Genomic DNA, 57,671 nt, shown 5'->3' on the forward strand with positions numbered 1-57,671 from the left:
TTTAGTCCGTTTTTTATTACTATGTAGTACCGTTCATAGGATATTAATTATTAAGATTCTACCTATGCATAATCTTTGTTCATTCTGTAGGAATCCAGCCTGAAAGAATAAAGCGAGATTTAGATTCCTACGGAATGGCACACGTCATGTAAAGTTTTAATTTGTAAACTCAAAAATAGATCAATATAAACGGGCTTTAGTCCGTTTTTTATTACTATGTAGTACCGTTCATAGGATATTAATTATTAAGATTCTACCTATGCATAATCTTTGTTCATTCTGTAGGAATCCAGCCTGAAAGAATAAGCGGGATTTAGATTCCTATGGAATGACACACGTCATGTAAAGTTTTAATTTGTAAACTCAAAAATAGATCAATAAAAACGGGCTTTAGTCCGTTTTTATTACTATGTAGTACCGTTCATAGGATATTAATTATTAAGATTCTACCTATGCATAATCTTTGTTCATTCCGTAGGAATCCAGCCTGAAAGATTAAAACGGGATTTAAATTTCTGTGGAATGTTTATTGTGTAAGGTTTTAATTTATACAACCAGAAAAAATATCAATAGAAACAGGCTTTAGCCTGTTTTTTTGTATACAGATTCCAATGGCTTTAGCCAAAACTTAAGATTACATTATTTACCTTTGTACAACATTCAATCCATATGAAAAAACTGTCCATTTTAGTTGTGTTTTTTGTAGGGCTGCTACAGGCACAGACATTATCATCCAATGAACTTTCCATTATCAATCAGGGTGATATTAATGCTGCACTCCCCATTTATCAAACTACAGATACCCATCAACACAAAACATTGCTAAGTTTTTCTGCAGAAATCAATCCTACAGATCCTAATACAGCTGTTTTGGTAAAAAGGATGAAAGAATCTCTTCTTTCTACAGATGGGGGCGTAGGAATTGCTGCACCACAGGTTGGAATCAATAGAAAGATAATCTGGGTACAGCGTTTTGATAAAGAAGGAACTCCGTTGGAATATTTTATCAATCCCATGATTGTATGGAGATCTGATCTTCAAAATCTTGGACCTGAAGGAGATTTATCTATCCCTGATTTCAGAGATCAGTTTTACCGAAGCAAAGTTATTCAATTGGAATACGTAGATTTAAAAGGGCAGAAATATTCAGAAATTGTAGAAGGATTTACAGCGGTCATTTTCCAGCATGAGATTGACCATCTTTTCGGAATCCTCATTTCAGATAAAAAAGAAAAAGAGAAAAATGATTCTTATAAAAAGGTAGATGCGTACCAGAAAAGTGATTTGAATAGAAGGTAAATGATGAGTTATAAGTGATAAGTTATGAGTCATGAGTGCAGCGAAGCGGCGAGGAAGTTTGCTTAGTCAAATCGATGTATCGATTCATCCTTTGCTCACTTTCTTATCAATCCTATTATTTTTCTTTGCGTTTAAGAAAACACAAATTGCACTAATGGTTACACTAAGATCACAAATGATGCATGAGTAATGAGTAATGAGTAATGAGTAATGAGAGCAGCGAAGTTGCGAAGAAGTTTGCTTAGTCAAATCGATGTATCGATTCATTCTTTGCTTACTTTCTTATCAATCCTATTATTTTTCTTTGCGTTAGAAAACACAAATTGCAATAATGGTTACACTAAGATCACAAATGATGCATGAGTAATGAGTAATGAGTAATGAGTAATGAGTGCAGCGAAGCTGCGAGGAAGTTTGCTTAGTCAAATCGATGTATCGATTCATCCTTTGGTCACTTTCTTATCAATTCTATTATTTTCATTTGCGTTTAAGAAAACACAAATTGCAATAATGGTTACACTAAGATCACAAATAAGGTTTACTTCAACATTACCTGGCTATATCTTAAAATGCTTATAATGATCTATGTTGATCTGATAAAAAATAAAGGAGCTGTTTTAGAAATAAAACAACTCCTTTCGCTATAACTATGCTTAAAAAAATTGGATTAGTCGTTATTGGTAACTGAAAGTTTAACCTCAATATTGTTTCTGGTAGCATTAGAGTAGGGGCAAATCTGGTGTGCCTTATCCGTTAATGATTGTGCTTCTTCCATAGAAACTCCCGGAATATTAACATCCAGTTCCACAGCAAGTCCAAAACCTCCGTTTTCAATTTGTCCTATGCTGACTTGAGCAGCAACAGTAGTTTCACCGGTTTTTACTTTTGCTAAACTGATCACTCTGTTGAGTGCACTGTCGAAACATGCAGAATATCCGGCAGCAAAAAGCATTTCAGGATTGGTAAAGTCATCATTGGCTCCTCCTAAAGCTTTAGGCATTCTTACTTCAAGGTCTAAAACTCCATTTTCACTTTGTACATGACCGTTTCTTCCTCCCTGGGCCGTTACTTTTGTTGTATATAATGTTTTCATTTATTTTTCTATTTTCTTTAATATTTTTAAGACTGTATCTTTAAGGTGTAGCAGCTCTTCAGGCTGTATCCCAATTTTTTCCTGGATTTTCCCCGGAATTGCACAGGCTTTTTGTTGTAACTGTTTTCCAGCTTCGGCTAAAAATACCTCAACCACTCTTTCGTCCTCTTTTTTTCTTTTTCTTGTAATGAAACCCTTAGTCTCAAGTCTTTTGAGGAGAGGGGTTAAAGTACCACTGTCCAGAAATAACTTTTCTCCGATATGCGTTACGGTAAGCCCGTCACTATCCCATAATACCATCATAACGAGGTATTGAGGATAGGTGATGTCCAGCTCATCAAGAAAAGGACGGTAAAGCCCGGTAATCTCTTTGGCAATGACATATAGCGGAAAGCAGATCTGGTTTTCTAGTTTGGGTGTTTTTAAATTTTCCATGATTTTCGGGTACGAAAGATTCGATGAAGGTATTACTTTTTTATGATAAACTCATCCATTGGAACACGGACTTTTTTCATAGAAGACAGCCAGTCGTTTGCTTCGTCACGGTATCCAAGGTATAAAAGACTTACACTTTTCAATCCTAATTCTTTTAATCCCAATACTTCATCTACTACTTCATTGCTGAATCCCTCTGCAGGAGTACTGTCGATTTTAAGTTCTGCTGCCTGTGCAAGGGCAATTCCCAAAGCAATATAAGTCTGGCGGGCAGTATGTGCAAAATGTTCTTCAGGAGTCTGTGCCCCGTACATTTCTTTAATTTTATCTGTATAACTCCCAAAACGTCCTCTTGGAAGATCTCTTACATCCGTATGATGATCATATACTTTATCTATTTTCTCATTAGAATAGCTGTCCCATGCTGCAAAAACCAAAACGTGAGAAGAATCTCTCATTACCTCAGGATTTAAAGCTCCGGCTACCATCTTCTCCTTCATTTCCTGGCTTTCCACTACAATAATACGGAAAGGCTGTAGCCCTGACGAAGTAGGAGCCAGTCTTGCTGATTCTAAAATGGTTTTTAAGTCTTGCTCCGATACCTTTTTGGTTGGGTCATATGCTTTTACTGCATGTCTCCAGTTCAAATTTTCTATTAATGACATTTTCTGATGTTTTAAATTATATACTTACTTATTATCTGTTCCCGAAAATTTATGTTGTGGAACAAATTAATACTGCAAATATACAACAAATTAAATTGTATGCAATTTAATTTTGAAAAATTTTATTGCCGGCAATTTCAATAGGGTGCAATTAGTTTGATTTTCAACAAGATTCGGATTTTTTCAAAGCGGTGATATTCCAATCTTTGTCCTATCATTATAAACAAAAAACAATGCAGAGATTTAAAAACAAAACAGCTTTAATTACCGGAGGTACCAACGGCATGGGATGGGCCACGGCAGAAAAATTTATAGAAGAAGGAGGTACCGTAATTATTACCGGACGAACAGATGAAACGGTAAAAAATGCTTTGGCTAAGCTTGGTAAGAATGCTTTTGGAATTGTCTCCAATGCCGGAGATATGAAGGACCTGATGAATTTGCAGCGAGAGGTCAGGCAGTATACAGACCAGATCGATGTTATCTTTGCCAATGCTGGCTATGGAAAATTTGCTCCTGTTGAATATGTAGACGAAAACCAGTTTGATGAGCTTTTCAATGTATTGGTGAAAGGTCCTTTTTTTACTGTTCAGCAGATATTGCCGTTGATGAAAAGGGGAGGTTCAGTTATTTTTAATACCTCAGTAGCTACAGATATTGCCATGCACAATTTCTCAGTGTATTCTGCCGCAAAATCGGCAACACAGTCTTTTATTAAAACATTTGCGGTAGAGCTTACAGAACGTGGTATTAGAGTGAACGGAGTAAGCCCGGGACATATCAGAACCAATATTTTTAATAATACAGACTTAACCGCCGGGCAAATAGAAGAAGCTGTCCGGGATATCATTCCTACCATCCCTTTTAAAAGGCAGGGAGAGCCGGCAGAGATTGCTAATGTTGTTTTATTTCTTGCTTCAGAAGAGGCTTCCTATATTCATGGAGCAGAGATCAAAGTAGATGCCGGAATTTCTGTCATAAGATAATGAATATATTATTTGGCTTCTTTGACCTGTTTGATGATATTCGTATTATTTTCAATACCAATATCATATGTTTTTCCATTTTTATAACTCTGATTTACTTTTTCGATCAGAACCTTGTAATCCGGTGATTTTTTTGAAAGATAAAATACCTGAGCACTTATTCCGATAGCTACCCGTACGAAATCGTCCGGTTTGTCCGGATCTTCAGTAATACTTGAAATCGTTGAGTTAGTATACCAGGTTAAGTTCTGTGAACTGGAATTACCGGAGCAGGATGTAATCATAATAAAAAGTAATAATATATGGGTCCAGGCTTTCATAGCAAAAATGTATTAAGTAATAGCTCCTGCAATGTATGTAAAATAAGTGCAGGAGCTATTAAAAGTTAGTTAAAATCCACAACCTCCTACGTTAGGCGCTGGAGAAGGAGAACATCCTGATAAAGATGAGAATATATTCAATACACAATTGGTATTCACATAATTATTGTCATACAGTAAAGAACCGGCTGGGCTTCTATAGTAAACATTCCCTGCAGTATTTGCAAAAGATGAAACATAAGCAGATCCACAAGACGTATTCGTGCAGGCAGTTCTCCACGCCGTATCAGTTACTGGTCCGCTGGAGAATAAAGAAGGATCTATAATTCTTTTTTCTACCACTCCGGAAGCATTTTTAAAGCTTACAAGGATAGCAACATGGTATACCCATGATACACAGCAGGTACCTGTAGAAGCCCTTAGATTTCCATAGACGAATTGTTTTTCACAATCGTAACCCGCATTGATCAGTATTTGTCTCATTTTATGAGCTCTTGCATAGCAACCGTCTACAGGATATCTGAAAGTGATACAAGGGGAAGAAGCTGTAGAAGTTCCACATGCCTGATTTTTAATCTGAGCAAATAAACTGTTTAAAGTAGCTAAATTAGGGATAATGCTGGTTAATCTTCTTGCTTCTACCTGTACATCTTTCGTTAAAACAGATTTGAAATAACGGACATCTTCCTCTGTTGCTTTATCTACTTTTACAATTTCATGGCTATTAGGCTTTAAAAAAACATGAATTGGAGTTTCATCAGCTACAGCCTTTCTGATCATGGAAATATAGTTTTCATTTTCCTTGCTGTCCTGGATTTCAAAAGGCTGAGCAGTAATGATAAATGATACTTTAAATTTTCCGTTTTCTTTCTGTATCCCTACCGGGACAGTTCTTCCGAAATCTTTCAGAGCAATTTCTTTAGACTCTTTCGGGTTCATGCTTTCTTGGTTTGCGTTCGTGTCTGAACAGGAATTGAATGACAGTACTGATACAAATACCATCATTGATAGCAAAAATTTTTTCATAATTCTCATAAATTTGGTGGTTAAAAATTTGTTCTTTACCGTGAAATTAGTTCACTTTAAAGTGATATTAAAAGTATAAAAAAATAAAATATCACCAAATTATTTTTACGAAAATTTTAAAAAAAATATAAAATATTGATTTTTTAAGTTAATTAATAAGCTTAAATATACGTATATCAATAATCATATGGTTTAAAATATAGTTTTTTTTAATTTTGAAATAGATATTGATTTTTATTTGTTTCAAAAGAAAATCCAGTTTCAACTATTGAAACTGGATTAAGTTTTCTCAAATTGTATCATAGAAAAGATACACAGGGAGTTGATATCTGTTTGATCATTATTTATAGATCATTTCAGCTTGAAAAACATCTGCAAAATGTTTTCTGATCTTTGCTTTCAGCTCTTCCACCTCTTCCGGTGTCAGTTCTCTTTCAAGTTCTCTTTTTAAAGAAGTGACGTGCTTATCTTTAATTCCACATGGAATAATATATTCAAAATAACGCATATCCGTATTGACATTCAAGGCAAAACCATGCAGTGTTACCCATCGGGAAGCTTTCACTCCCATAGCACACATCTTTCTTGCATAAGGTTTTCCTACATCCAGCCAGACTCCGGTTTCACCCTGAGAACGTTCTCCTTTAAGGCCATATTCTGCAATAGTTCTGATAATAACTTCTTCCAGATTTCTCATATATAAATGAATATCCGTAAAGAAATTTTCAAGATCCAGAACCGGGTAACCAACGATCTGTCCGTATCCATGATAGGTAATATCTCCTCCACGGTTAGTTTTTACGTAGGTAGCTTCTATTTCTTTCAGTTTATCAATCCCGGCGAGCATATTTTCCTCATGGCCGCTCTTTCCTAAAGTATACACATGGGGATGTTCTACAAAAAGAAGATGGTTGGGGGTAGTAATGTGCTGTTCTGCAGGAAGATCACGGTTTTTAATTTTAGTGTCAATAATACTCTTCATCAGTGTTTCCTGATAATCCCAGGCGGGTTGGTATTCCTTGATCCCTAAATCTTCAAATTCTACTGCTTTATTTTGATTTGTATTCATTTCAATTTTTAGACATACAAATTTAGTGAATTTTAGTCTTTTATGGAATGGATAAAATCTATAGCCTTTTTCGTCCAGTCTTTATGCTGTAATAAAATATTTACAAAGGCTGTTCCAATGATTCCACCATTTGCTTTTTCGGTCACATTTTCAAAATCTACTTTAGATTTGATTCCGAAACCGATCATAACAGGATTTTTAAGAGGAAGAGACGCTAATCTGGTCAGATAATTTTCATTCTTTACCACAGCATTTTCATTTCCTGTCGTAGAGGAAGAACTCACTGCATACAAGAATCCTGAACTTAAAGAATCTAAATAGAGAATTCTCTCATCAGATGTTTCCGGAGTAACCAGAAAGGTGAAGTTGAGATGGTATTTTTGTAAAATATGCTGATAATTTTTCTCAAACTCAATAGGAGGGAGATCAGGCAGGATAAGTCCTGAAACACCACTTTCTGAACATTCTTTACAGAACTTTTCAAATCCAAAACTTAAGACTGGATTAATATATCCCATCAAAATAATCGGAATTTTTATTTCATTTTTTATGGTTTTTAACTGAGAAAAAAGCTTTTCTATAGTCATTCCGTTTTGCAATGCGAGCTCGTGTGCCTGCTGAATCACCGGTCCGTCCGCCACCGGATCAGAGTAAGGCATTCCGATTTCAATCATATCCGCTCCGGAATTCTGAATTAATTTTATAATTTCAGGAGTATCTTCCAGTTGTGGAATCCCTGCTGTGAAGTATATATTTAATTTTTTCATTTCTTATTGTATTAAAGTAGAATAGATACATTCTACATCCGACATTTTACAGATTTTTCAAATACGTTTCCATATCCTTGTCTCCACGGCCGCTCAGACAAATAACAACAATATCATTTTCTTTAAATTTTTTCTTGTCCAGAACAGCTAAAGCATGGGAGCTTTCTAAAGCAGGAATAATACCTTCCAACTTAGTGAGGTCAAAAGCAGATTGTAAAGCTTCATCATCATTGATGCTGAAGAATTCTGCCCGTTTTTCCTGAAACAAATGAGCATGGAAAGGTCCGATTCCCGGGTAATCAAGTCCGGCAGAGATAGAGTGAGGTTCTATGACCTGCCCGTCTGCAGTTTGCATCACCAGGCTTTTGCTTCCATGAAGAACTCCCAAAGTTCCTAAAAAGGTAGTAGCAGCAGATTTTCCGGAATCTACTCCAAGACCTCCGGCCTCTGCAGCAATGATTTTCACGTCTTTTTCTTCTACAAAATGGTAAAAAGTTCCTGCAGCATTACTGCCTCCTCCCACGCAGGCAATTACATAATCGGGATTCTCCCTTCCGATTTTCTCCTTAAGCTGCTCCTTAATTTCTTTTGAAATAATACTCTGAAACCTTGCCACAAGATCCGGAAAAGGATGAGGTCCCACTACACTTCCGATCACATAATGTGTCGTTACAGGATTGTTGATCCAATCTCTTAACGCTTCATTTACAGCATCTTTCAGTGTCTTTGAGCCTGATGTAGCGGCAATAACCTCTGCGCCAAGCATTTTCATCCTTGCCACATTGGGAGCCTGTCTCTGAATATCTATTTCTCCCATATAAACAATACACTCAAGACCAAGAAGCGCACAGGCGGTAGCAGTAGCAACACCATGCTGCCCCGCTCCGGTTTCAGCAATAATCCTGGTTTTCCCTAAACGTTTTGCAAGCAGAACCTGCCCTAAAGCATTATTGATTTTATGAGCTCCGGTATGGTTCAGGTCTTCTCTTTTTAAATAAATCTGAGTATTGTATTTTTTACTTAAATTTTTTGCAAAATAAAGCGGAGTGGACCTTCCTACATAATGGGTAAGCAGGTCCTGATACTCATTCTGAAAATCTTCAGACTCAATAATTTCAAGATAGTTTTTTTGCAGTTCATCTACATTCGGATAGAGCATTTCAGGGATGAAAGCTCCTCCAAATTCTCCATAATATCCGTTTTCATCGGGGTTTCTATAATTCATTTCTTTATTCTTTAGTAATTAAATAGGCATTATTCTCTGCACTCAACTGACTGAGCTGTTCTTTTCTTTCTTTTGAAATATTAAAAATTAAAATATCATCGTCATCAGAATTGATCCATTCTGAATCCTCATTCTCTTTGATTGATTTTGCCTTATCATACAGAATTTCAATATCACACTTCTGGTAAAAAGGACGGAGTTCCTTATGACAGAACCCAATGGTTTCTATATTTCTCTCACTCACATTATCTTTAAAATACCGGACAAGTTGGGCTCCATATCCTTTTTTCTTATGAGCTGAAACAAGTCCTACAGCCTCAGCAAAGGAAATTTGTTCTCCGGATATTTCTAATGTAAAATCAAAGTTATTACGGATAACAGCCAATATAGATTCATCCATATCCAACAGAAGATGAAATTCTGAGTCTTTAAAGAAAGTCCGGAAATAGGTAGGTTTCATAGTGCTCCATACTGAGATATCCCAAAGCTGAAGAATATGATCTATTTCAGCTTCCGTCAATTCTTTCGTTTGTTTTATCTGATACTTCATGAATTTAAATTATAATTAAAGGTAACAAAGAGTCCCGAAGAGGCAATTTAATCAATAGCAAAGGATAAAATCCTCCTGCTTTTGCATTTTATCAATCCCATAAATATTTTTCGTCATATTCCATCTTATGTTTTTTTAATATTTCAATGAGTTCATTTTTAAAATTTTGTTTCTGATGGTGCTGACGTTGGTTTTGGATATAATTCATTACAATACTAATATCTTTTTCTCCAACCGAGAAAGCTCCATAACCATCCTGCCAAAAGAAATTTTCATATTTCTTACCTTTTGTTTTGATCCATTTTGATGAATGTGCCTTGATTTCCTGAACTAATTTCATCAATGCAATTTTTCGGGACAGTTTACAGAGAATATGGATATGATCATCTGTGCCTCCTATTTTTAATGCCTGGCTTTCAAAATCTTTGCACAATACAGCAAGGTAAGAATGCAATTCCTTTTCTATTTTTTCATCAATAAAATCCTCTCTGTATTTCGTGCTGAATACAATGTGAACATAATTTTTGACTAATGATTGTGGCATTTTTTGTGTTTTTGGTTAATTGGACTGTGTCCAATTCTATGGTAACTCGTCCCGTTGGGACTCTTTCTTGTACAATATTGATGTAAACCGTTTAATTCTGTTGATATCTTTATTGCCGGGTTCAATTTCAAATTTTGAATTGATGTCTAATGCAAAAGGTTTTTGGTCTAATGATTTAATATTTTCTATATTTTCTTCTGAAATACCGCCACTTAAAAAATAAGGGAGAGGGATTTCAAATGCATTCAGTAAGGTCCAGTCGAACTGTTTTCCGGTTCCTCCAAAGGCTTTGCTGTCTGTGTCAAATAACAAATAATCGAGGGCTGAGAGTGGAGAATTGATAATCTGCTGTATTTTACTCTTATTTTCTACCGTGTCATTGCCGATTCTTATGACTTTAATGATTTTAATTTCCGGACTTAGCTTTTTTCTTAATTCAATGATAAAATTCTGGTTTTCATCGCCATGAAGCTGGATGTAATTTAAATGGGCTTTCTCAGCTATTTTCAGAATTTGATCTACCTCTTCATTCACAAAAACACCCGTTTTTCCTGAATGTTCAATGTTTGCAATATCTTGAAAACTCAGATGATTCAGCACATATCTCGGGGATTTGTCATAAAATATAAAGCCGAGAAAATCTGCTTTCATACCAATCAGCTCCTGAATCTGTTCAGTATTTGTTAAGCCACATACTTTGAGGTGAGGGTGCAGGTTCATTCAGTATATATTTTGTTGTTACTCATTTATTCTCACATTCTCAAACAGCTTTATTGGCCGATTTTAATGCTGAACTCTTGAAGTGCTTTTGCTGGATTAGAATTCTTCATAAAATATTCACCCATCAGAAAGGCATCAAATCCTTTTTCTTTTAAATAGCTGAAGTCTTCAAGACTGTAAATACCACTTTCTGCTACAGATAAAACGTCTTTTGGAAGTAAATTTTTTAACTGTACAGAATGTTGTAAATCAACTTTAAAATCTTTTAAATTTCGGTTATTAATTCCCACCAGGTCAATATGTGAATGAAAATGTTTTAATTCTTCCTCGGTATGAATTTCCAGTAAAACCTCCAGGCCTAGCTCATGGGCTAATTCTGTGAACTCCTGCACCTGATTGGGCGAAAGACAGGATGCAATCAGTAAAACAGCATCCGCTCCAATGCTTTTTGCTTCGTAGAACTGATACTCATCAACCATAAAATCTTTCCTCAAAATAGGAATATTGATTTGATTTCTTACAGTCAGAATATCACTGAGGTCACCCCCGAAAAAATCTTTATCTGTGAGGATAGAAATTCCGCTCGCCCCGAAATTTTCATAGGCAGAAACTACCTCTAAAGGAGAACTCGTGTTGTTGATAATTCCTTTTGAGGGAGATTGCCTTTTAAATTCAGCTATAATTCCGCTTTTATTTTTTACAGATTCTTTCAGAGAATAGGCCTTTCTTCCAAAAAATGCTGCATCTTTTAATCGGTCAACAGAAATATTGGATTTTGCAGCCGCAATCTCTTCTTTTTTTCTTTCAATAATTTTATCCAGTATAGTCATTTGGGTTTAGATAGAAGTTATAATGTTGGTTAAACAGCTTTGTGTTTTACTTTCAATTTATTAAAAGTTCAAAACTCTTCAGTGCTTTTCCGTTTTCCAGGCTTTCTTTAGCCAAAAGAAGACAGTCTTCATAAGATCCAAACTTATGGGTGTGGTGAAGTGATACGGAAGCATTGGCCAGCACTACGGAATTCTGCTGCTCTGTACCTTTGCCCTCCAGAACATTTCTGAAGATCTTTGCGGTTTCCTGAATGGTATTACCCGCTTTAATACCTTCCAGTGTTAAAGGATTAAAGCCTAAATCTTCTGCAGAGTAGATGCTTTCACCATTTTTAGTGATAATCTTAGTGTCATCAGTCAGGCTGATCTCATCATAACCGTCTAATCCGTGAACGAGCATGAAATCACGATCTTCTTTTTGCAGGAGATACTGATATATCCTTGCAATTTCCAGGTTGTATACTCCAATGACAGAATATTGTGGCTTTGCAGGATTTACCAAAGGTCCAAGAAGATTGAAAAAAGTTCTCAATCCCAATGATTTTCTCAATAATCCAACGGATTGAAGGGCAGGGTGAAAGTAAGGAGCATGCAGAAAACAGATATTAGCCTTTTCAAGATCTTCATTCAGCTGATCTGAATTATTTTTAAACTCATATCCAAGTTCCTCCAGTACATTGGATGAGCCTGTAGTGGTTGAAGCTCCGTAATTTCCATGTTTTGTTACCTTCTGCCCGGCTCCGGCCACTACAAAGCTGGCCAATGTTGATATATTGATTGTGTTTTTTCCGTCACCTCCTGTTCCTACAATATCGATGGTGTCTTTAGCCTCTATATTTACCGGAACAGCCATTTGCAAAAGAGCTTCTCTGAAGCCTTCCAGTTCTTTTAATGTAATATTACGCATCAGAAAAACACTGACAAAGGCAGTCACTTCTGCAGCATTGAATTTATTCTGGGCAATTTCAATCATGGTAGCTTTTGCCTCAGATTTTGATAACGTATTATGATTAAACAGGTATTGCAGTATTTCTTTCATTTGGGGTGTTTTTATTGTTGAAGAGATTTCCGTTGTTTTCATTGTAAAAGAAAGTTTTTAATGATGGTTTCTCCTTCAGGTGTTAAAATACTTTCCGGGTGAAACTGTACACCATGTACATCATAGGTTTTATGCTGTAAAGCCATGATCATTCCGTCTTTATCTACTGCGGTAATTTCCAGTTCTTCAGGGAAATTTTCAGGATTCACTGCCCAGCTGTGGTATCTTCCTACTTCAAGACCTGAAGTAATCCCTTTGAAAACTATAGTGTTTTCTTTTATAATTTCAGTAGTCGTTGCCACTCCATGAAAAATCTCAGACAGGTTGATGAGACTTCCTCCGAAAGCTTCTGCAATCGCCTGCTGGCCAAGGCATACGCCCAAAATACTTTTGGTAGGAGCATATTCTTTGATGAGATCCAATAGAATGCCTGCTTCTTCAGGAATTCCGGGGCCAGGAGAAAGAATTATTTTATCATATATTCCAACCTCTTCTAATGTAATCTTGTCATTTCTTATTACATCCACTTTTTGATCCAGAATTCTTTCGATGATCTGAACAAGGTTATAAGTGAAGCTGTCGTAATTGTCGAAAACTAAAACTTTAGATTTTGAGTGTTGGTTATTTATATTGTTGTTCATTTTTTTATTTTTTTGATTTGCCAATTGTTGGTGAGTTGTCAGGTTAGGTTTACTTTTTAGGGTATTTGTTTTACCTTACCATTTTTAACTTTTAACTATTTTTTCTGCTTTTTCTACCGCTTTTTTCAGCGCATTCAATTTATTATTCACCTCCTGTAATTCACTTTCAGGGACAGATTTGGCCACAATTCCGGCTCCCGCCTGGTAATACAGGGTATTGTTTTTGCTTAAAAATGTCCTGATCATAATAGCCTGATTACAGGTGCCGTTCAAGCCTATCATCCCAATACATCCACCGTAATATCCACGGGAATCTTTCTCATATTGATTGATAAGCTGTAAAGCTCTGTGTTTGGGTGCTCCGCTTAAAGTTCCCTGTGGAAAAGTTGCAGAAACCATTTCAAGAGGATTGATGTTTTCGGGTAGATCTGCTGTCACTTCACTTACCATATGAATAACATGGGAGAATAATTGAATTTCTTTAAGTTTGGTAACGGTTACATTTTTTCCAAGCTTTCCAAGATCATTTCTTGCCAGGTCTACCAACATGGTATGCTCTGCATTTTCTTTTGGATCGGCTTTTAATATTTCGATAGATTCAAGGTCCGTTTCAAAATTTCCTGTTCTTTTGGATGTTCCGGCGATTGGATGAATAATGGCCTTGTTGTTTTTAATAATCAGCTGACTTTCTGGGCTTGATCCGAATAGTTTGTAATTTCCGTAATCAAAATAGAATAAATAAGGAGAAGGATTGATGTTTCTTAAAGCCCGGTACACGTTAAACTCATCACCCTTAAACTTCTGCTCAAACCTTCTGCTTAAAACCAATTGAAATACATCTCCTCTCATGCAGTGTTTTTGAGCTATTTTTACCAATTCGATATAATCCTCGTTAGTAATATTAGAGGTTTCCTGGCCGTTTTTTTCAAAAGGATAAACCGGGGTGTTCTGATTTTTAATAATATTTTCCAAAAAGTGAAGCTCAGATTTTATACCGTCAATCTGATTTTCAATAATATACATCTCATCATTAAAATGGTTGATGGCAATCACATATTGATACAATCGGTATCTGAGGATCGGAAGCTCTACTTCCGGGCTTTGCTCCTTCAGATTTACATTTTCAAAAAACTGTACGGCTTCAAAACTTGTATATCCAAAAAGACTTTGAGCAGTTTGCTCGATGGGATCATCTGTTTTCTCACATTTGAAAACAGTGCGAAAGCTTTCAAAGATCTCAATAATATCACGCTCCATGATCAATTGTTTTACAGGAGCGGAATTAGGAAGTTTAACTTCAAATTCGTTGAGGTTTTTCACTTCAATTCCTGCAATAGCATTGATGGCAATAAAGGAAAAGTTGTTGTCAATACTCTTTGAATCAGAACTTTCCAAAAGGATGGTGTCCCTGAATTTATCTCTGATTTTAAGATAAATATTCATTGGAGTATGAAGATCTCCTAATGTTTTTTTCGAAACAGTTTTTATTTTGATAGTATCAGTAAACATCTGTAGTTTTATTTTTTAGGTGAGAGTAAGGAATAAAAAAAAGGCTTTAACGGAATCCGTCAAAGCCTATATATTGTATTTTAAATTAATTCTGCTTATGATTAGCAACATGACAATACCTCCAGACCCGACGAAGAGTTTGAAAGCCACCACCAAATATTGTTGCTCATATTTAACATGGGACAAATGTAGAAATTTTTTTAATACAAAGAATAAAAATTTGAAAAAAATAAAAAAAGAAGTATTAAAATTTATTATTTCACCTGTTCAAGCTCCTGTTTGAGTTCTTTTAACTTTGTTTCGTAAGTTTCATCATCATAATCTTTTAGATAGTTTTCTAATGCTGCAATATACTCCCGGATAAAATCTTTGTTGGTTCTGTCTGCTTCATATTTAATCTTTGCAGAATTGACCGGAGCAAGCTTTGAATATTTAACAGCCATCTTTCCTTCTTCAGATTGATTATAAAGAATGACTATGTTTTTTTCATATCCCGGGATATATTTTACCGGAAATGCTTCTTCCATCCGGGGAATCCTGATGGCATTTTCAATAGGGTAGATGGAAGCGGAAGTGGTAGAAAAAAAAGTGGAGACATATTTTCCATCCTGTTTCTTTACAATAGCTTCATAATCATGAATATACATTTCATTCAATGTAGAATTGGTTTCCACATCAGAAGTGATAATAGCGGTGCTTTCCACACCATATTTATGTAAGAACCAGGCATTCAGAAACTGTCCGCCAAATCCGTTTAGAATGGCCAAAGGAAGAATAGGAGCCAGAAACCATGCTTTTCTTGTCAGATAGGAGAGTAACCCAAAGAATAAAATGATGAGGATCACAGTATAAAAACCATGATGACTGGTAAAAAACAGAATTTTTGATAGTAAAATCATAGCTTAAATTTAATAATATCTTTTTAATATCAATTTAGAATGAATAGTAAATTTCAAAAATTCTGTTCAAAAAAAATCATTTAGTTCACCGGTTCTGATAAAGGAAGGTCTGTGGTTCCACTATAGAAGACTATTAAGGTGGCCCCTTTTTCTCCGGTCTTGCCTCTGTGGGCGATATTTACCATTTCCGGAACTACCTGTCCCTGTTTGATCCACTGGGTTTTGCCGTCTTCTTTTCTCTCGATCTGTATTTCTCCTTTTTCTATATACGCTGCATTGATAACCGGATGTTTATGCCAGTTCAGCGCTTTATGAGGAGGTACTAAAATTCTGAGAACTGATATTTCCGGCTGCCCGTTCGGATAATTGGGATATAGTGTTCCATCCCATGATTTTGTGGTTTTTAAAAGGGTTACAGATTCTATTTCATCGGAATATTCTGATTTCTGATCATCATGCGATGAATTGTCACAGGATAAGGTGAGGGAAGTAAGTACAACAAATAAGATTGTACTCAATGTGTTTTTTCTAATCATAAATTTAAATTAATAATATTGTTTTTGATTTCGGTAATTATGACTGTAAAAATACTAATCAAATTTAAATATCCCTAATTAATGAATTATTTATCATCACTAATTTTAAATATTTTCTTTGAAAAAATATTTTCCAAAGAAAACATTTGTCATAAGTTTAAAACTTTATTTTTTATACTTTTGCTTCCAAATTAGAAAACAATGAAAAAAGTATTAGCTATCGCATTTATCGGAGGATTATTAGTCATAAACTGTTCAAAAAAGACAGATCATTCATTACAGGACAGCAACACCATGCTTCCGGAACCTGAAGTAACAACTGTAGTAGATTCTACGGCTAAAACTGCTGCTCCGGCTGCTGCAACTCCGGCTACACCCGCTCCTGAAGCTGCTAAAACAGACTCTACAGCAAAGAAATAATGAAAAATATATTTTTGGCAGGAGCCTTAGGTCTTTTGATCTTTTCCTGTTCTAAAAAAGAAAATACAGCAGATGTGGCTGCATCTTCTGAAACCGCTGTTGTTTCAGAACCTGCAAAATCTAATCTTTCAGGTGATCAGATCATCGAAACATTGGACTGTTCAGGATGTCACTCTGTTACAGAGAGAATGATAGGACCTTCTTATCAGGAAATAGCGGGTAAATATGCTGAAAAGGATATGGATATGCTTGCTTCCAAGATTATAGAAGGCGGAAGTGGAGTTTGGGGAGGTGTCCCTATGGCTGCCCATCCACAGGTATCTAAAGAAGATGCTAAAAAGATGGTGGAGTATATTTTAAGTCAGAAGAAATAAAATATGTCTACTGAAAAATCCAGTTTGCACACAAGAAATCTGCATCGTAATCCTTATGATTTTGATCAGCTCATTTCTTGTGTGCCGGAACTGAAGCAGTATGTTTTCGTTAATGCTTATCAGACGGTAACCATTAACTTTAGTATTCCTCAGGCGGTTAAGCTGCTCAATAAAGCATTACTGTTACATTTTTATAAGGTTAAAAACTGGGATATTCCTGACACTAACCTATGTCCGCCTATTCCGGGACGGGCAGATTATGTACATTATATGGCAGACTTGTTGGCTGAGTACCAACGTGAAGTTCCTACCGGAGCTTTTGTAAAAGGTTTAGATATTGGAGTAGGAGCGAATCTTGTTTATCCCCTGATCAGTCATAGATCTTATGGATGGACCATGACGGGAACGGATATCAGTGAAGATTCCTTGGCTAATGCCCAGTTTATTTTAGATCAAAATCCTGATCTTTCATCGGTTATTCAGTTAAAACATCAAAAAAACTCCGAACATATATTCAAAAATATAATTAATGCCGGAGAACGTTTTACATTTTCAATGTGTAACCCTCCTTTTCATGATTCTCAGGAATCTGCTATGAAGGGGAATATAAGAAAAACAAAAAATCTTAACCGTTCCAGGAGTCAAAAACCATTACTTAATTTTGGAGGACAGCAGACAGAATTATGGTGTGAAGGTGGTGAACTTGCTTTCATTACAAAAATGATTAATGAGAGTTCTCTGTACTCATCACAGGTTCTTTGGTTTACATGCCTTGTTTCTAAAAAAGATAATCTCCATAAACTTACTGCGCTTTTAAAAAAGATAAAAGTAGTAGAATTCAAGATCATCGATATGGCTCAGGGACAAAAAATAAGCAGAATACTGGCCTGGACATTTATTCCTAAACAGAATCGTAAAGACTGGTTGTAAACCTCAATGATCAATTTGCGATGTAATTGATCTATTCACGATAAAGCAAATTCACTAGGAGGGGCAATGTTCAGAATTGGATTTCTATACCAGTGTAAAGAGATTGGCAATTCAGTTACCATCTCAAGTCTCCAAGTCTCATATCTCTAAGTCTCTTGTCTCTTGTTTCTTGTCTTTACTCTTATCTTCTCGTATCTTAGTTACAAAATTTACCATTCATCCTCACAATTTGAAAAAATTCTTGAAAAGCGATTGATGGTCACCTCAAAAATGACTAAATTTGTACGCTTTTAGAAAAATAAGAAATGCAATTATCAGAACAAGAAATCATTAGAAGAGAAAAGCTGAACAAGCTTACTGAAATGGGGATTAATGCGTTCCCTGCGGAAGAGTATACTATTACAGATACTACAGAATCTATAAAACAGGATTTTTCTGAGAATAAACAGGTGAAGATCGCTGGTAGATTAATGTCCCGCAGAATTCAGGGGAAGGCTTCTTTTGCTGAATTGCAGGATTCTAAGGGTAAGATCCAGGTATATTTTAACAGAGACGAGATCTGTCCGGGAGAAGACAAAGAATTATATAACGAAGTGTACAAACACCTTTTGGATATTGGTGATATTATCGGTATTGAGGGTACTTTGTTTACCACTCAGGTAGGAGAGATGACCGTTTTAGTGAAAAACTTTACCCTTCTTACTAAGGCTTTACGTCCTCTTCCTCAGGCTAAAACTGATGATAACGGAGTAGTACACGACGGATTTACGGATCCTGAATTAAGATACAGACAGCGTTATGTAGATTTAACAGTAAATCCACAGGTGAAAGAAATTTTCGTGAAGAGAACAAAGTTGTTCAATGCGATGAGAACTTTCTTTAATGATGCCGGATACTTTGAAGTGGAAACTCCTATTTTACAGTCTATTCCTGGAGGAGCAGCAGCAAAACCGTTTATCACGCATCATAATGCTTTAGATATTCCGTTATATTTAAGAATTGCCAACGAACTATATTTGAAAAGATTAATCGTAGGTGGTTTTGACGGAGTATATGAGTTCTCCAAAAACTTTAGAAATGAAGGAATGGACAGGACTCATAACCCGGAGTTTACAGCAATGGAAATCTATGTTGCCTATAAAGACTACAACTGGATGATGGATTTCACTGAGAAATTATTGGAATTCTGCGCTATCCAGGTGAACGGAACTACAACAGCTACTTTTGGAGAACATAATGTGGATTTCAAAGCTCCTTATCCAAGAGTTTCCATGACAGAAGCTATCCTGAAATTTACAGGTTTTGATATCACCGGAAAAACGGAGCAGGAATTATATGATTTCGCAAAGTCTATCGGAATTGAGGTGAATGAAACAATGGGTAAAGGAAAATTAATCGATGAGATTTTTGGTGAAAAATGTGAAGGAAACTTCATTCAGCCAACATTCATTACTGATTACCCTATTGAAATGTCTCCACTGACTAAAAAACACAGAAGTAAAGAAGGTTTAACAGAGCGTTTTGAATTAATGGTATGTGGAAAAGAAATCGCAAACGCTTATTCAGAGCTTAATGATCCTATTGATCAGAGAGAGCGTTTTGAATCTCAAATGGCCTTATCTGAAAGAGGTGATGATGAAGCAATGTTCATTGACCAGGATTTCTTAAGAGCTCTTGAGTACGGTATGCCACCAACTTCAGGATTAGGAATTGGAATGGACAGATTGATTATGTTCTTAACGAACAATGCGTCTATTCAGGAAGTTTTGTTCTTCCCTCAGATGAGACCGGAGAAAACCGTTCCTCAGATTGAATTGGGAGAAGATGAAAAAGTAATTATTGAAATTCTGAATTCTCAGGAAGATGCAATGTCTTTGGCAGAAGTAAAAGAAAGAAGCCAGTTATCAGGAAAAAAATGGGATAAAGCTTCTAAGACTTTGACCAAGAATAATCTTGTGAAGGTTGATAAGATTGATGAAGTTCTTTTGATGAAACTGGTATAAGTTTTAGCGAAATAAATAGTAAAAACCGGTACAGAATTAGTCTGTACCGGTTTCTTTTTTCCATTTTCGTACTTGAGCTCTGAAATTTTTAAAGGGTGCTACGGTATTAATGTGCACCCATTTCCAGACCGGCCACTTTGCAGGTGTTGTTGCCCATTTTCTTTGCTGAGGAACAAATAATGTTTCGTGGTCAAGATGCTCTAACCATTCTATAATTTCATGAACCTGCTTTTGCAGTATCTTTCTTTGCTGTTGCAAGCTGTATGAACCGTACTGATCATAAAATGACTGATATAAGCCTTTTAGATTATTCCATTTATATTCAGGAGTAGGCGTTTTTACCTCTATTCCTTTCTTTTCGTCAGACTCCCATTTTAAAAGTAAATGGGTCCATCCGATCTGATAAGAAATATTTTGTGATGGTGTTTTATCAATTCCAGGTTTCTGAAGGTCTTTTTGCTCTTCTTTAATATCATCAAACTCCTGATCATAGAGAAGATAGCTTTTATTTAGTGTTTCAATAAGCTCACTGGTATTATTATACTGTTGCATTGCTTAGTATTTTATTTTCTCAACTTACTAAACGAAGCCATCAGATAAAATAAAAATGGCAGGATAAATAAAGAACCAAGCATCAGCGCCCATCCCAATGCAGAAATGGTTTTAGCCGGAGCTGCAGTAGTGAAAAGTGAAAGATGCTGTCCGTTTGCCAGTAAAATAATATCAGGATTATGCTGGTAGGTTGCTGCTACAAGGATCATCACAATCTGAAAACCGGCAAGCGCTCGCACGGGCAGTAATTTCTGCCGGTTCATAGCCTTGAAGATGAGCAATAAAGCAATAGTGGCAAAAGCAATAGCCATAATTCCTAAAGGTTTTGAAAATACCCACATTACGAGGGGGATGTCAGAAATATAAGCTGTGAAAAACACAAGAATTCCGGTAATGACTACAAAGATCATAGTTTGTTTAGATTTTCTGATCATCAGTAACAGATCTGACTTATCTCTTGTCTCTCTTAATGAAAAGATGGAAGCAAGATATGCACAGAGTGCTACGGTAAATAACCCTACAGAAACCCCAAACCAGTTTAACCAGCTGAAAATATAAAGATCCAGAAAATTGGTAGCGTCAGGATTGATGGAATGAGAAACTGTAGCTGCAGCAATTAATCCCAGGAAAAAAGGAGTTAGAAGACTCGCATAATAAAATATCTGGGTATATAAAACCTGCCAGTTATCTTTCACAGCATCATAATGCCTGAATGTAAAAGCTGTTCCCCTTGCAATAATACCTAAAAGCATCAGTACTAAAGGAATGTGGAGATACGTAGACATGGTAGTATAAATCTCAGGAAAACCTACAAAAAGGATAACAATGGCAATGATAAGCCACATATGATTGGCTTCCCAAACTGGGGCAATAGATTCATACATGATTTCCTGGGTCTTATGACGGGCTTTTTTATTGGTGAAAAGCTCTACAATACCCGCTCCGAAATCAGCGCCTCCCAGAATCATATAAAGACAAATGGAAAGCCATAGAAAGCCTATAACAATGTAGATCATGATTTTTTGTTTTTATCGTTAAACTGTGGGTCTGTAGGGTCATAAATCTTAGGTACCATCTGTATCTGTCTTTTTAACAGGAAAACAAGAATCAGTGATAATGATACGAAAATAGCAGTGAAGAAATAGAAGGAATATTGTATTCCCGGCATTGGTGTTACAGCATCTATGGTTCTCATGATTCCGTAAATAATCCAGGGCTGCCGGCCTACTTCAGTAACTGTCCATCCGGCTTCCAGGGCAATATATCCGAAGGGCGTGGCAATTAAAAATGTTTTTAACAGCCAGGTTTTCTTCAGCCATTCTTTTTTGAAGAATGAAGCATATAAGTAGATAACCCCAATACAAATCATAATAACTCCAAAGAAGATCATAATCTGAAATGCATAATGGGTAACGGCTATTGGGGGCCATTCATCTTTTGGAAAATCTTTAAGACCTTTTACTTCAGCATTGAAATCATTGCTCACTAAAAAACTCAGGACCTTGGGGATTTTTATTGCGTATTTTATTTCTTCCTTTTCTTCATCAGGAATTCCACCGATCACAAAGGCGGCTCCTTTTTCCGTTTCAAAATGAGCTTCCATTGCAGCCAGCTTAATAGGCTGTCTTTCTGCTACAGACTTTGCCGCAATATCACCACTTAAAGGAGCTCCAAAAGCACCTATAAGGGCAAATCCAACAGCAATTTTAAAAGCTTTGGTATGAAATTCCACATTCCTTTTCTTAATAATCAATAAAGCATGCACCCCGGCCACAGCAAATCCTGTAGCACAAAAAGCAGCTACAGTCATATGAAGGGCCTGTGGAAACCATGCGTCATTAAACATAGCTTTGATAGGATCAATATTCAGATACTGCCCGTTAATATAATCGAAGCCGGTAGGAGAATTCATCCAGGCATTGGCCGCCACTACTAGAATTCCGGAAGCGAGCCCGCTTACTCCTACAAGGAAACCACAAAACCAGTGAAACCATTTATTGAATCTTTCCCACCCATATAAAAAGAAGCCAATAGCAATAGCTTCAATAAAAAATGCTGTTCCCTCCAAGGAAAACGGCATTCCAAAAATAGGACCTGCATGTTTCATGAATCCCGGCCATAGAAGCCCCAGTTCAAAGGAAAGCATAGTTCCGGAAACAGCACCTGTAGCAAATAATATGGCTACCCCTTTACTCCAGGCTTTGGTAAGACCTTTATATACTTCATTATTTGTTTTTAAGTATTTCCAGTGGGCAAAAGCCATAAGGAAGGGCATTACCATACCCACGCAGGAGAATATGATATGAAAGCCCAGAGAAAGTGCCATCTGTGCACGTGCAGCAATAAAATCATCCATAATATCAACTTTTCAGTAAATAAATTTACGTATAAATTATTGATGTTAAGTATGATTTAAAACAGCTGATTATTCAGGTAGACCAGTTAATTTTGAATCTTTTACCAGTCCGCTGTTATTTAAGTTTTCACTAAGAAAAGTCTACATTTTTTGACACATTTTAACTTTCATAATTCGAAAAAAATCACGATATTTGTAAGTCTTTGCATATAGCAAGATTTTTAATATTTAATATGAGTCAGAAACAATATACAGCTAGTAGTATTCAGGCATTGGAAGGAATGGAGCACGTTCGTATGCGTCCTTCAATGTACATTGGTGATGTAGGGACAAGAGGTCTTCACCATTTGGTTTATGAAGTAGTAGATAACTCTATTGATGAAGCGTTGGCAGGATACTGCGACACGATCTTTGTGGCCATTAAAGAAGGAAACGGAATTGAAGTAAGTGATAATGGTAGAGGTATTCCGGTTGATTTTCACGAGAAAGAGCAAAAGTCCGCTCTTGAGGTTGTAATGACAAAAATTGGAGCCGGAGGTAAGTTTGATAAAGATTCTTATAAGGTTTCAGGAGGTCTTCATGGAGTAGGGGTATCATGTGTGAATGCACTTTCTAACGAAATGATAACTACCGTTTACAGAGATGGAAACGTTTATCAGCAGGTGTATTCTAAAGGAAAAGCTCAAACGGGAGTAGAGGAAATTGGTAACAGCGATAAAAGAGGAACAAAACAGTTTTTCCAGCCGGATGATACTATTTTTACAGAATTAGTTTATAACTATGATACGTTAGCGAGTCGTTTAAGAGAACTGTCATACCTTAATAAAGGAATTACAATTACGCTTACCGATGAAAGAGAGGTATTGGAAGATGGCTCTTTTAAAACCGAAATTTTTCATTCTGAAGGAGGTCTGAAAGAATTTGTTGCCTATATTGACGGAAGCCGTGAATCTATTATGGAGCACGTGATTTTCATGGAAGGTGAAAGAGATGATATTCCGGTTGAAGTAGCAATGCGTTACAATACATCTTTCAACGAAAACTTACATTCTTACGTTAATAATATTAATACTCACGAAGGGGGTACTCACCTTGCAGGTTTCAGAAGAGCTCTAACAAGAACTTTAAAGAAATATGCAGATGAATTGGGGCTTCCGGCAAAAGAAAAAGTAGAAATTACGGGAGATGACTTCCGTGAGGGATTAACAGCTGTAATTTCTGTAAAAGTAATGGAACCTCAGTTTGAAGGACAGACCAAAACGAAATTAGGAAATTCCGAAGTTTCTGGTGCTGTTGATAAGATTGTAGGGGAAATGCTGACTAACTTTTTGGAAGAGAATCCTAATGAAGCTAAGATTATTGTTCAAAAAGTTGTACTGGCTGCAAAAGCAAGACAGGCAGCAAAGAAAGCCCGTGAAATGGTTCAGAGAAAATCTCCAATGGGAGGTTCTGGTCTTCCGGGAAAACTCTCTGACTGTTCGTCCAAAGATCCGGCTGAATCTGAGATCTTCCTTGTAGAGGGAGATTCCGCAGGGGGTACAGCTAAACAGGGAAGAGACAGACACTTCCAGGCTATTCTTCCGTTAAGAGGTAAAATTCTAAACGTAGAGAAGTCTATGCTTCATAAAGTATATGATAACGAAGAGATTAGAAATATTTATACTGCCCTTGGAGTTTCTGTAGGAACTGAAGAAGACAGCAAAGCATTGAATATGGCTAAGCTGAGATACCATAAAGTTGTAATCATGACCGATGCCGATATTGACGGATCTCACATTTCTACCCTGATTCTTACGTTCTTCTTCAGATATATGAAAGAACTTATTGAAAACGGATATATTTATATTGCTCAGCCACCTTTGTATTTATTAAAAAGAGGAAACAAAAAAATGTATGCCTATAATGAAAAAGAGCGTGAAGAGTTTACATTGGAAATGTCTCCGGACGGAAAAGGAGTAGAAGTACAACGTTACAAAGGTCTTGGAGAGATGAATCCTGAGCAGCTTTGGGAGACTACTCTTAATCCTGAACATAGAATTTTAAAGCAGGTAACTATTGATAATGCTGTAGAAGCAGATAGTGTTTTCTCAATGCTGATGGGGGATGAAGTTCCGCCAAGAAGAGAATTTATTGAGAAAAATGCTAAGTATGCAAAAATTGATGCATAAGAGTATTTAAAAGATACATTTAAAATATACAAGAAAAGCTTCTAATTATTTAGAAGCTTTTTTTATATTTGAGGAAACTAATAAAAAAAATTAATATGTTAACTATTTTACAAACAGACCCTTATGATGGGGTAGATGCGGTGTCCGGAGCAGCGGCAGCCGGATTGGGAATCGGAACAATGTTCATAAGTTTACTGGTCTATATATTTTATGGATACTGTATGTACAAAATCTTCCAGAAAGCAGGAAGGGAAGATGCATGGGCTGCATTTGTTCCTATTTACAATATCATTGTTTTACTGGATATTGTAAAGAAACCTACTTGGTGGATTATTTTATTTTTTATTCCCTTTGTTAACCTTTTTGCAAGTTGGGTAGTCAACGACAGATTAGCGAAAGGTTTTGCAAAAGAGACGCCTTTATATACCCTTTTGTTGTTTTTCTTAGGATTTATTTTTATCCCGGTTTTGGGGCTTGGAAGTGATCCCTATGATAGCAAAAGAATTCCTAACGATTAGAAATAAAGATAAAATTTATGTAAAGGCTTCAGAAATGAAGTCTTTTTTTATGATTATATAAATAAAGATATCTTTTATTTCTCTGTAATTATATCATATTCAAGTAGATATAGATTTGCATTTTTCCAAATTGTTAAATACTTCACGAAGTAGAGTATTTTTTTAAATAAAAATTTAACATTTATTAAGATTTTCTTATGTTTGCATAATTTTAATAGCCATGATGAAAATATTCTTGATTGGAGCATTATCTGCCGCTTCAATGTATTTTGCCCAGACATATCCTGTTTCTGCTATTCCTGAAACCTTAAAGAAAAATGCAAATATTGTTGTCCGAAAAGACTTTACAACGGTACAGATTAATAAAATTGATGAAATAAAATATCAAAGCACTACTGTAACAACTGTTTTGAATAAGGATGGTGATGATAAAGCTGTTGCTTATATTCCATATGATAAAGGAAATAGTATTTCAGACGTTAAAGTTGTTATTTATGATGAATCAGGGAAAAAAATTAAAAGCTATTCTAAATCTGATTTTGGAGATTTTGCCAATAATCCACAAGGAATTTTTTATTCAGATAACCGGGTTTTGGTTTTTAATTATACGCCGGTCCAGTATCCATATACTATAGATTTCTCGTATCAGGTCTCCGAAAAAAACACCCTTTTTATTCCAGATTTTGTACCATTTTCTTCTACTAATACTTCTTTAGAAGAAGGGGAATTCAAAATTATTAATACATCAGGAATTGAACTACGGACCAAAACTTATCCTTCAAAGTTTAATTATACAGCTGTTATAGAAAGTGGGAGTGGAAATGAAAAGACATATTCCTATAAAAATGTTCCGGCAATTGATGATGCTTTATTAGTTCCACAGCCAATTAAGGTTTTACCTAAAGTCAGTTTTTCTCTTTCAAAGTTTAATCTGGCGGGAAAACAAGGGACTTTAAATAACTGGACAGATTTCGGAGTATGGTACTACAATAATCTGATAGAGCCTGTTGCTGTTTCTACCCCAGCGATCAAAGCCGAAATAGCTGCGTTACAACTGGAAGGATCGGTAGAGGATAAAGTAAAGAAGATTTATCAGTATATGCAGACCAAAACCAGATATATATATGTTGGGCTGGGAATTGGTGGGTGGCTTCCTATGTTACCGGATGAGGTAGATAAAAAAGGATACGGAGATTGCAAAGGGCTAACCAATTATATGAAAACGTTGTTGGATGAAGCAGGGATAGCTTCCCACTATTGTGTTATTAATTCTGGGCCTTCACAAATATCTTTTGATCCTGAGTTTCCAAAAATGGGAGGTAATCATGCTATTTTAATGGTTCCTACCGAAAAAGGAAATATATGGCTTGAAAATACATCACAGCAAATAGGATTTAATCATTTGAGTTATAGTACTACCGATAGAAATGTTCTCTCTGTAAAGAAAAATGGAATTGAGCTTATCAGTACACCTGCATATCCTGCAGATCAGAATAAAGAAAAACAAGTGTTGAAAGTAAAAATTGGTGAAGACAATAGTATTACAGGTGAAGGAAGTTTTCATTATACGGGAAGCCAATATGATTATAACTTAGTATTTACAGGATTAAACCCAAAAGAGAGAAATGATGCTTTAAAACGTTCCCTGGATGTTTTGAACTTTGAGAAAGTTGAAATGAAGAATTTTGCCAATGACAAGGATAAAGCTGTTATTACCTATAATATAGATTTTAAAGCAAATAATTTCTCTAAAAAAGTAGGTAATAGTATTATTTTCAGAGTAGTACCTATTTTCTCTAATAGTATTTATAAAACAGAGGAAAACCGTGAGCTTCCTTTTGAAATTAGACAATCCTTTGAAGATGATTATGAAATTGGTTTTATCCTTCCCAAGGGTTATAAAATAGATGAAGTTCCGGATAATACCAATGTTAAATCTGAATTTGGATATTATACATTAAGTTTTGCCAAAAATGGAGAAGAAGTAAAAGTAACAAGGAAAATACAAGTTAATAAAGGAACTTATTCTAAAGAAAAATATAATGAATATGTAAGCTTCAGAAAAAAAATAATAAACATGGATAATTCAAAAATTTTAATTACAAAAATATAATGATGAAAAGAATAATATTGGTACTGGTTTGTTCTGCAAATCTTATTTTTATCAATGCTCAAAAACACGAGTTTTTAAATCCTCCTAAATTTTCTGATGCAGATTTATCCAAAGGAAAATCACTGCTGGACGAAAACGCCCCTGCTGAAATTCTGTATAAATCGGTACATTACAGAATTGATATCAGTACAGGTGATCTTCACAAGGAATATGTTTACAGAATAAAAATCTATAATAAAGATAAAGCTGAAGACTGGTTGAATGTTGAAGTTCCTCTTTATAAAAATAATAATGATCAGGAAACGTTGAATAAGTTCAAAGCTTTTACATACAATCTTGAAAGTGGAAATGTTGTACCCATAAAGGTTGAAAAAAGCTCTAAATATAAAAGTAAAGAAAGTAAAAATACTACGGTAACAAAGTTTGCTTTTCCCAACGTAAAAGATGGATCAGTATTAGAATATCAATATGAAGTTCTGACTCCATTCGCATTTTTATATACTATTCCTGAAGTGTTGATAGAGTTGGATACACCCTCTCTTTATACAGAATATATTTTAGATACTCCTATCAATATATTGTACAATATCAATTATACCGGAAGCCTGGCTCCTAAATACAGGGAAATTGCAGATAGAACACTTTATGGCGCTCAATATAAGACATATCGGTTTGGTTTTGAAAATTTAAAAGGCTTCAAAACAGAGAAATTTGTAAGGAATGATAGAAATTTTCGCACAAAAATAAGTGCAGAACTTAACTCTACTAATTTTAATGAACTCAAATTGTATTCTTCATCCTGGGAACAAATTAGAAAAAGGCTTTATGATCACGAAGATTTTGGTGGTGAGCTGAAAAAATCAAAATTGGCTAAAGATAATATGCCTGCAGGTATTTCAGAAATGAAGACAGATATGGAAAAGGCGAATGCTATCTTTGCATATGTCCAGAAGACATTTACATGGAATAAGGACCGTGGAATTTATACAGAGGACGGTATAAAGAAACTTATTGACACAAAGGTCGGTAATGCGGCTGAGATTAATCTGTTTTTAGTATTACTTCTTCGTGAAGCTAATATCAAGGCAGATCCACTTGTTATTTCTACCGTAGATAACGGGATGATAAATCTTGTTTCTCCAAATGTAACCAATACAAATTTCGTATTGGCAGCAGTAGAAACAGCCGGTGGTATCCAAACGTATGATGCTACTTCCAAGCAGTCTTCCATGAATGAACTTCCTTTAAGAGACTGGAATGAATATGGTATTTTATTAAGTAGAGATAAAGCGGTACAATTAAGAATGACCAATACCAAGCCTGGAAATACATTTCTTACTATAAATGCTAAAATTAATGAAGATGGTAGTGTTTCAGGAGCATATTCAGATAAAGATACCGGAGTTTTTGCGATGTATGTAAAAGATAATTATGACGAAAATCCGGATAAATATAAAAAACAATATAAAGAAAATTTTGCAGTAGATTTTACAGGAATTGATTCAAAAGTGTTGGAAAATGGCGAATTTGAAAGCACTATGAAATTTTCGTCAACGGATATGATTGATAAAATAGGGAAAAAGATGATCATCAATCCCATGTTATTTTTAAATAAAAACTCTAATGAGTTTGATCAGGTTGAAGAGCGGAAATATCCTATTGATTTTGGAGCAGCTTCTACAAAAGTGAAAAAAGTTATTCTTGAGATTCCGGAAGGATATACAGTGGAAGAAATACCTAAAAGTAAAAAAATAGTTACAGAAGATAAAGAAATAGAATACAGCTATGTAGTGGAACAAAAAGGGAATAAGCTGGAAGTAACCGCTACTACAAAAGTGGCTAGCCCGGATTATCCAAAAGAATATTACCCGGCTTTCAAGCAAATTTGGGGCGTTGCTTCAAAACATGAAAATCAGGTAATAAGCTTAGTGAAGAAATCCTAAGTAGTTGATTTTTAATATTGATCAATACGATTAATCATATTTTTTTAAAACCATTCAGCTTTTGAATGGTTTTTGTATTAGTATCAAAAAATTATAATTATGAAAAATATGATTGCCGTTTTGGCACTATCTTCATTCTTTGTTTTTACGGCCTGTAAGAAAAATGAATCAACAGGATCGGCTACCGAAAAGTCAGACTACAAAGAATCTGGAAAACTGATAGTAGATTCTGTTAAAGTAAGTGATTCTACAAAAATTACAGACTCTTTAAAAGTTAAATATACTTCAAAATTGCTGGTCTTCCCGGAATTGAAAGATAAAACGTTATTAGACAGTATTTATTTTCAAAATAAGGGGAGTAAAGATTTTTCCAAAACCGGACTTCAGGCTTACTTGGAGAATGAGAAAAACAAATATTTCTCTTCTGTAAAAAATGACAGTAAAGACTGGATTTCAGATATTACCTATGCTCAGGATTGGTATTCAAGTTCTCACATGAACCTTATATCCAATATCAACGGGTATATGCACATTCAATATGCAGGAAGTGGTTATGAAGGTGGAGCCCATGATAATTACGGATTTTCCGAGAGAGTTTTTGACCTCAAGAATAATAGAAAACTTGAACTGAAGGACATCACTTCAATGCCCAGTACTAAAATCGAGACTCTTCTGATGAAGAATATCAATACTATTAACAGCGGAACAACAGATGCTGAAGGAGAAGTTAAAAACTCCGAAATGCTGTTAGTGGAAAAAATTCCGGCGAGCAATAATTTCTATTTTGATCAGAAAAACCTTTATTTTCATTATAGCCCGTACGAAATTACTGCTTTTGCAGCAGGAGATATTATCATTCCTATTTCCTGGGAAGAATTAAGGGGTACATTGAACGCAGAATTTAAAGAAAGAATGAAAATTAAATAAATAAATGCTTCCGGTTCAGGAAGCATTGTTTATTTTTGCGGTAATGGAAAAAGTAGCTTTTATCATCAACCCTTTTTCGGCCAAAAAAAATTATCAGCCGTTTCTGAATGAACTTAAAGCAAAGGTTGGAAATCCTTTGTATTATGTCTCCGAGTCTATTCCGGGAACAGATGAGTTTATTAAAACCCATTTTGATCATGTTGATATTTTTGTGGCAATTGGTGGTGACGGAACTATTTCTACAGTGGCTAAGAACCTTATTTCTACAGACAAGATCCTGGCTATTTTTCCGGCAGGCTCCGGAAATGGATTCTCCAACGAAACACGTTTCAGTAAAAATTTGGATGAACTTTTAGAGAAAATAAAAGCAAAGCAATCCAGAAAAATAGATACATTTACGGTTAACGACAGGCTTTCGATCAATGTTTCAGGAACAGGTTTTGACGGGAAAGTGGTTAAAGAGTTTGAGAAAACAAGCCGTGGATTCAAAAATTACATTAAAGTTTCCCTAAAAACATTCTTCAATTACAAACCGATCAAAGTGAAGTTTTTGGGTGAAGATTATCAGCAGTACAATGGCAGGTATCTTATGCTGAATATTGCCAATACCCGTCAGTTTGGTAATAACGCCTATATTGCCCCAAAAGCAAGTAAAAGTGACGGTTTGGTTGATATGGTTCTGGTAAAGAAATTTCCCCTGACCTATTCTGCACTGTTCGCCTTCAGAATGTTTACCAAAAGATTAAAGGACGATGAGTATGTTACCTATCTTCCGGTTTCTGAAATTTCATTCCAGGTAAATACCAAAAACTGGCATCTTGACGGTGAGTTTAATAAAATAGAATCACCCATCCATGTTAAAGTACAGCCTGCAAGCCTGAATATTCTGGTTTAAAGATCTGTTATCTATAAATTATTTCAGACTTCCAGTTTTTTCTCAACTTCCAGTGGATGATCAAGACAGTATTGTAACTGTTTCTTATCAAGCTGCTTTTCCCAGTTGGCAACAACTACAGTGGCTACAGAATTTCCTATGACATTGGTGAGTGCTCTGCATTCACTCATGAATTTGTCTATACCTAAAATTAATGTCATTCCGGCTAAAGGAACTTCAGGAACTACTGCCAATGTAGCAGCCAGGGTAACAAATCCGGCACCTGTGACTCCGGCAGCACCTTTAGAACTCAACATTGCTATTAGCAGAAGCATAAGCTGTTTTTCAAGAGGCAGATGGATGTTCAGTGCCTGAGCAATAAAAAGTGAGGCTAATGTCATATAAATATTGGTCCCGTCCAGGTTAAAAGAATAACCGGTTGGGACTACCAACCCTACAATCGCTTTTGAACAGCCTGCTTTTTCCAGCTTTTCCATAAGACCGGGAAGAGCTGATTCGGAAGAACTTGTTCCTAATACAAGAAGAAGTTCTTCTTTAAGATAATACATGAGTTTAAAAATACTAAACCCATTGTACCATGCCACAGCGCCCAGAACGAGAACAATAAAAAGAATAGACGTGATATAAAAAGTAGCTACCAGGAAAATAAGGTTTAACACAGAGTGAAGTCCGTACTTTCCAATTGTAAAAGCCATAGCTCCAAAGGCTCCGATAGGGGCAAGCTTCATAAGCATATGAACAATCTTAAAAACAGGAGTAGACAAATCCTGAAGAAAATCAGTCACTTTCTTACTCTTTTCTTTAGTGAGGACCAAAGCAACACCCATTAAAATAGCTACAAGGAGAACCTGAAGTATATTGTCACCCACTAAAGGACTGAAAAGTGTATCCGGAATGATATTCATAATGAAACCGGTAAGGGTAGAATCATGAGCCCTTTCTTTATATTGAGAAACATCTCCTGAAAGAGTAGCCGGATCAATATTTAAACCATGGCCAGGCTGTAAAATATTACCGACTATAAGCCCAATGATGAGTGCTAAAGTTGAAAATGTAAAGAAATAAACCATTGCTTTTATTGCAATTCTTCCTACTTTTTTAAGATCGGTCATATGAGCAATCCCCAGGGTAAGGGTAATGAAAATAACCGGAGCAATAATCATTTTTACCAGCTTAATAAAACCATCGCCCAATGGCTTCATCTTTTCTCCCAGCTCAGGATAGTACCTTCCTAAAAGGATACCTGCAATGATGGCTATAATAACCTGAAAATAAAGCTGCTGATAAAATTGTTTTGTTTTCAATAGAAATTGTTTAGAAAGGGCGAAATTATGAATTTTTTCTAAAAACATGATGAATGTCATTGAAATAAAAAAAATACCGGATATCATGTAGCATTGAAGATGTCTTTGTATATCTGCCTCTGATAAAGAAAGGGATACATTATAAAATCTTCAATAAAAAATCCTGCTTTAAAATAATTAAAACAGGATTTTTTATGTGAGCAGGACAGCTGCTTACTTATTCAGTAGCAACAGAATCGTCACCACGGCCATCTGCCACAGCGTGAATATTACCATTATCATCCAGAACAATCATTTCTGTTTTTCCGATTTGTTTTATTTTTTCAATAACATAATTCTTGTTTTTCAGCTCGGAAATAGTGCTTTCAGGAAAGTTGTTTTCTACCGTTATAACCTCCGGAAGCCACTGGTGATGAAACTTGGGTGTATTGACGGACATATTGGCGTTTAATTTAAAATCAACAACATTGACGATGGATTGGTATACAGAAGTGGGAATGGTTGTTCCTCCCGGAGTTCCAACCACCATATACGGCTTTCCGTTCTTCAGCAAAATAGTAGGCGTCATAGAGGAAAGCATTCTTTTATTGGGCTGAATGGCATTGGCTTCCCCACCTACAGCCCCAAACATATTGGGTACACCCGGTTTGATGGAGAAATCGTCCATTTCATTATTTAGAAAGAATCCTGCTCCTGAAACCAGAACTTTGCTTCCGTAATATCCATTAAGAGTAGTGGTTACAGAGGCTGCATTTCCGTCTTTGTCCAGTACAGAAATATGGGTAGTCTGAGTCGACTCTTTCGGTTGCTCTATAATTTTACCCACTTCGGCACTAGGAGTGGCTTTATCAAAACTGAAACTTTTCCATCTGTCTTTTAAATAGGCATCAGAGATCAGGTAAGCCGTTTTATCCTGGATAAAATCAGGATCACCCATATATTCAGCTCTGTCTGCAAAAGCCCTTCTTTCAGCCTCTGTCATAATCTGAACAGCCTTTGTAGAGTTCTGCTGGTATTTTTCAAGGTTTTCAAAGCTGGCCATTCTAAGCATTTGAGCCAGCAGCAAACCCCCGCTTGAAGGTAAAGGCATAGATACTACATTGTTTCCTTTATACTCAAATTCTAAAGCTTTTCTTTCTGCAACTCTATAATTTTTAAGATCTTCCAGACTAATGATTCCATTGCCTCTTTTCATTTCAGCCACCAAAAGATCTGCTGTTTTTCCTTCATAAAACCCTTTTGCCCCTAATTTCTGGATAAGCTTTAAAGTCTCTGCCAATTCTTTCTGAACTAAAATATCACCGGCTTTCCAAGGGCTGTCTTTTACGAAAATAATAGAAGACTTGTTATGCTTCTGAAATTTTTCTTTATTGTTATTCAGCATGTCAGCTTCCTTTTCTGTGATGGTAAAACCCTGCTCTGCCAGATCAATAGCTGGCTGTATGATTTTTTCCATAGGAAGTTTACAATACTTTAAAGTAGCAAAGAAACCTGCCACACTACCCGGAATACCTACTGCAAGTCTTCCGTTTTGAGACAGATCGGTATCTGCTTTCCCTTTTTTATCGAGATACATATCCCGGGAAGCTTTTTTGGGAGCGGTTTCCCTGTAATCTAATGTGAATTTTTCACCATTACTTTTTACGCCCACCAAAAATCCACCACCACCAATATTTCCTGCCTGAGGATATACAACGGCCAATGCATATTGTGTGGCAGTAACGGCATCATAGGCATTTCCTCCCATTTTTAGGATTTTTGCCCCTGCTTCACTGGCTAAAGGATGGGCAGATACCACTACACCCTTCTTTTTTACCTGTACTTCCTTTACGATGCTGATATCTGTAAACTGAGCCCAGCCGAATTGACTCGCTAACAGGACCGAAACAATTAAAAACTTCCTCATATGATTTTCTTTATAACAAAAATATAGTTTTTTTGTAAATCATTGCCGATGATAGCCTTATGAATTGTGTTTTAATTTTTTCACTAAAGCTAGCTTAATTATGGATATTTCATTTTGGTTATTTGGTGTTAAATTTTACTAAATTGACTATCCGAAATCAATAATTATTGTTTTTTATTGGTTTAATTTTAATGATTTGTGTTGTTTTATTGATAAAGTCTGTGTTAATTTTAAAATGATTTGTACATTTGAAAAAAACACATGAAAAAAAACAATCAAAAAATTGTCTCTTTGGGGGCATTATTCTTTATTTCTGTAAATTTTTATGCACAAACCGGAGATTCAATTAAAGTAAAAACGGTGGATGAAATTAAAATTACAGTGGGATCCAGAAACAAAAGCAGGGTGGCTACCGATACACCGGTTCCTGTGGATGTGATCAATATTGGATCACAGTCAGTACTGAGCCCTCAGACAGATCTTAATCAGATTTTAAATTATGCGGCACCATCCTTTACCTCCAATTCTACCACGGTTGCAGATGGTACGGATCATGTTGATCCCGCACAGTTGAGAGGATTAGGTCCCGATCAGGTTCTTGTATTGCTTAATGGAAAAAGAAGGCATACTTCCTCATTGGTCAATATCAATGGCTCACCGGGAAGAGGTTCGGTAGGGACAGATCTTAATGCAATTCCGGCCTTTGCGATCGAAAGATTGGAGGTGCTAAGGGATGGTGCTTCAGCACAGTATGGCTCTGATGCTATTGCAGGCGTTATCAACGTTGTTATGAAGAAAAGTACAAATAATCTCACCGCAGCCATTACAGCAGGAGGATATAATTCGAAAGGTTCTAATGACCATAGTGGCGGCTGGGATGGAGAAAAATATCAGCTGGATCTTAACTATGGTGCAAAGCTGGGAGCTACAGGGTTTTTGAATTTTACAGCCAGTTTTCTGAACAGAACTGCTACGGAAAGAGCGGGAACAGCTACAGGTGATATTTTCAATGCCTACAACGCTATTGAGCAGAGAGCACTTGAAAACGGAGTTAATATTAATTCTTTATTTGGTAATATTACAAACACTTCTAATACGCAACAGATCGTTAATTACATTCACCAATATGCTCCTTATGTAAACTATTTCAGTCCTGGTATGCTGATGAGTATTCAGAATGCCAATACAATTCCGGAACTGCAATCGATTTTAAGAGCAGATGTTACAGCTAATGAATTAGCTTACAGACGTCTTGAGAGAAATGATTTTAATATGAGAGTAGGACAGTCTAAGCTTGGATCCGGGCAGGTTTTTATGAATTCCGAATTTGATATTTCTTCATCAGTACGTGGATATGCATTTGGAGGGATTTCTTATAGAAGCGGAAATGCTGCAGGATTTTACAGAAGGCCTAACCAAAGCAGGACTTCTACTTCATTGTATCCCAACGGTTTTCTGCCTGAGATTGCATCTGATGTCATTGATCTTTCACTTGCTGCAGGTTTTAAAGGTAAAGTAGGAAATGTGAATTATGATATCAGTAATACTTTTGGACAGAATACATTTGATTATACTATAAAAAATACAGCCAATGCATCCATGCTGTCTTCCATGCAAAGGGAGTTTAGAGCTGGAGGATTGGGGTTCTTACAGAATACGGTCAATGCTGATTTTGATACTAAATTTGATTGGCTGCAGGGCTTCAATATGGCATTTGGCGGAGAGGTGAGATTGGAAAGATATAAAATAGAAAGCGGAGAAGAAGCCTCATGGGCTCTTTACGATATTAACGGAAATATTCAGAATCCGGAAACTCCTGCTTCACTGAAGCCAACGGATTTTATGGGAGCTACAAGACCAGGCGGGGCACAGGTATTCCCGGGCTTCAGACCAGCGAATGCATTGAAAAAAGGGAGGAGCTCTGTAGCAGCTTACCTTGATACGGAATTGGATGTTACCAATCGTTGGTTGGTGAGTGCAGCATTTAGGTTTGAAAATTATTCAGATTTTGGTTCTACATTCAATTATAAGATTGCTTCCCGATATAAACTGACAGACCATATTAACATCCGGGCAGCCCATTCCACAGGATTCAGGGCACCCTCTTTACAGCAAATTTATTTCAATGCAACGGCTACCCAGTTTGTTGGGGGGACAGCATATGAAGTCGGAACATTTTCCAATGATTCTGATGTGGCAGGTATTTTGGGGATTCCACAATTGAAGCAGGAAGAGTCTAATAGCTTTTCTGCGGGCTTTACGGCTAAAATACCAAGTGCTAACCTGACATTCACGGTAGATGGGTATTATATTAAAATAAAAAACAGGGTAGTATTAACGGATCAGTTTTCAAGACCTTCAGGGATTTTTCCGGTAAACAGCCCTGAATATAACCTTCAGAAAGGCTTTGATCAGGCTAATGCCACTGCCGCAACATTTTTTGCCAATGCTATCGATACCCAGACCAAAGGTGTAGAAGGTGTAATTTCTCACAGGTTGAAAATCTCCGAAAAGGTTACTTTGAACTCTGATTTGGCAGCAACGGTATCCAAAACCAATAGGGTGGGAGATATTCATGGTTCAGATATTCTGATTCAGGCTGGCCAGGTGAACCGTTATTATTCCGAAACCAGTCGTGTCTATCTAGAAGAAGCCGTCCCAAGGTTTAAAGTTTCATTGAATAATGCTTTAGAGCTTAATCATTTTAGTATCCTTGTAAGAAACGTATATTTTGGAAAAGTGACCGATCCCAATACAACAGACGTGAATGGCGATGGTATTGTCAATAGCAATATGGTCAACGGAAAGGAGGTACCTATCGAGCATCCTGTTTGGGGAGGTAAAATAATTACCGATTTGTCTATTGGATATAAATTTACAAAGGGCTTAAGGCTGACCATTGGTGCTAATAACCTATTTGATATTTATCCAGATAAGAATTATGGACCCAAATCTTTGAAAACACCATCTGTAGACGCTTCTGGCAATCCAATTAACAGTATAGATCTTTCTAATCAGGATCAGTTCGTATACTCCAGAAACGTCTCACAGTTTGGAATGAATGGAAGGTTTCTGTTTGTAAGAATGAATCTGAGCTTATAAATTTTAATTCAGATATAGAAAAGGGAGTTAGAAGTTGTTGGTTTACAAGACAGAAATGCCTTATCCTGAGTTCAGTATATAAATAATTTTCTATAACAATCTATGGGTGTATTTTTAAATACACCTTTTTTATTATGGTTGACATGTTTTTTTTACTTTTGTACAATTCTAAAAAAAATCTGAAAAATGGAATCCTATACGGAAAGAATACTAATTACGGGTGCTTTGGGACAAATAGGCACCGAACTTACCAATAGACTTGTTGAGATCCACGGAGCGGAAAATGTAGTTGCTTCGGGCCTTGACAGGTGGCAGGAGGGAATTACCTCTGCAGGATATTATGAAAGAATGGATGTTACCAATACACAATTGGTGAGACAGGTGATTAAAGACTATGACATCACTACAGTGTACCATCTGGCTTCTCTTTTATCCGGAACTTCGGAAAAGCAGCCTATTTTTGCCTGGAAACTGAATCTGGAACCTCTTCTGCATTTTTGTGAAATGGCAAAAGAAGGGCTTCTTAAAAAGATCTTCTGGCCAAGTTCCATCGCTGTGTTTGGAAAAGGAATTCCAAAAGAGAATGTGGCGCAGGATGTTGTTTTAAATCCAACTACAGTTTATGGGATTTCTAAAATGGCTGGAGAGAAATGGTGTGAGTATTATTTTGATAAATATGGTGTGGATGTAAGAAGTATCAGATATCCCGGATTAATCTCATGGAAGACTCCTGCAGGTGGAGGAACAACAGATTATGCTGTTGAGATTTTCTATAAGGCAATAGAGGAGGGGAAGTATACAAGCTTCATTTCTGAGAACACCGGAATGCCGATGTTGTATATGGATGATGCGATCAATGCCACGCTAAAATTAATGGAAGCTCCAAAAGAAAGTCTGACGGTTCGTTCCTCTTATAACCTGGGTGGAATGTCATTTACTCCAAAAGAACTTGCTGGGGAAATTACCAAAGAAATTCCGGATTTTACCATCGATTATAAACCGGATTTCAGGCAGGCAATTGCAGATTCATGGCCGGCGTCAATTGATGATTCAGTGGCCAAAAAAGACTGGGGACTGACGTATGATTTCGGAATTTCTGAAATGACAAAAGACATGATCAAGAATTTGAAAGTAAAATTAGCTAAGGATTAATAATGTAAAGTAATACTTTAATTAATAATTGCTTTAACTTCTGATTTTTAATTTATTATAACTTTTATATAGAATTTAATTTAAATGATATTATTGACTTTTAACTTGGTAAATATTGATGCTGATCCAAAAAATGGGATTCAAATTACCGATGAAGAAAGGTTAAGAATTACAGAAGATAACACTAAAGCAATTCTTAGAATTTTAGATATTCACGATATCAAAGCCAGTTTTTTTGTGGAGATTTCTCTCTCTGGAAAACTGCAGAATCTTATAAAAGCAATTTCATCCAAAGGGCATGAAATTGCTTTTTATAATAAAGACTCCAACCTTACAGAAATTGAAGATGCCAAGAAAGAAATTCAGGATCTTCTGGAAAAACAGATCAGAGGAATTCGTCAGAAGGAGGTAAAAGTGCCCCAGGAAAATTTGAAATTATTGGAGTTTAATTATGTTTCCAATATCGATAATGCAGATATACTTTTCCCTTTCAAACGTCTGAAAAGAGATACGGAAATTACAGAAGAAGATGGATTAAGTATTATCCCGGAAAGCATCTCTCCATACAGTCAGCTCCCATACAATGATTTTGTATTTCAGATTCTGCCAATGAAATACTATCAGAATATGGTTTTAGAAACCCTGCAGAATGAAGAATTTGTGCTGATTTATCTGAACTCGTGGCAGTTTACAGATTTTAAGAAATACTGTTTTGACATTCCTTTTTACAGAAGCCTGTTTTCAGGCAAAAAAATGGAAGACAAATTAGATGCCCTCCTTACTTTTATCAACGAGAAAGAACTTGCTGTTTCCCGTATGAAAGATTATATTTTTTAAGTTGCGGGTGTGGTGGGTAGCAGGTTGTAGGGATTGTGTAAAAGGTTGAATGATGGTCTTTTGATCTGGATTTTGAGTTGTAAAAAACAGGAATCAGGAGCCAAGAATCAAGATTCTAGATGTCAGATTTCAGACGTCAGGCATAAGGCGATCACTGATCACTCATAAACTTTACTGTTGCAGGCTCCGTAACCAACAACTTACAACTTACAAGTGAATGGGGTCAATTGTGAATTTAAAAACCTATAATCTCAAATCTTAATAACCCGAATCATGAAACCCCGAATCATGCGACTCGACTAGTAAGTAGAAAACCAGCAACTCGGAAATGACGGTCAACTGTGAATCGTTAAATTAAAAACCTCGAATTCCGCAACTAATAACCAGCAACCCTCCTTCAAACTCATTTACTCTCAAACTCTCAAACCCTCTCACTCTCAAACTCAAAACTAGCTCAGTTCAAAAAGAGTAATCTCCGGCAATACGCCAACTCTTCCGGGATATCCAAGTACTCCAAAACCTCTGTTGACATACAGGAATTTACCTTCACTTTCATATAAATCGGCCCATTTTGGATAACGGTATTGAACCGGTGACCACTTGATGTTCTTTAAATCCAGTCCAAACTGCATCCCATGTGTATGTCCTGAAAGCGTTAAATGGATGTCTGCCGGGTGTTTTTTTACCACATAATCAAAATGGGTAGGGTCATGGCTCATTAAGATCTTTGTAGCGGATTCCGGGACTCCTTTCAACGCGTCATCAATCTTTCCGAATTGCGGAAATGGTTTCAATCCCCAGTTTTCAACCCCCAGGATATATAATTTTTCTCCGTTTTTTTCAATAACCCTGTTTTCATTTCTCAGCATATCAAACCCTGCCTGCTTCTCATAATCGATCAGCATATCCAGGTTTTGCTTTTTGGCATCAAGGGAGCTCCAACTTACATAATCACCGTAGTCATGGTTTCCCAGAACTGCAAACTTGCCATCTTTAGCCTTTATTTTTGAAAAAAGAGGAATGAAGGGTTTGAATTCATCAGCAACATTGTTAACCATGTCTCCTGTGAATAAAACCAAATCAGGCTTTTGTTCATTGATGAGGTCTATAGCATGCTTCAATTTGTCCGGATCAGAGAAACTTCCACTGTGAACATCAGAAATCTGAATGATTTTATACCCTTTGAAGCTTTTTGGAAGATTAGCAAACTTTACCTTTACCCTTCTTACCGTATGGCGATACTTACCGAAAGTAATCCCGTCTATGAAAAGGGCCGAAAGAACTCCTCCCATTCCCAGGCCTACAAGACTAAGGAATTTCCTCCTTTCCGGAAAGAAATTATCCGCAGAACTTGTAAATCCGACCACATAGCTTCCGATTCTGAAGATGTCGTCGATTAATAGAAACAGGACCACAAAAATTTTAGGAAGTATACATATAAGTAACAGAGAAATCATGATCTGGGCTCTTACCATACTGCGGTCTGATCTTTGGTAATGGGTTACTTCGTAGGCGAAAATTCCATAAATGATTAAAGACACCACCCAATAGCCGATTCTCAGCCAAAAATTATCGGTCAGCGTTCGTACAGCCTGATAAATGTAAATCTCCAAAAACAGGAAGATTCCGGCAATGATTAAAAGATTCTTTTGCATAATCTGATGTAAAAAAGCACAAAGAAGATTTCCCTTGTGCTTTTATATTTTTTATTGTTTAAATATTATTTTTAAGGAAATCTGTAAACGAGAGCATTGATGTTCATTCCGGCACCTACCGAAGTCATAACAATATTCCCATTATCTTTAAACGATTGACCACCCATTTTTCCTTTAATTATTAAATCATACATGGTAGGAATGGTTGCTACAGAGGTATTTCCTAAATCCTGAATCGTCATTGGAGAGATTGAATGATCATATTCTTTGATGTCATACAGTCTGTGAAGCCTTTCGATCATAGCATAATCCATTTTGGCGTTGGCCTGGTGGATAAGGATTTTGTCTATGTCCTCAATAGATAGCCCTGCATCTGTAATCGTATCTTTAATGGCTACAGGGACATTTTTAAGAGCATACTCGTAGATTTTTCTTCCCAGCATTCTTACATAAAGACGTCTTTGATCTACTTCTTTGTTGATGGAAGGTGCATTTTCAAGATAATTTAATTCAGGGCCATTGTCACAAATTGTATTGTGGGCAATAATTCCTACATTTTCGTTGTCAGTAGCTTTTACCACTACTGCTCCGGCACCGTCAGCGAAGATCATTCTGTTTCTGTCGTGTGGATCTGTAACACGGCTTAGTGTTTCTCCTCCTATTACCAAGATGGTTTTTGCGACTTTAGCTTTAATTAAATTATCCGCTAAAATCATTGCTTCAACCCATCCCGGGCACCCGAAAAGCATATCGTATGTTACACATTTTCTGTTTGTTATGCCTAGTTTATTCTTTACTCTTGCAGCCATAGTAGGCATGAAGTCAGCGTATCCATTCTCGGTAACTTCTCCAAAATTGCTTGCGTAAATAATATAATCCAATTCTTCACCATCCACCTTTGCATCTTCAAGGGCAATTTTTGCGGCTTCATAACCGATCTGTGAATTGGAAAGACCGTCCTCAATGAATCTCCTGTTTTCTATTTCTGTAATTTCTACAAACTTCGCAATAGTTTCTTCCACAGGCTTTTCTATCTTTACCCCATCCTCTGTGTAGAACTCAGAATTCATGAAGTAATCTCTACCAATAACTCTGTTCGGAATGTAAGATCCAGAGCCAATAATGATCGTATTCGGCATTCGTTTATATGATTTTTTTAAAGATGCAAAGTTAATAATTAATATTAATAACGGAGAATTAAAAATATTATTAAATTTGCAAAAATTGTACTTTACAATCTATGAAAAACAACTCGTCCTTAAAAGGCTTACTCATTGCAGCTGTGGCGTTTATCGTTGCCTTTGGGATCTACTTCCTTTTTTTAGCCAAGAAGAATTATTATGTTGTAGATAATCCTACCCCCAATACGTATTACTTTAAAATCAATAACGGTTCTGAAGGAATCATCTCAGCGGGGCAGTACGTGCATGTGGATTTGAATAAAGGAAAAAACTCTATTCAGGTTTTCGATCAGAATAAAAAAATGCTTTACGATTCAGCATTTGAAGTAAACAAACTTCGTGGTTTGATTAACATTTCCCACCAGGATTATTATGTTAATGATCAGTACTACGGATATAATCTTAAAAAAGATTCGTTACTTTTAGCGCTTGATAAGACTAAAATTGATGGAAAGGATTATTTTGGAGGAGCAAAACGCTTCAATAAGCTTTACACAGAAGATTTTTATTACAATGTGGATGAAGATTACGATAAAGTGATCAAAAATATTCAGAAAGTGGAATCAAGATCCAAAATCTTCAGAAAGCAGGATTACCTAAATTATTATAAAGAATATTACAAGTTTTAAGTTTTGACAAAAGATATCACCAAAGTTACTCCCTACAATTCAGAGGCTACTAAGAAGAGCCAGGTAGAGGATATGTTCGACAATATTGCGCCGAAGTACGACCTTTTAAACCGTGTTTTATCCATGAAAATTGATGTTTTATGGAGAAATAAACTGGTGAAATGGATGAAAAATGATACCCCGCAGGAAGTGCTGGATGTGGCTACAGGAACGGGAGATCTGGCAATTACCATTGAAAAAGGTACCGGCTCAAAAGTAGTTGGTTTAGATTTATCACAACAAATGCTGAATGTTGGCGTTATTAAAATAAAAAAACTTAAATTAGACGGCAAAATTTCCATGCAAAAAGGAGATGCAGAAAATTTACCTTTCGAGGACAATAGATTTGATGCTGTTTCCGTTGCATTTGGAGTAAGGAATTTTGAAAATCTTACCAAAGGTTTAGCAGAGTTAAGAAGAGTAGTTAAGGATAACAAAAGTGTTTATATACTGGAGTTTTCAAAGGTTGAGGGGTTGATGGGACCACTGTATATGTTTTATTTTAAAAATATATTACCTGCCATTGGCAGAATGGTTTCCAAAGATAATAGGGCATACACATACCTTCCGGATTCTGTAAATGCTTTTCCTTTCGGGGAGAAGATGAAGCAAATTCTTTTAGATACGGGATTTAAGAAAGTAGAATATAAAAAACTAAGTTTAGGTATAGCCACAATTTATAAAGCAACAAAGTAACCTATGAATAAATTTTTATTAAGAGCACTGGTTTTAGCCTCAGTAAATATTGCCGTTTTTGCAGACGCGCAATTTAGAACCCGAAACAGAATGGACAAGTTGGAAGACTTCGACGAGCAGAAATTCAGTTGGGGTTTTTATTTGAACGGGAACAAACTGGACTACCGTATCGTATTGCACCCAAGATATGGGATGAACGATAATCAGAATCTTGTAACTTCTAAGGAAAGCTACAGTTTCGGTGCCGGGCTTATTGCAAAATGGAGACTGAATGACTATCTTGACGTAAGAATAGAACCAGGTTTACAGTTTGCACAAAGACAGTTGACTTTTAATACTCAATCTAATGACATCTATGCAGGTGGATCTTTAACTAATCCTCCTTTCATGCCGTTCCCTTTACAGGATAAAGATAAAGTGAGAGAAATCAAATCTACATTGGTGGATGTTCCCGTGCTTTTAGAACTTCATGGGCGAAGATGGTACAATTCAAGGCCTTACATTGCCGCCGGGGTAAACTATATCGTGAACCTGCAGTCTAATGCTGCTTCTACGGATGATAATATGCAGGGAATTTTCAGATCTACAACACATAACTTTGCATGGTCTGCAGAAATGGGAATCCAGTTTTATTTCAACAAATTTAAACTGACGCCTGCCATTAGAGGAACATTTTTTATGAATAATGAAAAAGTAGCTGATAATGCTGAGACACCTCCTTACTGGACATCTGCAGTTTCTACATTACAGACAAGAGCAGTTATGTTTGTTTTGAAATTTGAATAAGAAAAATACATATTAAAAATACAAAGGAGGTGCTTTAGCATCTCCTTTTTTGTGGGTATTCCAAAATATAAGGCTTTTTATTTTTGTTAGTGTTATTATTTTTTTATTTTTGCTTCTAGTTAGAATATACAAACCTGAAATGCTTCAAGATTTAGAAAACAATTTTTCAGAATTAGAGAAAAAGATTTTGGCTCTGCAAAAGAATTATAAGAATCTTACTGAAAGTTTATCAGAACTAAGTGTTGAGCATGAGGAACTGAAAGTGAAATATGATGAAGAAAGACGAAGAAATCAGGTATTAGCAGAAGAACAAAAAAATATAAAGCTTTATTCAGCAATATCAGGAAACCCTGAACACAATAGGTTAATGAAAAATCATATCAACAGATTGGTGAAAGAAATAGATTTCTGTATTGCACAGCTTCAAAACAGTGGATTATAATGGAGGTAAGGAGAATAACCGTAAACATTGCAGGAAGAGTATATCCGCTGAACGTACCCGCAGCAGAAGAAGAAACGTTGCGTAAAGTAGGGAAGCAGATAGAGAATATGATTAAAGATTTTGAACAGAACTTTGACGTAAGAGATAAACAGGATGCTTTAGCTATGTGTGCCCTTAAACTGGGAACCAATGCAGAAGTAGTTTCTGTTAACTACGAAAAAAATATTAATTCTACCAACGAGAGGTTAGCACAGATTAATCAATCGTTGAATGAAATCGGGAAATAGATTTTTTTTCCTGAAAAAGACTGCCTACAATAATTCTAACACATTAAAGGTAAACTCAACGCTAAGCAATTGCCGAACGAATGTCCATTAAATGGCGTGCCGGATTCCCGGATTACAGATAGTGGAAATCAGTTCAAATCGTGTTGATTAGGAGTTTACTCTCAATCCCTGAATTGTTGTAGGTTTTTTTATTTGAATATAAGACAATTAAAACTCAATATATATTATGACAACAGCCATTATAGTCGGCGTTATTTGTTTAGTTATTGGGGCGGTGATAGGAATATTTTTTTCCAGGAGCTCACTCAATACTAAAGCAAAATTTATCATAGATGATGCACAGAAAAATGCCGAAAACCTTATAGAAAAAGCTAACGTACAAGCCGAATCCATAAAGAAAGAAAAGAACCTTCAGGCAAAAGAAAAGTTCCTGGAATTGAAGTCTCAGCATGATGCTGATATTCAGTCCCGCGAAAAGAAAATGCAGGAAGTGGAAAAAAGAACAAAAGACAAGGAACACAAACTGAATGACGAACTTAGTAAGGTAGGAAAGCTTGAAAAAGACTTAGATAAGCAGATTGCTGATTATTCTAAGAAAAACGAAGTTTTAGAAAGAAAACAGCAGGAATTGGATATTGCTACCTCTAAAAAGGTTGAAGTTCTTGAAAAAATTGCTAATTATACCGCTGAAGAAGCCAAAGCTGAATTGGTAGAAACCATGAAAGCTGAAGCTAAAACCAGAGCCCAGGCTCATGTTCAGGGTATTATGGAAGAAGCTCAGCTGAATGCTAAGAATGAAGCCAGAAAGATTGTTATTCAGACGATTCAGAGAATCGGTACAGAACAGGCTATCGAAAACTCAGTATCTGTTTTCAATATCGAATCTGATGAGGTAAAAGGTAGAATTATCGGTAGAGAAGGTAGAAACATCCGTGCTTTAGAAGCGATCACAGGGGTAGAAATTATCGTTGATGATACCCCGGAGGCGATCCTTCTTTCATGCTTTGATCCTGTAAGAAGAGAGATTGCAAGGCTGTCACTTCACAGATTGGTTACAGATGGTAGAATCCACCCTGCAAGAATCGAAGAAGTAGTAGAAAAAACAAGAAAACAAATTGAAGAGGAGATCATTGAAGTAGGAAAAAGAACAATTATTGATTTGGGAATCCACGGATTACACCCGGAACTGATTAAAATTGTGGGTAGAATGAAATACCGTTCTTCTTACGGACAAAACCTACTGCAGCACTCAAGAGAGGTAGCAAACATTGCTGCCACAATGGCTGCTGAATTGGGATTAAATGTAAAATTAGCCAAAAGAGCAGGTCTGTTACACGATATCGGTAAAGTGCCTGAACAGGAATCTGAACTTCCTCACGCTTTACTAGGAATGCAATGGGCTGAGAAATATGGAGAAAACGCGGAAGTAGTGAATGCTATTGGTGCTCACCACGACGAGATTGAAATGAAATCATTATTATCTCCGATCATCCAGGTTGCCGATGCTATTTCAGGAGCAAGACCGGGAGCAAGAAGACAGGTATTGGAATCTTATATCCAGAGACTGAAAGATCTTGAATCTGCAGCATTAAGCTTCGACGGTGTATCCAGTGCTTATGCAATTCAGGCAGGTAGAGAGCTGAGAGTAATGGTAGAAAGCGGTAAAGTGAATGATGAAGTAGCTAATCAGCTATCTTACGATATCTCCGAAAAGATCCAGAATGAACTTACCTATCCGGGACAGGTGAAAGTAACAGTAATCAGAGAAACGAGAGCTGTGAATATTGCAAGATAATAATCAGATTAAGATATTTTATAAAAACCTTTCAAGAAATTGAAAGGTTTTCTATTTTTATCAAAATTTAAAAATGCAAGAACTGTCCCTGTCTTCAAAAATGAAGTACATTTTCTCTATTCCCGTTATTATTTCTGCCCTGGGCTATTTTGTAGATATCTACGACCTCCTTTTATTTGGAATTGTAAGGATTCCCAGTCTGAAGGCATTAGGGCTCAATCCTGATGCTGACGGAACCTTCATTCTGAACTGTCAGATGGTAGGACTTCTGATCGGGGGAGTATTCTGGGGTATTTTTGGAGATAAGAAAGGCCGGCTTTCTGTACTTTTCGGTTCCATTTTGGTGTATTCTTTAGCCAATATAGCATGTGGTTTTCTACCGTATTTTCCAAAAGAGCATTTAGTGTATCAATATGCCGGGTTAAGGTTCATAGCAGGTATTGGATTAGCCGGAGAGCTTGGAGCAGGAATTACCCTTGTTTCTGAAAGCCTGCCGAAGAGTCTGAGGGCAATTGGGACATCCGTTGTCGCCGGCTTTGGATTGATGGGTGCGGTGGTTGCTCAGCTGACCGTAGAATTATCTGGAGGATGGAATATCTCTTACATCATCGGCGGAGTTATGGGGATCTTGCTATTAGTGCTTAGAATAAGCGTCTCAGAATCCGGAATTTATAAAAATATTGAACATAAAAGTGTTTCCAAAGGAGATTTTCTCTCCTTCTTTACCAATAAAGACCGTTTGATAAGGTATTTAAAATGTATTGCCGTAGGGTTGCCTACCTGGTATTGCATAGGTATTCTGGCCGTTTTAGCGAATCAGTTTGCTCCTGAATTTGGAATAAAGGATCTTAACCCCGGAAAGGCAATTATGTGGGCTTATGTAGGTATTTCTGTCGGTGACCTGATGAGTGGCTTTATTTCTCATGCATTAAAATCACGTAAAATGGCTATATTTTATATGTTGATTTTCACGCTGATTGGAGCAGCAATTATGTTGTTTGGAAATACGAATACAGAAACAAAATATTACCTGTTTTGCGTATGGCTGGGCCTTGGAACAGGGTATTGGGCTATGTTTGTGACATTAGCGGCAGAGCAGTTCGGAACTAATATCAGAAATACGGCAACCACTACCGTTCCGAATATGGTAAGAGGGTTGGTACCTGTCATGATTCTAGCTTTCGACTCCCTTAAAGCTCATTTCTCTGTAATTGGGAGCGCAGCTATTGTGGGAGTAGTTGTATTTGGGCTTGCCTTTTATTCTGCACTTACGATTTCAGAAACCCATGATAAGGACCTTGAATTTACGGAATAGAATTTTCTCCTATAGGGAATGTAATAAGATCTTGGATTATAAAATATTTACATCTGTTTAATAAATAATAAAATGTTATTCCTGTATTTTAATATATTAATAAGGTTTAAATCAGTGTATTAGTTAAAATTGTATTAAATTATGTTGCGAATAATTAATATTTGTTTAACTTTGGGAGACAACTAAATTATATTGTTTAATTAAAATCAAATCACATGAACATTATTAAAAATGCTAAAAAATTAAGAAAAGAAGATCTGAAGAATATTACAGGTGGTATTGGAGGTTCCGGAATTGGAACTCCGGATGCTTCACTTTGCGGATGCAGTTGTACAGGGGCTGTAACAGGACCAAAATACTGTGTTGAGTTAATTGGATGTCCACAGGTTATGACTTGCTAACCGATTGGTTATTTTAAGATATTATTCAACTGAAATAAACATTTCCACATTTAACAGGCGGCACCCTTTTGATTTCAAAAGGGTGCCGCTGCTTTTATTGAATGATATAAAGAAGGCTGCCTATGCTGATGGTGATCCAAAGGAGTACGGCAGTAACCAACGGTTTAATGCCTATTGTTTTTAAGGTTTGAATAGAAAGGCTGGAGCCTATAAAAAATAAGGTCAGATTCAATCCTGATTTTGCAAAGGTGGTTATTCCACTACTGAAACGGTCCATCAAAGGAAAATAAGTATTCAGCAGGATCGCAAGGATGAAATACCCGATAAACCATGGGATCTTTATTTTTGATTCTTTATTTTTGAAAATAAACATGGTGATCAGCGAAACAGGGATAATCCACAATGCCCTTGCCAGCTTTACGGTTGTCGCAATTTTTAAAGCTTCATCCCCATATTTGCTGGCTGCCCCTACTACAGAACTGGTATCGTGGATTCCCACGGCACACCACAGGCCAAACTGTTCCTGAGAGAGATTAAGCAGATGTCCAATGGCCGGGTAAACAAATAAAGCAATAGAATTTAAGGTAAAAACAATTGCTAATGCCAGGGAAATCTGTTTTGTGCTCGGCTTAATAATAGGGGAAACGGCTGCAATAGCACTCCCTCCACAAATGGCAGTTCCCGCAGAAATAAGATAGGATAGCGGTCTTTCAAGTTTGAATAATCTTCCTAAAAAATACCCTAAAATCATAACGGTCAGAATACTCACTACTGTTAATACTAACCCTGTTTTTCCTGCATGTAAAGCTTCGTCCAGCTTTAATCCGAATCCTAAGCCGACTATGGAAATTTGTAATAGCAAATGGATATATTGATGAAGATGCTTTTCAAAAGGGTTTCCGATGAAAACGGCCAGTAGAAAACCCAGCGCAAGGGCTATCGGAGAGGATATCAGTGGAGTAAGGCATAATACTGCCAGTATGATAAAAACGATTTTCCGTGTTGTTTCATGTTGAATGAAATCTTTCATATTGCGAACTTTAAATTATGCTTCAAAATTCGGCAATATAGTATTACAAAGTAAATTGTATTTTGTTATATTGGATAACTAGAAGTTATAATTTAAAATTCAAATACTTAATCAGGCTACATGATACATTATACATGATACTTTTTACATTGTACATTATAACTCAGCAAACCTCAGAAAAAGCTTTATCAGCTCAGATTGTTCCCCTTTTGGAAGGATAAAGTGGAAATCCCTTTCAATACTGAAGTTTTTTATATCAACGACGGTTAGGATATTATTTTTCAGTTCATTAAGAATGGTACTGATGGAGAGGAAAGCCATACAGTCTGAATGAAGGAGATAATTTTTGATGCTTTCGCTGCTTCCCAGCTGTATAACAGTATTTAATTCATTGATATTAACTCCGTTATCCCTGAGCCTGTTTTGTATAAATTCAAGTGTTCCAGAACCTTGTTCCCTGAAAATCAGATCGATAGTGTACAGGTCTTTTATACTTAAAGTTTTGTTGGCTAATGAATGATTGGTTTTTGCGGCCAATACAATTTCATCAGATTTAAAAGACTTATAATCGAAGTAAGAAGACTGGGACTCCCCTTCAATGATTCCTAAATCTATTTTTTCTTCTTTTAAAAGAACAGAAATAGCTTCAGTATTTCCTGTAAGAAGCTCAATCTTAATATCTTTATAATAAGTATTGAATTTTGCTAAAATTTCAGGAAGAATATACTGGGCAACGGTTGTACTCGCCCCAATGATCAGTTTTCCTTTGTGCTGTTGGTTAACCTGGCTGATTTCAAATTCAAGATCCCGATACAGTCCTCTGATTTTTTCAGCATATTCATAGAGGATTTTTCCACTTTGGGTCAGTTCTATAGAAGTTCCTTTACGGTCGAATAATTTTGCAGACAGTTGATTTTCAATCTCTTTGATGTGCTTTGTGACAGCCGGTTGAGAAATATGAAGTTCCTCCGAAGCTTTGGTAAAGCTTAGTCTGGAAGCCACAGTATGGAAAACTTTTAACCTGTAATCGAACATGCTGCAAAGGTATGAATTATACTTATAAGTTAGAAGATGCGAGTGCTATTTGAGTTTGAGGGTTTGAGAGTTTGAGGGTTTGAGAGTCTTAATGTGATACTATAACAGTATTATTTATATACATTATACTTTTTACATCACAAAAAGTCCGAAATAGATTGATCCTGCCGGCTTTCGAATCTTCTGTTTTTAGCAGCTCCTATTTTTTGTTTACTGTAAATACTGTTATTTCCTGAAAGAAGATAAGAAACAATGCAGGCAATTGCTACATAAACACCACATTCAGCTCCGAACAGTTCAATTCCCATTAATATACAGGCCAAGGGTGTATTGGTGGCTCCGGCAAATACCGCTACAAAGCCCATTCCGGCCAATAACCCAAACGGAAGCGGGATGAATAGAGATAAAGCGCTTCCCAGCGTGGCCCCTATAAAGAATAGAGGAGTGACTTCCCCCCCTTTGAATCCTGCTGCGAGAGTAACGATGGTAAAGATCATTTTCAAAGCAAAATCATATAAGGGAAGTTGTTTTTCAAAAGACTCTACAATGACAGGAACACCGAGTCCAATATACCTGGTGGTGCCCAGTGCAACAACAGCCAGCGCTACAATAATACCTCCGGCCACCGGACGAAGTGGCGGATACTGAATTCCTGATTTTAAAAACGATCCTGCCCAATGGATAGCCTTGCTAAAGCCTGCAGCACAGATCCCAAAAGCTATTCCGGCCAGAATACTGTACAAAATGGGCAGAAATTCTAGCTTAGGAATAAAGTCAATATGATAGTGGGTATGCTTAACATTCCATAGATTGGTTGTCCAGTCTGCTAATATAGCCGAAGCAAAAACTGGAAAAATAGCATTATAACGTATCTTCCCGATAAGAAAAACTTCAAGCCCAAAAACTGCCCCTGCCAACGGTGTTCCGAAAACAGATCCAAAACCTGCAGCAATTGAAGCAATCAGTACTGTTTGTCTTTCATTCCTGTCAAGTTTAAAAGGCTTACTGAGCTGGTCTGCAATAGCGGCTGACATCTGAAGAGCAGTCCCTTCACGGCCTGCAGAACCCCCGAATAAATGAGTGACAACTGTTCCAAGATAAACAAATGGAGCCATTTTAAAGGGAATAGTCTCCTTTGGATCATGGATGCTATCGATCAGAAGATTATTTCCTGCCTCAACATCTTTTCCAAAATAATAGTATAGAAGCCCGATCAGAAAACCAGCTACAGGAAGTAATGCAATCATCCAAAGATGGTTTTCCCTAAAATTGGTTGCCCATTCCAACGACTGTAAAAAGCCTGCCGAAGCAGTTCCTGCCAGAATACCAATAATACTGCTGATCAACAGCCATTTTAAAATGTAAGGCAGCGCAGGGAATTTTCTGAAGAAAAAATGAGTGTGGAAAACGGCTTTTTTACCAAATGTTCTTTTATTTTTTGACATGATAATCCTGATTAGTTATTGTTCATAATCTCTCAATCAGGCGTCATCAGCTTTTATAAAGCGGTTGGGGAAGGAAGAACACCATTTCCTTTTGATGATACAAATATAAAAAGAAGAATCTGTTTTTCAAAAAATATTTGAAAGGTACAGAGGTATTAAAATTTTTAGCCACAAAACTGGCACTCCATTTATTCATATGCTTAGCCACTCCGGTAGGAATCTCAACAGTATTATTGGAGAAACAATTCAGATTACTACCGGAATGATAAAGATGGTGTATCCTTTGTTCACCTAAGAATGGCCCATACAATGAACAATAATATAAACTGAATTTTATCCCCTGAACTCAAAAGAAAAGAAAATCATAGATTTTCAAAAATTATTTGAACTTTTATACAGCACTATTTTAACTGGCTTAAGTGAACTAAAGTGGTTAAAATAAAAGCTTTTGTGACTTTTGTGGTTGAAAGGTTTCCACAACTCGCTCCCTATTTTGGATAATGCACCGCTTTATCAATTTCAAGAGGGTTATTGTATTTCCTGATCACTTCCTGCATGCTTTTGGTTTGGGTATTCAGCTCATCAACATTATGGATTTCTTTTCCATTAATATTAATCTTTAAATCAGTATCTGTTTTGCTGAAATTATTTCTTTCAAAGGCAAAAGGATCATTGTAAAAGTCCATGGTCAGCTTATATTTTTGTTTTTCGTTAATGGGAACTGCTTTATTTCCAAAGTTGGATTCTACAAAATTTTCAGTAGAATAGGCATCTGGCAGTTCCTGGCTTTTGAGAAGGGTATACATGAAATTTTTCTTTGTATCTGAGAGTTCAAAAATTAAGCCCGGAAGACCACGAAATTTAAATGGACCTTCATTAAAAGGAATATCCTTACAAAACCAGGCCGTCCAGCTTCTTCCCCCGAATTTTGTGCTGGCTTTTTGCAAGGTATAATTTTCAGATTTTTTAATTTCATTAGAAATGGTCCAATTGATTTTATCCGTTGTCTTAAAAGTATAATATCCTTCCTTGATATTGATGTAATTTTCATTATCAAAAGAGTTGATTTTCCTTTTTATCACCTGGCCGGACATGTCTGTATAACCGGAATTTTTCCCGAATTTTTTATTCAAAGAATCCGTAATAGCCAGGTTTTGCCCATAAAACTTTACTTCTTTGGAACCGATATCCAGAATCATATTCAGCTTTTCAAGCCCGTTTTCTGTAGAATCCATCTTATATTGCATTTCATAGATGAACCGATAGGTCTGGGACTGGCATAAAATAATGATCAGCAAAGCAGATAATGTGAAAGCATTTCTCATACTATATATCAAATGATGTGGTACGGGTATCAATCTAAATAGCAGTTTTTATATGTATTCCTTATTCAGCCTTTTATCCTGTATTACAGAAAAGGCTTCATCTCATCCTCAATCTGCGTTCTCAGCTCCATCAGACGTTTGGCATACTTCTCCTGCTGCTTTTCCTCCTCAGTTTCAGGAATCCATTTAGGAACAGGAAGCTTTTTTCCGTTTTCATCTACTGCAACAAAGACGATGATACAATGGGTTTTTTTATCAAAGGTAGGCTGTTTTAGATTTCGTGAAAAAACATTGATTGAAATATGCATACTTGAGGTTCCGGTAAAGATGACCTGTGCATCTACTTTTACTACCTCACCTATCTTAATAGGATCATAAAAACGAATGCCGCCCACATATACTGTCACAGAGTAATTTCCGCTCCAGGTTGTAGCACAGGCATATCCTGCCTGATCAATCCATTTCATAACACTCCCTCCATGTACATTTCCCCCATAATTAACATCCGAAGGCTCTGAAATAAACTGAAAAGTAATAGGTTTGTTCTGCATCTTATAAAATTTTAATAAAGTTATTTAATAATTTTCAAAGTTTTAGATTAAATCCTACTTTTGGAAAAGGAAATTCTTACGAATGAGAATTTTAACAATAAAAGATTTGGAAAAAATAATGAAAAAAGTATTTCACCTTAATACATGTGATACCTGCAGAAAGATTTTAGCAAAATTTGATCTTAAAGGCTGGGAGCTTCGCGAGATAAAAAAAGAACCCATTACAAGAGAAGAGCTGACGGAAATGCATAAGAGAGCGAAGTCTTATGAGGCATTGTTCAGTAAAAAATCAACCCAGATTAAACTGAGAGAACTGGATCTGAAGTCTTTAACTGAAAAAGATTTTGAAGAGCTGCTATTGGACCATTATACATTCTTAAAAAGACCGGTTTTCCTTACTGATAAGGAGATATTTATAGGAAATGATAAGAAAAATATAGAGGCACTACAAGATTTTTTTAAAAATTAATTTAAGCTACCTATTTTGAAATATATATGCTTTAATATAGGTAAATGATTGATTTTTAATTTGTTTTTGAAATAATAAAGTTTTTGAATCCATTAATTGATTACATTTGTTTTCATCAAAAAATTATTACTATGAAAAACTTTTTAAAGTCAAAGAATCTTAACAGATCAGAATTGAAACAGATAAGCGGCGGAATAAAAATTCCGTTAACATGCTATACACTTTGTGGAGAAGCTGGCGGTGTAGAATCAGGTCATCCCGGAGTAGGTGATGTGTGTACATCAGACGGATCTTTCTGCTGCTATTGCAGATGATTGTGAAATCTGAAAGTGTAGAGATTGTTTTAATGTACTTTCTCTGTAAAATAAAAAAGCCGCAGTTTAATTAAACTGCGGCTTTTTTGTGTATTGATACTATACAAAAGGAGCTTTCACCACTTTTGCAGGAATATTTTTATTTCTTACCTGAATAAAGATCTCAGAGCCTAATTTGAAATGAGGCTTGTCTACATAAGCAAGACCTAAACCGATCTTTTTCATTGGAGACTGCGTTCCGGAAGTTACTTTTCCAATTACGTTGCCTTCTGCATCTACAACAGGGTAGTCATGTCTTGGAACCCCTTTATCCTGTAATTCAAATCCAACTAACTTTCTTGTAACGCCTTCTTCTTTTTGTTTTGCAAAAATATCTTTGGAAACAAAATCTTTATCAAATTTTGTAATCCATCCTAAGCCAGCTTCAATAGGAGAAGTGGTATCGTCAATATCGTTACCATACAGACAGAATCCTTTTTCTAATCGTAAAGTGTCTCTGGAAGCTAATCCACATGGGATAATTCCTTCAGCTTCACCCGCTTTTATGATCTCGTCCCAAAGCTGTTTTGCGCTTTCATTTTTAAAATAGATCTCAAAACCTCCGCTTCCGGTATATCCTGTGTTTGAAATGATAATGTCATTCACTCCAGCCACACTTCCTACTGTAAAATGGTAGTAAGGGATTTCAGAAAGATTAACTTCTGTAAGCTTCTGAAGGATTTCCGTAGCCTTAGGCCCCTGAATTGCCAATAAAGACATCTCATCAGACGCATTGGTCATTGTAGCCCCGAAAGTATTATATTTTGAAATATGATTCCAGTCTTTATCTATATTTGAAGCATTGACAACCACAAAATATTTATCATCTTCCATTTTGTAAACGATAAGGTCATCCACAACACCACCATCTTCGTTAGGAAGACATGAATACTGAGCTTTTCCGTTTTCCAGAGCATCTACATTGTTGGTGGTTACCCACTGTAAAAGTTCTTTTGAACCGGGACCTTCGATGAAAAATTGTCCCATGTGGGAAACATCAAATAATCCTGCTTTTTCTCTTACCGCAAAATGTTCTTCCGTTACTCCTGAATATTGAACAGGCATTTCAAAACCTGCAAAAGGTACGATTTTAGCTCCTAAAGAAACATGAGTGTCGTACAAGGCTGTTTTCTTCATATTTAATTTTATTTCTTTATTTTAAAACTGTTGAAAGTCTCATTAAAAAGGGTCATATAATTTCCGTTCCAGAATTTCTGGCCACAGTTGATCGTTACCAGATAAAGATCTCTGTCTTTTTGAAAAGCTCTGGTAATCCAGAAAAGCTTTTCTTTTTCATCAAAATATTCGTAGAAATATTCAGTGTATCCTTTTTTACTTTTATTTTCCTTTATTTTATTCTCAGGATCTTCTGATTTATACAGTGCCAGAATAAATTTTTTCATTTCTTCTTTTGGAAGTCCCAGATCATGATATTCCGAAATAGTAATAGCTCCGATTTCGTTGGTAGGAAAAATGTTGACAATATCACTGTCATTGGTAGATTTCCAGCCTTCCGGAACATTGATAGAATAATTGGGGCTGTCGTAAGCTTTTGCTTTCTGAGCAAAAAATAAACTTCCGGAAAATAAAGCGGATACAAGCAGTATTTTTTTCATCTTTTAAAAATGGTGTTTGTATTCTTCAAGAATGATCTTAAACCATTCGGTAAAATTTTCAGGAGCTTCAGTCATTTCTTTATCCAGCTCTTCCGGAGATATGAATCTTACTTCTTGCACTTCATCTGTATTCAGATTAAAATCAGATTCAGACTCATGATTTCCTACGAAGACATGATCGAGTTCATGCTCCCAAAGGCCTCCACCTACATCAGCTTTATAGATAAAATTGAATTTTTCTGAAAGTTCTGTTTCAATACCCAATTCCTCATACAGCCTGCGTTTTGCTGCCTCCAGGTATGTTTCTTCCTTTCTGGGATGAGAACATACAGCATTGGTCCATTGATTGGGGGAGTGGTATTTTCCCGAAGCTCTTTTTTGAAGAAGCATTTCTCCTTTACTGTTAAATAGAAAAACAGAAAAAGCACGGTGTAATAAGCCGTTGATATGAGCCTGCTGTTTTTCCATTAAACCCAGAACTTCATCTTCAGAATTTACTAAAACTACTAATTCTTCCATTTCTACAAATGTAAGCGTAATAAATGTATTTTGGAAATTTTTAGATAAACATCATGCGTTTGTAACGAAATTCAGAAATAAGCGGTGAGAATAACGTTAAAAAAAATGAAAAAAATCAAGTGACCTCATTTTTAAAGAGAAGCTATTTGTCTGGGGTTTATTTTAAAAAATGAACTTTAAACTGGTTTCTGGTCTAAATATTATATTTCCCAATATAAAATGAATTTCTGAAACGAAAATTTTTAATCAGAAGTGATAAAATGATGAATAAAATGTTTATATTATTCATTAAATAGTGTTTTTTGTAGTAAATTTTTAACATAAACTAAGATTCATGTGCGTGATAGTTGTAAAAACGCTAACTTTGTTCCTTAATGTTAACCGATGGAATTAGAATACATAGAGCACTTAAGTCCTATTCTTAAGGATGGAGTAAAAAATTATTTAAT

The 57,671-nt window shown here is 36.1% G+C and carries 58 protein-coding genes and 1 riboswitch (1 of these 59 running past the window's edge); of the genes, 26 read left to right on the forward strand and 32 right to left on the reverse strand.

Going from position 1 to position 57,671, the window contains the following annotated elements:
• The first annotated feature begins 669 nt into the window (after positions 1 to 669).
• Positions 670 to 1,299, forward strand: a complete 630-nt coding sequence (locus MP477_RS14405; RefSeq protein WP_230034434.1) for a peptide deformylase — start codon at positions 670 to 672, stop codon at positions 1,297 to 1,299.
• A gap of 667 nt (positions 1,300 to 1,966) precedes the next feature.
• On the opposite strand, the gene MP477_RS14410 is transcribed toward MP477_RS14405, so the two are convergent.
• The 3 genes from MP477_RS14410 to MP477_RS14420 are packed head-to-tail and all read right to left on the reverse strand — an operon-like array spanning position 1,967 to position 3,492.
• Positions 1,967 to 2,392: an organic hydroperoxide resistance protein gene (locus MP477_RS14410; RefSeq protein ID WP_047485524.1), complete on the reverse strand. Its 426-nt coding sequence runs from the start codon at positions 2,390 to 2,392 to the stop codon at positions 1,967 to 1,969.
• Complete coding sequence (locus MP477_RS14415; RefSeq protein WP_257190954.1) at positions 2,393 to 2,827, reverse strand: MarR family winged helix-turn-helix transcriptional regulator; 435 nt, start codon at positions 2,825 to 2,827, stop codon at positions 2,393 to 2,395.
• 32 nt (positions 2,828 to 2,859) lie between these two features.
• Entirely contained in the window at positions 2,860 to 3,492 is a 633-nt protein-coding gene (locus MP477_RS14420) for an NAD(P)H-dependent oxidoreductase (RefSeq protein WP_257190955.1), read from the reverse strand.
• Positions 3,493 to 3,725: 233 nt separating this feature from the next.
• On the opposite strand from MP477_RS14420, the gene MP477_RS14425 reads away from it, so the two are divergent.
• The gene (locus tag MP477_RS14425; protein ID WP_257190956.1) at positions 3,726 to 4,478 is read left to right on the forward strand and encodes an SDR family oxidoreductase; all 753 of its coding nucleotides are present in this window, start codon (positions 3,726 to 3,728) and stop codon (positions 4,476 to 4,478) included.
• Positions 4,479 to 4,486: 8 nt separating this feature from the next.
• On the opposite strand, the gene MP477_RS14430 is transcribed toward MP477_RS14425, so the two are convergent.
• The 14 genes from MP477_RS14430 to MP477_RS14495 form a co-directional block, all read right to left on the reverse strand.
• Positions 4,487 to 4,798: a hypothetical protein gene (locus MP477_RS14430; protein ID WP_257190957.1), complete on the reverse strand. Its 312-nt coding sequence runs from the start codon at positions 4,796 to 4,798 to the stop codon at positions 4,487 to 4,489.
• A gap of 69 nt (positions 4,799 to 4,867) precedes the next feature.
• Positions 4,868 to 5,824: a protein-glutamine glutaminase gene (locus tag MP477_RS14435; protein WP_257190958.1), complete on the reverse strand. Its 957-nt coding sequence runs from the start codon at positions 5,822 to 5,824 to the stop codon at positions 4,868 to 4,870.
• A 340-nt stretch (positions 5,825 to 6,164) separates the two neighbouring features.
• Positions 6,165 to 6,893, reverse strand: coding sequence for a lipoyl(octanoyl) transferase LipB (lipB, locus tag MP477_RS14440; RefSeq protein WP_257190959.1), 729 nt, complete (start codon positions 6,891 to 6,893; stop codon positions 6,165 to 6,167).
• Positions 6,894 to 6,925: 32 nt separating this feature from the next.
• Positions 6,926 to 7,660 (reverse strand): tryptophan synthase subunit alpha, encoded by a 735-nt coding sequence (gene trpA, locus MP477_RS14445; RefSeq protein ID WP_230034452.1) that lies wholly within the window; start codon positions 7,658 to 7,660, stop codon positions 6,926 to 6,928.
• Positions 7,661 to 7,706: 46 nt separating this feature from the next.
• A complete protein-coding gene (gene trpB / locus MP477_RS14450) occupies positions 7,707 to 8,885 on the reverse strand; it encodes a tryptophan synthase subunit beta (protein ID WP_257190960.1) in 1,179 nt (392 codons plus the stop codon).
• A gap of 4 nt (positions 8,886 to 8,889) precedes the next feature.
• Positions 8,890 to 9,435 carry a hypothetical protein gene (locus tag MP477_RS14455; protein WP_257190961.1) on the reverse strand — a complete coding sequence of 182 codons (546 nt, stop codon included), beginning with the start codon at positions 9,433 to 9,435 and terminating at the stop codon, positions 8,890 to 8,892.
• A 91-nt stretch (positions 9,436 to 9,526) separates the two neighbouring features.
• Entirely contained in the window at positions 9,527 to 9,979 is a 453-nt protein-coding gene (gene tnpA / locus MP477_RS14460; protein WP_257190962.1) for an IS200/IS605 family transposase, read from the reverse strand.
• 36 nt (positions 9,980 to 10,015) lie between these two features.
• Entirely contained in the window at positions 10,016 to 10,699 is a 684-nt protein-coding gene (locus MP477_RS14465; protein ID WP_257190963.1) for a phosphoribosylanthranilate isomerase, read from the reverse strand.
• Positions 10,700 to 10,749: 50 nt separating this feature from the next.
• The gene (trpC, locus tag MP477_RS14470) at positions 10,750 to 11,529 is read right to left on the reverse strand and encodes an indole-3-glycerol phosphate synthase TrpC (protein WP_257190964.1); all 780 of its coding nucleotides are present in this window, start codon (positions 11,527 to 11,529) and stop codon (positions 10,750 to 10,752) included.
• Positions 11,530 to 11,581: 52 nt separating this feature from the next.
• Positions 11,582 to 12,568 (reverse strand): anthranilate phosphoribosyltransferase, encoded by a 987-nt coding sequence (gene trpD / locus MP477_RS14475; protein WP_257190965.1) that lies wholly within the window; start codon positions 12,566 to 12,568, stop codon positions 11,582 to 11,584.
• A gap of 38 nt (positions 12,569 to 12,606) precedes the next feature.
• Positions 12,607 to 13,209, reverse strand: a complete 603-nt coding sequence (locus MP477_RS14480) for an aminodeoxychorismate/anthranilate synthase component II (RefSeq protein ID WP_257190966.1) — start codon at positions 13,207 to 13,209, stop codon at positions 12,607 to 12,609.
• Positions 13,210 to 13,293: 84 nt separating this feature from the next.
• Positions 13,294 to 14,718 carry an anthranilate synthase component I family protein gene (locus MP477_RS14485; protein ID WP_257190967.1) on the reverse strand — a complete coding sequence of 475 codons (1,425 nt, stop codon included), beginning with the start codon at positions 14,716 to 14,718 and terminating at the stop codon, positions 13,294 to 13,296.
• Positions 14,719 to 14,972: 254 nt separating this feature from the next.
• Positions 14,973 to 15,617: a hypothetical protein gene (locus MP477_RS14490; RefSeq protein ID WP_257190968.1), complete on the reverse strand. Its 645-nt coding sequence runs from the start codon at positions 15,615 to 15,617 to the stop codon at positions 14,973 to 14,975.
• A gap of 80 nt (positions 15,618 to 15,697) precedes the next feature.
• Complete coding sequence (locus MP477_RS14495; protein ID WP_257190969.1) at positions 15,698 to 16,153, reverse strand: cupin domain-containing protein; 456 nt, start codon at positions 16,151 to 16,153, stop codon at positions 15,698 to 15,700.
• A gap of 201 nt (positions 16,154 to 16,354) precedes the next feature.
• On the opposite strand from MP477_RS14495, the gene MP477_RS14500 reads away from it, so the two are divergent.
• The 4 genes from MP477_RS14500 to lysS all read left to right on the forward strand — a co-directional run bounded on the left by MP477_RS14500 (position 16,355) and on the right by lysS (position 19,880).
• Entirely contained in the window at positions 16,355 to 16,573 is a 219-nt protein-coding gene (locus tag MP477_RS14500) for a hypothetical protein (RefSeq protein WP_230034480.1), read from the forward strand.
• Entirely contained in the window at positions 16,573 to 16,947 is a 375-nt protein-coding gene (locus tag MP477_RS14505) for a c-type cytochrome (RefSeq protein ID WP_257190970.1), read from the forward strand. The genes MP477_RS14500 and MP477_RS14505 overlap by 1 nt, the downstream gene beginning before the upstream one ends.
• A gap of 3 nt (positions 16,948 to 16,950) precedes the next feature.
• On the forward strand, positions 16,951 to 17,877 hold the full coding sequence (gene rlmF, locus MP477_RS14510) for a 23S rRNA (adenine(1618)-N(6))-methyltransferase RlmF (RefSeq protein ID WP_257190971.1): 927 nt from the start codon (positions 16,951 to 16,953) through the stop codon (positions 17,875 to 17,877).
• Positions 17,878 to 18,182: 305 nt separating this feature from the next.
• Entirely contained in the window at positions 18,183 to 19,880 is a 1,698-nt protein-coding gene (lysS, locus tag MP477_RS14515; protein WP_257190972.1) for a lysine--tRNA ligase, read from the forward strand.
• 36 nt (positions 19,881 to 19,916) lie between these two features.
• Here the strand turns inward: lysS and MP477_RS14520 are convergent, their stop codons facing one another.
• The 3 genes from MP477_RS14520 to MP477_RS14530 are packed head-to-tail and all read right to left on the reverse strand — an operon-like array spanning position 19,917 to position 22,788.
• Positions 19,917 to 20,432: a ClbS/DfsB family four-helix bundle protein gene (locus tag MP477_RS14520; RefSeq protein ID WP_257190973.1), complete on the reverse strand. Its 516-nt coding sequence runs from the start codon at positions 20,430 to 20,432 to the stop codon at positions 19,917 to 19,919.
• A gap of 11 nt (positions 20,433 to 20,443) precedes the next feature.
• Entirely contained in the window at positions 20,444 to 21,448 is a 1,005-nt protein-coding gene (locus tag MP477_RS14525) for a cytochrome d ubiquinol oxidase subunit II (protein ID WP_257190974.1), read from the reverse strand.
• Positions 21,445 to 22,788 carry a cytochrome ubiquinol oxidase subunit I gene (locus MP477_RS14530; protein WP_230034492.1) on the reverse strand — a complete coding sequence of 448 codons (1,344 nt, stop codon included), beginning with the start codon at positions 22,786 to 22,788 and terminating at the stop codon, positions 21,445 to 21,447. Before MP477_RS14530 ends, MP477_RS14525 begins: the two co-directional genes overlap by 4 nt.
• 233 nt (positions 22,789 to 23,021) lie before the next feature.
• On the opposite strand from MP477_RS14530, the gene gyrB reads away from it, so the two are divergent.
• The 6 genes from gyrB to MP477_RS14560 all read left to right on the forward strand — a co-directional run bounded on the left by gyrB (position 23,022) and on the right by MP477_RS14560 (position 31,352).
• Positions 23,022 to 24,956, forward strand: a complete 1,935-nt coding sequence (gene gyrB, locus MP477_RS14535) for a DNA topoisomerase (ATP-hydrolyzing) subunit B (RefSeq protein ID WP_230034494.1) — start codon at positions 23,022 to 23,024, stop codon at positions 24,954 to 24,956.
• Between the two features lie 95 nt (positions 24,957 to 25,051).
• A complete protein-coding gene (locus MP477_RS14540) occupies positions 25,052 to 25,474 on the forward strand; it encodes a DUF5684 domain-containing protein (protein ID WP_230034497.1) in 423 nt (140 codons plus the stop codon).
• 220 nt (positions 25,475 to 25,694) lie between these two features.
• Positions 25,695 to 27,587 (forward strand): DUF3857 domain-containing protein, encoded by a 1,893-nt coding sequence (locus MP477_RS14545; protein ID WP_257190975.1) that lies wholly within the window; start codon positions 25,695 to 25,697, stop codon positions 27,585 to 27,587.
• A 2-nt stretch (positions 27,588 to 27,589) separates the two neighbouring features.
• Complete coding sequence (locus tag MP477_RS14550; protein ID WP_257190976.1) at positions 27,590 to 29,530, forward strand: DUF3857 domain-containing protein; 1,941 nt, start codon at positions 27,590 to 27,592, stop codon at positions 29,528 to 29,530.
• Positions 29,531 to 29,629: 99 nt separating this feature from the next.
• Complete coding sequence (locus MP477_RS14555; RefSeq protein WP_257190977.1) at positions 29,630 to 30,457, forward strand: RsiV family protein; 828 nt, start codon at positions 29,630 to 29,632, stop codon at positions 30,455 to 30,457.
• A gap of 4 nt (positions 30,458 to 30,461) precedes the next feature.
• On the forward strand, positions 30,462 to 31,352 hold the full coding sequence (locus MP477_RS14560; RefSeq protein WP_373567431.1) for a diacylglycerol kinase family protein: 891 nt from the start codon (positions 30,462 to 30,464) through the stop codon (positions 31,350 to 31,352).
• A gap of 23 nt (positions 31,353 to 31,375) precedes the next feature.
• Here MP477_RS14560 and MP477_RS14565 read toward each other — a convergent pair whose 3' ends face one another.
• A complete protein-coding gene (locus MP477_RS14565) occupies positions 31,376 to 32,656 on the reverse strand; it encodes a dicarboxylate/amino acid:cation symporter (protein WP_230034505.1) in 1,281 nt (426 codons plus the stop codon).
• Between the two features lie 217 nt (positions 32,657 to 32,873).
• A complete protein-coding gene (gene ggt / locus MP477_RS14570; RefSeq protein WP_257190978.1) occupies positions 32,874 to 34,562 on the reverse strand; it encodes a gamma-glutamyltransferase in 1,689 nt (562 codons plus the stop codon).
• 261 nt (positions 34,563 to 34,823) lie between these two features.
• On the opposite strand from ggt, the gene MP477_RS14575 reads away from it, so the two are divergent.
• The 3 genes from MP477_RS14575 to MP477_RS14585 all read left to right on the forward strand — a co-directional run bounded on the left by MP477_RS14575 (position 34,824) and on the right by MP477_RS14585 (position 39,653).
• Positions 34,824 to 37,664: a TonB-dependent siderophore receptor gene (locus tag MP477_RS14575; protein WP_257190979.1), complete on the forward strand. Its 2,841-nt coding sequence runs from the start codon at positions 34,824 to 34,826 to the stop codon at positions 37,662 to 37,664.
• Positions 37,665 to 37,850: 186 nt separating this feature from the next.
• The gene (locus tag MP477_RS14580; protein WP_257190980.1) at positions 37,851 to 38,816 is read left to right on the forward strand and encodes an NAD-dependent epimerase/dehydratase family protein; all 966 of its coding nucleotides are present in this window, start codon (positions 37,851 to 37,853) and stop codon (positions 38,814 to 38,816) included.
• Between the two features lie 84 nt (positions 38,817 to 38,900).
• Positions 38,901 to 39,653 (forward strand): polysaccharide deacetylase family protein, encoded by a 753-nt coding sequence (locus MP477_RS14585; protein ID WP_230034514.1) that lies wholly within the window; start codon positions 38,901 to 38,903, stop codon positions 39,651 to 39,653.
• Positions 39,654 to 40,102: 449 nt separating this feature from the next.
• Here the strand turns inward: MP477_RS14585 and MP477_RS14590 are convergent, their stop codons facing one another.
• Both MP477_RS14590 and MP477_RS14595 read right to left on the reverse strand, forming a co-directional pair.
• The gene (locus MP477_RS14590; protein ID WP_257190981.1) at positions 40,103 to 41,308 is read right to left on the reverse strand and encodes a metallophosphoesterase; all 1,206 of its coding nucleotides are present in this window, start codon (positions 41,306 to 41,308) and stop codon (positions 40,103 to 40,105) included.
• Between the two features lie 71 nt (positions 41,309 to 41,379).
• Positions 41,380 to 42,447: a 3-oxoacyl-ACP synthase III family protein gene (locus MP477_RS14595; protein ID WP_257190982.1), complete on the reverse strand. Its 1,068-nt coding sequence runs from the start codon at positions 42,445 to 42,447 to the stop codon at positions 41,380 to 41,382.
• A 101-nt stretch (positions 42,448 to 42,548) separates the two neighbouring features.
• Here MP477_RS14595 and MP477_RS14600 point away from each other — a divergent pair, with 101 nt between their 5' ends.
• From MP477_RS14600 to MP477_RS14635, 8 genes are all read left to right on the forward strand, one after another.
• On the forward strand, positions 42,549 to 43,118 hold the full coding sequence (locus MP477_RS14600; protein WP_047485462.1) for a hypothetical protein: 570 nt from the start codon (positions 42,549 to 42,551) through the stop codon (positions 43,116 to 43,118).
• A gap of 3 nt (positions 43,119 to 43,121) precedes the next feature.
• The gene (gene ubiE / locus MP477_RS14605) at positions 43,122 to 43,853 is read left to right on the forward strand and encodes a bifunctional demethylmenaquinone methyltransferase/2-methoxy-6-polyprenyl-1,4-benzoquinol methylase UbiE (RefSeq protein ID WP_257190983.1); all 732 of its coding nucleotides are present in this window, start codon (positions 43,122 to 43,124) and stop codon (positions 43,851 to 43,853) included.
• A gap of 3 nt (positions 43,854 to 43,856) precedes the next feature.
• Positions 43,857 to 44,639 (forward strand): porin family protein, encoded by a 783-nt coding sequence (locus tag MP477_RS14610; protein WP_230034520.1) that lies wholly within the window; start codon positions 43,857 to 43,859, stop codon positions 44,637 to 44,639.
• Between the two features lie 139 nt (positions 44,640 to 44,778).
• Positions 44,779 to 45,081 (forward strand): hypothetical protein, encoded by a 303-nt coding sequence (locus tag MP477_RS14615; RefSeq protein WP_047485456.1) that lies wholly within the window; start codon positions 44,779 to 44,781, stop codon positions 45,079 to 45,081.
• Positions 45,081 to 45,368, forward strand: a complete 288-nt coding sequence (locus MP477_RS14620; RefSeq protein ID WP_047485454.1) for a cell division protein ZapA — start codon at positions 45,081 to 45,083, stop codon at positions 45,366 to 45,368. Before MP477_RS14615 ends, MP477_RS14620 begins: the two co-directional genes overlap by 1 nt.
• Before the next feature lie 226 nt (positions 45,369 to 45,594).
• Positions 45,595 to 47,163 (forward strand): ribonuclease Y, encoded by a 1,569-nt coding sequence (gene rny / locus MP477_RS14625; protein ID WP_257190984.1) that lies wholly within the window; start codon positions 45,595 to 45,597, stop codon positions 47,161 to 47,163.
• A gap of 73 nt (positions 47,164 to 47,236) precedes the next feature.
• Positions 47,237 to 48,478, forward strand: a complete 1,242-nt coding sequence (locus tag MP477_RS14630; RefSeq protein WP_230034524.1) for an MFS transporter — start codon at positions 47,237 to 47,239, stop codon at positions 48,476 to 48,478.
• Between the two features lie 215 nt (positions 48,479 to 48,693).
• The gene (locus MP477_RS14635; RefSeq protein ID WP_047485441.1) at positions 48,694 to 48,879 is read left to right on the forward strand and encodes a hypothetical protein; all 186 of its coding nucleotides are present in this window, start codon (positions 48,694 to 48,696) and stop codon (positions 48,877 to 48,879) included.
• Between the two features lie 94 nt (positions 48,880 to 48,973).
• On the opposite strand, the gene MP477_RS14640 is transcribed toward MP477_RS14635, so the two are convergent.
• The 5 genes from MP477_RS14640 to MP477_RS14660 all read right to left on the reverse strand — a co-directional run bounded on the left by MP477_RS14640 (position 48,974) and on the right by MP477_RS14660 (position 54,265).
• A complete protein-coding gene (locus MP477_RS14640; RefSeq protein WP_257190985.1) occupies positions 48,974 to 49,909 on the reverse strand; it encodes a YeiH family protein in 936 nt (311 codons plus the stop codon).
• A 156-nt stretch (positions 49,910 to 50,065) separates the two neighbouring features.
• Positions 50,066 to 50,944, reverse strand: a complete 879-nt coding sequence (locus MP477_RS14645) for a LysR substrate-binding domain-containing protein (protein WP_257190986.1) — start codon at positions 50,942 to 50,944, stop codon at positions 50,066 to 50,068.
• Between the two features lie 137 nt (positions 50,945 to 51,081).
• On the reverse strand, positions 51,082 to 52,389 hold the full coding sequence (locus MP477_RS14650) for a voltage-gated chloride channel family protein (RefSeq protein WP_257190987.1): 1,308 nt from the start codon (positions 52,387 to 52,389) through the stop codon (positions 51,082 to 51,084).
• Positions 52,390 to 52,419: 30 nt separating this feature from the next.
• A riboswitch (Fluoride riboswitch) is annotated at positions 52,420 to 52,487 on the reverse strand.
• A 390-nt stretch (positions 52,488 to 52,877) separates the two neighbouring features.
• Positions 52,878 to 53,714: a GLPGLI family protein gene (locus tag MP477_RS14655; protein ID WP_257190988.1), complete on the reverse strand. Its 837-nt coding sequence runs from the start codon at positions 53,712 to 53,714 to the stop codon at positions 52,878 to 52,880.
• 83 nt (positions 53,715 to 53,797) lie between these two features.
• Complete coding sequence (locus MP477_RS14660) at positions 53,798 to 54,265, reverse strand: acyl-CoA thioesterase (RefSeq protein ID WP_230034533.1); 468 nt, start codon at positions 54,263 to 54,265, stop codon at positions 53,798 to 53,800.
• A 118-nt stretch (positions 54,266 to 54,383) separates the two neighbouring features.
• On the opposite strand from MP477_RS14660, the gene MP477_RS14665 reads away from it, so the two are divergent.
• Entirely contained in the window at positions 54,384 to 54,734 is a 351-nt protein-coding gene (locus MP477_RS14665; protein ID WP_257190989.1) for an arsenate reductase family protein, read from the forward strand.
• A gap of 131 nt (positions 54,735 to 54,865) precedes the next feature.
• Positions 54,866 to 55,048: a hypothetical protein gene (locus MP477_RS14670; protein WP_257190990.1), complete on the forward strand. Its 183-nt coding sequence runs from the start codon at positions 54,866 to 54,868 to the stop codon at positions 55,046 to 55,048.
• A 99-nt stretch (positions 55,049 to 55,147) separates the two neighbouring features.
• On the opposite strand, the gene gcvT is transcribed toward MP477_RS14670, so the two are convergent.
• From gcvT to idi, 3 genes are read right to left on the reverse strand one after another with little or no spacing between them, the layout of a single operon-like run.
• Positions 55,148 to 56,224 carry a glycine cleavage system aminomethyltransferase GcvT gene (gcvT, locus tag MP477_RS14675; RefSeq protein WP_257190991.1) on the reverse strand — a complete coding sequence of 359 codons (1,077 nt, stop codon included), beginning with the start codon at positions 56,222 to 56,224 and terminating at the stop codon, positions 55,148 to 55,150.
• An 8-nt stretch (positions 56,225 to 56,232) separates the two neighbouring features.
• Entirely contained in the window at positions 56,233 to 56,703 is a 471-nt protein-coding gene (locus MP477_RS14680; protein WP_257190992.1) for a hypothetical protein, read from the reverse strand.
• A 3-nt stretch (positions 56,704 to 56,706) separates the two neighbouring features.
• Positions 56,707 to 57,222: an isopentenyl-diphosphate Delta-isomerase gene (idi, locus tag MP477_RS14685; RefSeq protein ID WP_257190993.1), complete on the reverse strand. Its 516-nt coding sequence runs from the start codon at positions 57,220 to 57,222 to the stop codon at positions 56,707 to 56,709.
• 384 nt (positions 57,223 to 57,606) lie between these two features.
• Here idi and MP477_RS14690 point away from each other — a divergent pair, with 384 nt between their 5' ends.
• On the forward strand, positions 57,607 to 57,671 hold the 5' portion of the coding sequence (locus MP477_RS14690; protein WP_027372827.1) for a phosphoheptose isomerase. 346 nt of this gene lie beyond the right edge of the window; only the first 65 of its 411 coding nucleotides appear in the window; the start codon lies at positions 57,607 to 57,609; the stop codon falls past the right edge of the window.

The organism is Chryseobacterium sp. WG23 (assembly GCF_024586575.1).
Taxonomy (GTDB): Bacteria; Bacteroidota; Bacteroidia; order Flavobacteriales; family Weeksellaceae; genus Chryseobacterium.

Bases quoted from the DNA above. Each gene is read 5' to 3' on its own strand.
- MP477_RS14405 (WP_230034434.1), top strand. From the start codon at position 670: ATGAAAAAACTGTCCATTTTAGTTGTGTTTTTTGTAGGGCTGCTACAG.
- MP477_RS14410 (WP_047485524.1), bottom strand. From the start codon at position 2,392: ATGAAAACATTATATACAACAAAAGTAACGGCCCAGGGAGGAAGAAAC.
- MP477_RS14415 (WP_257190954.1), bottom strand. From the start codon at position 2,827: ATGGAAAATTTAAAAACACCCAAACTAGAAAACCAGATCTGCTTTCCG.
- MP477_RS14420 (WP_257190955.1), bottom strand. From the start codon at position 3,492: ATGTCATTAATAGAAAATTTGAACTGGAGACATGCAGTAAAAGCATAT.
- MP477_RS14425 (WP_257190956.1), top strand. From the start codon at position 3,726: ATGCAGAGATTTAAAAACAAAACAGCTTTAATTACCGGAGGTACCAAC.
- MP477_RS14430 (WP_257190957.1), bottom strand. From the start codon at position 4,798: ATGAAAGCCTGGACCCATATATTATTACTTTTTATTATGATTACATCC.
- MP477_RS14435 (WP_257190958.1), bottom strand. From the start codon at position 5,824: ATGAAAAAATTTTTGCTATCAATGATGGTATTTGTATCAGTACTGTCA.
- lipB (WP_257190959.1), bottom strand. From the start codon at position 6,893: ATGAATACAAATCAAAATAAAGCAGTAGAATTTGAAGATTTAGGGATC.
- trpA (WP_230034452.1), bottom strand. From the start codon at position 7,660: ATGAAAAAATTAAATATATACTTCACAGCAGGGATTCCACAACTGGAA.
- trpB (WP_257190960.1), bottom strand. From the start codon at position 8,885: ATGAATTATAGAAACCCCGATGAAAACGGATATTATGGAGAATTTGGA.
- MP477_RS14455 (WP_257190961.1), bottom strand. From the start codon at position 9,435: ATGAAGTATCAGATAAAACAAACGAAAGAATTGACGGAAGCTGAAATA.
- tnpA (WP_257190962.1), bottom strand. From the start codon at position 9,979: ATGCCACAATCATTAGTCAAAAATTATGTTCACATTGTATTCAGCACG.
- MP477_RS14465 (WP_257190963.1), bottom strand. From the start codon at position 10,699: ATGAACCTGCACCCTCACCTCAAAGTATGTGGCTTAACAAATACTGAA.
- trpC (WP_257190964.1), bottom strand. From the start codon at position 11,529: ATGACTATACTGGATAAAATTATTGAAAGAAAAAAAGAAGAGATTGCG.
- trpD (WP_257190965.1), bottom strand. From the start codon at position 12,568: ATGAAAGAAATACTGCAATACCTGTTTAATCATAATACGTTATCAAAA.
- MP477_RS14480 (WP_257190966.1), bottom strand. From the start codon at position 13,209: ATGAACAACAATATAAATAACCAACACTCAAAATCTAAAGTTTTAGTT.
- MP477_RS14485 (WP_257190967.1), bottom strand. From the start codon at position 14,718: ATGTTTACTGATACTATCAAAATAAAAACTGTTTCGAAAAAAACATTA.
- MP477_RS14490 (WP_257190968.1), bottom strand. From the start codon at position 15,617: ATGATTTTACTATCAAAAATTCTGTTTTTTACCAGTCATCATGGTTTT.
- MP477_RS14495 (WP_257190969.1), bottom strand. From the start codon at position 16,153: ATGATTAGAAAAAACACATTGAGTACAATCTTATTTGTTGTACTTACT.
- MP477_RS14500 (WP_230034480.1), top strand. From the start codon at position 16,355: ATGAAAAAAGTATTAGCTATCGCATTTATCGGAGGATTATTAGTCATA.
- MP477_RS14505 (WP_257190970.1), top strand. From the start codon at position 16,573: ATGAAAAATATATTTTTGGCAGGAGCCTTAGGTCTTTTGATCTTTTCC.
- rlmF (WP_257190971.1), top strand. From the start codon at position 16,951: ATGTCTACTGAAAAATCCAGTTTGCACACAAGAAATCTGCATCGTAAT.
- lysS (WP_257190972.1), top strand. From the start codon at position 18,183: ATGCAATTATCAGAACAAGAAATCATTAGAAGAGAAAAGCTGAACAAG.
- MP477_RS14520 (WP_257190973.1), bottom strand. From the start codon at position 20,432: ATGCAACAGTATAATAATACCAGTGAGCTTATTGAAACACTAAATAAA.
- MP477_RS14525 (WP_257190974.1), bottom strand. From the start codon at position 21,448: ATGATCTACATTGTTATAGGCTTTCTATGGCTTTCCATTTGTCTTTAT.
- MP477_RS14530 (WP_230034492.1), bottom strand. From the start codon at position 22,788: ATGGATGATTTTATTGCTGCACGTGCACAGATGGCACTTTCTCTGGGC.
- gyrB (WP_230034494.1), top strand. From the start codon at position 23,022: ATGAGTCAGAAACAATATACAGCTAGTAGTATTCAGGCATTGGAAGGA.
- MP477_RS14540 (WP_230034497.1), top strand. From the start codon at position 25,052: ATGTTAACTATTTTACAAACAGACCCTTATGATGGGGTAGATGCGGTG.
- MP477_RS14545 (WP_257190975.1), top strand. From the start codon at position 25,695: ATGATGAAAATATTCTTGATTGGAGCATTATCTGCCGCTTCAATGTAT.
- MP477_RS14550 (WP_257190976.1), top strand. From the start codon at position 27,590: ATGAAAAGAATAATATTGGTACTGGTTTGTTCTGCAAATCTTATTTTT.
- MP477_RS14555 (WP_257190977.1), top strand. From the start codon at position 29,630: ATGAAAAATATGATTGCCGTTTTGGCACTATCTTCATTCTTTGTTTTT.
- MP477_RS14560 (WP_373567431.1), top strand. From the start codon at position 30,462: ATGCTTCCGGTTCAGGAAGCATTGTTTATTTTTGCGGTAATGGAAAAA.
- ggt (WP_257190978.1), bottom strand. From the start codon at position 34,562: ATGAGGAAGTTTTTAATTGTTTCGGTCCTGTTAGCGAGTCAATTCGGC.
- MP477_RS14575 (WP_257190979.1), top strand. From the start codon at position 34,824: ATGAAAAAAAACAATCAAAAAATTGTCTCTTTGGGGGCATTATTCTTT.
- MP477_RS14580 (WP_257190980.1), top strand. From the start codon at position 37,851: ATGGAATCCTATACGGAAAGAATACTAATTACGGGTGCTTTGGGACAA.
- MP477_RS14585 (WP_230034514.1), top strand. From the start codon at position 38,901: ATGATATTATTGACTTTTAACTTGGTAAATATTGATGCTGATCCAAAA.
- MP477_RS14590 (WP_257190981.1), bottom strand. From the start codon at position 41,308: ATGCAAAAGAATCTTTTAATCATTGCCGGAATCTTCCTGTTTTTGGAG.
- MP477_RS14595 (WP_257190982.1), bottom strand. From the start codon at position 42,447: ATGCCGAATACGATCATTATTGGCTCTGGATCTTACATTCCGAACAGA.
- MP477_RS14600 (WP_047485462.1), top strand. From the start codon at position 42,549: ATGAAAAACAACTCGTCCTTAAAAGGCTTACTCATTGCAGCTGTGGCG.
- MP477_RS14610 (WP_230034520.1), top strand. From the start codon at position 43,857: ATGAATAAATTTTTATTAAGAGCACTGGTTTTAGCCTCAGTAAATATT.
- MP477_RS14615 (WP_047485456.1), top strand. From the start codon at position 44,779: ATGCTTCAAGATTTAGAAAACAATTTTTCAGAATTAGAGAAAAAGATT.
- MP477_RS14620 (WP_047485454.1), top strand. From the start codon at position 45,081: ATGGAGGTAAGGAGAATAACCGTAAACATTGCAGGAAGAGTATATCCG.
- rny (WP_257190984.1), top strand. From the start codon at position 45,595: ATGACAACAGCCATTATAGTCGGCGTTATTTGTTTAGTTATTGGGGCG.
- MP477_RS14630 (WP_230034524.1), top strand. From the start codon at position 47,237: ATGCAAGAACTGTCCCTGTCTTCAAAAATGAAGTACATTTTCTCTATT.
- MP477_RS14635 (WP_047485441.1), top strand. From the start codon at position 48,694: ATGAACATTATTAAAAATGCTAAAAAATTAAGAAAAGAAGATCTGAAG.
- MP477_RS14640 (WP_257190985.1), bottom strand. From the start codon at position 49,909: ATGAAAGATTTCATTCAACATGAAACAACACGGAAAATCGTTTTTATC.
- MP477_RS14645 (WP_257190986.1), bottom strand. From the start codon at position 50,944: ATGTTCGATTACAGGTTAAAAGTTTTCCATACTGTGGCTTCCAGACTA.
- MP477_RS14650 (WP_257190987.1), bottom strand. From the start codon at position 52,389: ATGTCAAAAAATAAAAGAACATTTGGTAAAAAAGCCGTTTTCCACACT.
- MP477_RS14655 (WP_257190988.1), bottom strand. From the start codon at position 53,714: ATGAGAAATGCTTTCACATTATCTGCTTTGCTGATCATTATTTTATGC.
- MP477_RS14660 (WP_230034533.1), bottom strand. From the start codon at position 54,265: ATGCAGAACAAACCTATTACTTTTCAGTTTATTTCAGAGCCTTCGGAT.
- MP477_RS14665 (WP_257190989.1), top strand. From the start codon at position 54,384: ATGAAAAAAGTATTTCACCTTAATACATGTGATACCTGCAGAAAGATT.
- MP477_RS14670 (WP_257190990.1), top strand. From the start codon at position 54,866: ATGAAAAACTTTTTAAAGTCAAAGAATCTTAACAGATCAGAATTGAAA.
- gcvT (WP_257190991.1), bottom strand. From the start codon at position 56,224: ATGAAGAAAACAGCCTTGTACGACACTCATGTTTCTTTAGGAGCTAAA.
- MP477_RS14680 (WP_257190992.1), bottom strand. From the start codon at position 56,703: ATGAAAAAAATACTGCTTGTATCCGCTTTATTTTCCGGAAGTTTATTT.
- idi (WP_257190993.1), bottom strand. From the start codon at position 57,222: ATGGAAGAATTAGTAGTTTTAGTAAATTCTGAAGATGAAGTTCTGGGT.